At 37.9% G+C, this 53,837-nt stretch carries 43 protein-coding genes (1 of these 43 only partly in view); 14 read left to right on the top strand and 29 right to left on the bottom strand.

The annotated features are described in order from the left end of the window. Window positions 1-78: 78 nt before the first annotated feature. The 7 genes from trpA to AC00Y6_RS10120 all read right to left on the bottom strand — a co-directional run bounded on the left by trpA (window position 79) and on the right by AC00Y6_RS10120 (window position 6,650). Entirely contained in the window at window positions 79-813 is a 735-nt protein-coding gene (trpA, locus tag AC00Y6_RS10150; RefSeq protein WP_474490508.1) for a tryptophan synthase subunit alpha, read from the bottom strand. A gap of 64 nt (window positions 814-877) precedes the next feature. Next, window positions 878-2,065: a tryptophan synthase subunit beta gene (gene trpB / locus AC00Y6_RS10145; protein ID WP_474490507.1), complete on the bottom strand. Its 1,188-nt coding sequence runs from the start codon at window positions 2,063-2,065 to the stop codon at window positions 878-880. 77 nt (window positions 2,066-2,142) lie between these two features. Beyond that, window positions 2,143-2,811: a phosphoribosylanthranilate isomerase gene (locus tag AC00Y6_RS10140; protein WP_474490506.1), complete on the bottom strand. Its 669-nt coding sequence runs from the start codon at window positions 2,809-2,811 to the stop codon at window positions 2,143-2,145. Window positions 2,812-2,816: 5 nt separating this feature from the next. Continuing rightward, on the bottom strand, window positions 2,817-3,596 hold the full coding sequence (trpC, locus tag AC00Y6_RS10135) for an indole-3-glycerol phosphate synthase TrpC (protein WP_474490505.1): 780 nt from the start codon (window positions 3,594-3,596) through the stop codon (window positions 2,817-2,819). An 84-nt stretch (window positions 3,597-3,680) separates the two neighbouring features. Continuing rightward, window positions 3,681-4,667, bottom strand: coding sequence for an anthranilate phosphoribosyltransferase (gene trpD, locus AC00Y6_RS10130; protein ID WP_474490504.1), 987 nt, complete (start codon window positions 4,665-4,667; stop codon window positions 3,681-3,683). A gap of 1 nt (window position 4,668) precedes the next feature. Next, window positions 4,669-5,235 carry an anthranilate synthase component II gene (locus AC00Y6_RS10125; RefSeq protein ID WP_474490503.1) on the bottom strand — a complete coding sequence of 189 codons (567 nt, stop codon included), beginning with the start codon at window positions 5,233-5,235 and terminating at the stop codon, window positions 4,669-4,671. Beyond that, on the bottom strand, window positions 5,232-6,650 hold the full coding sequence (locus tag AC00Y6_RS10120) for an anthranilate synthase component I family protein (protein WP_474490502.1): 1,419 nt from the start codon (window positions 6,648-6,650) through the stop codon (window positions 5,232-5,234). Before AC00Y6_RS10120 ends, AC00Y6_RS10125 begins: the two co-directional genes overlap by 4 nt. Window positions 6,651-6,985: 335 nt before the next feature. Between AC00Y6_RS10120 and AC00Y6_RS10115 the strand changes: the two genes are divergently transcribed. Further along, window positions 6,986-7,342, top strand: a complete 357-nt coding sequence (locus AC00Y6_RS10115; protein ID WP_474490501.1) for an arsenate reductase family protein — start codon at window positions 6,986-6,988, stop codon at window positions 7,340-7,342. Between the two features lie 29 nt (window positions 7,343-7,371). Here the strand turns inward: AC00Y6_RS10115 and AC00Y6_RS10110 are convergent, their stop codons facing one another. The 6 genes from AC00Y6_RS10110 to AC00Y6_RS10085 all read right to left on the bottom strand — a co-directional run bounded on the left by AC00Y6_RS10110 (window position 7,372) and on the right by AC00Y6_RS10085 (window position 18,022). After that, window positions 7,372-9,219, bottom strand: coding sequence for a glycoside hydrolase family 13 protein (locus tag AC00Y6_RS10110; RefSeq protein WP_474490500.1), 1,848 nt, complete (start codon window positions 9,217-9,219; stop codon window positions 7,372-7,374). A 15-nt stretch (window positions 9,220-9,234) separates the two neighbouring features. Beyond that, on the bottom strand, window positions 9,235-10,275 hold the full coding sequence (locus tag AC00Y6_RS10105) for a succinylglutamate desuccinylase/aspartoacylase family protein (protein WP_474490499.1): 1,041 nt from the start codon (window positions 10,273-10,275) through the stop codon (window positions 9,235-9,237). Between the two features lie 73 nt (window positions 10,276-10,348). Next, window positions 10,349-12,505: a glycoside hydrolase family 97 protein gene (locus AC00Y6_RS10100; RefSeq protein ID WP_474490498.1), complete on the bottom strand. Its 2,157-nt coding sequence runs from the start codon at window positions 12,503-12,505 to the stop codon at window positions 10,349-10,351. Window positions 12,506-12,584: 79 nt separating this feature from the next. Next, window positions 12,585-13,691 (bottom strand): SusE domain-containing protein, encoded by a 1,107-nt coding sequence (locus AC00Y6_RS10095; protein WP_474490497.1) that lies wholly within the window; start codon window positions 13,689-13,691, stop codon window positions 12,585-12,587. Between the two features lie 14 nt (window positions 13,692-13,705). After that, on the bottom strand, window positions 13,706-15,283 hold the full coding sequence (locus AC00Y6_RS10090) for a RagB/SusD family nutrient uptake outer membrane protein (RefSeq protein ID WP_474490496.1): 1,578 nt from the start codon (window positions 15,281-15,283) through the stop codon (window positions 13,706-13,708). A gap of 6 nt (window positions 15,284-15,289) precedes the next feature. Then, window positions 15,290-18,022: a SusC/RagA family TonB-linked outer membrane protein gene (locus AC00Y6_RS10085; protein ID WP_474490495.1), complete on the bottom strand. Its 2,733-nt coding sequence runs from the start codon at window positions 18,020-18,022 to the stop codon at window positions 15,290-15,292. Window positions 18,023-18,452: 430 nt separating this feature from the next. Here AC00Y6_RS10085 and metG point away from each other — a divergent pair, with 430 nt between their 5' ends. The 3 genes from metG (at window position 18,453) to AC00Y6_RS10070 (ending at window position 21,947) form a co-directional block, all read left to right on the top strand. After that, entirely contained in the window at window positions 18,453-20,489 is a 2,037-nt protein-coding gene (gene metG, locus AC00Y6_RS10080) for a methionine--tRNA ligase (RefSeq protein ID WP_474490494.1), read from the top strand. Window positions 20,490-20,564: 75 nt separating this feature from the next. Next, window positions 20,565-21,419 carry an alpha/beta fold hydrolase gene (locus tag AC00Y6_RS10075; RefSeq protein WP_474490493.1) on the top strand — a complete coding sequence of 285 codons (855 nt, stop codon included), beginning with the start codon at window positions 20,565-20,567 and terminating at the stop codon, window positions 21,417-21,419. A gap of 69 nt (window positions 21,420-21,488) precedes the next feature. Further along, window positions 21,489-21,947: a methylglyoxal synthase gene (locus AC00Y6_RS10070; protein ID WP_474490492.1), complete on the top strand. Its 459-nt coding sequence runs from the start codon at window positions 21,489-21,491 to the stop codon at window positions 21,945-21,947. Between the two features lie 36 nt (window positions 21,948-21,983). Here the strand turns inward: AC00Y6_RS10070 and AC00Y6_RS10065 are convergent, their stop codons facing one another. The 5 genes from AC00Y6_RS10065 to gcvT all read right to left on the bottom strand — a co-directional run bounded on the left by AC00Y6_RS10065 (window position 21,984) and on the right by gcvT (window position 26,619). Further along, a complete protein-coding gene (locus tag AC00Y6_RS10065; RefSeq protein ID WP_474490491.1) occupies window positions 21,984-23,006 on the bottom strand; it encodes a pseudouridine synthase in 1,023 nt (340 codons plus the stop codon). Between the two features lie 83 nt (window positions 23,007-23,089). Next, a complete protein-coding gene (locus tag AC00Y6_RS10060) occupies window positions 23,090-24,262 on the bottom strand; it encodes a methylmalonyl-CoA mutase family protein (protein WP_474490490.1) in 1,173 nt (390 codons plus the stop codon). Window positions 24,263-24,267: 5 nt separating this feature from the next. Continuing rightward, the gene (locus AC00Y6_RS10055; protein WP_474490489.1) at window positions 24,268-24,618 is read right to left on the bottom strand and encodes an FtsB family cell division protein; all 351 of its coding nucleotides are present in this window, start codon (window positions 24,616-24,618) and stop codon (window positions 24,268-24,270) included. 132 nt (window positions 24,619-24,750) lie between these two features. Beyond that, window positions 24,751-25,368, bottom strand: coding sequence for a uridine kinase (gene udk, locus AC00Y6_RS10050; protein ID WP_474490488.1), 618 nt, complete (start codon window positions 25,366-25,368; stop codon window positions 24,751-24,753). Between the two features lie 168 nt (window positions 25,369-25,536). Next, window positions 25,537-26,619, bottom strand: coding sequence for a glycine cleavage system aminomethyltransferase GcvT (gcvT, locus tag AC00Y6_RS10045; RefSeq protein WP_474490487.1), 1,083 nt, complete (start codon window positions 26,617-26,619; stop codon window positions 25,537-25,539). Between the two features lie 159 nt (window positions 26,620-26,778). Between gcvT and AC00Y6_RS10040 the strand changes: the two genes are divergently transcribed. Then, on the top strand, window positions 26,779-27,111 hold the full coding sequence (locus AC00Y6_RS10040; protein ID WP_474490486.1) for a zinc ribbon domain-containing protein YjdM: 333 nt from the start codon (window positions 26,779-26,781) through the stop codon (window positions 27,109-27,111). 253 nt (window positions 27,112-27,364) lie between these two features. On the opposite strand, the gene AC00Y6_RS10035 is transcribed toward AC00Y6_RS10040, so the two are convergent. After that, window positions 27,365-28,297, bottom strand: a complete 933-nt coding sequence (locus tag AC00Y6_RS10035; protein ID WP_474490485.1) for a sulfate/molybdate ABC transporter ATP-binding protein — start codon at window positions 28,295-28,297, stop codon at window positions 27,365-27,367. 133 nt (window positions 28,298-28,430) lie between these two features. Here AC00Y6_RS10035 and AC00Y6_RS10030 point away from each other — a divergent pair, with 133 nt between their 5' ends. The 4 genes from AC00Y6_RS10030 (at window position 28,431) to AC00Y6_RS10015 (ending at window position 32,679) form a co-directional block, all read left to right on the top strand. Continuing rightward, the gene (locus tag AC00Y6_RS10030; protein ID WP_474490484.1) at window positions 28,431-29,090 is read left to right on the top strand and encodes a YceI family protein; all 660 of its coding nucleotides are present in this window, start codon (window positions 28,431-28,433) and stop codon (window positions 29,088-29,090) included. 115 nt (window positions 29,091-29,205) lie between these two features. After that, on the top strand, window positions 29,206-30,213 hold the full coding sequence (gene pheS, locus AC00Y6_RS10025; RefSeq protein WP_474490483.1) for a phenylalanine--tRNA ligase subunit alpha: 1,008 nt from the start codon (window positions 29,206-29,208) through the stop codon (window positions 30,211-30,213). A gap of 97 nt (window positions 30,214-30,310) precedes the next feature. After that, window positions 30,311-32,041 carry a sensor histidine kinase gene (locus AC00Y6_RS10020; RefSeq protein ID WP_474490482.1) on the top strand — a complete coding sequence of 577 codons (1,731 nt, stop codon included), beginning with the start codon at window positions 30,311-30,313 and terminating at the stop codon, window positions 32,039-32,041. Continuing rightward, window positions 32,038-32,679 (top strand): response regulator, encoded by a 642-nt coding sequence (locus tag AC00Y6_RS10015; protein WP_474490481.1) that lies wholly within the window; start codon window positions 32,038-32,040, stop codon window positions 32,677-32,679. Before AC00Y6_RS10020 ends, AC00Y6_RS10015 begins: the two co-directional genes overlap by 4 nt. A gap of 582 nt (window positions 32,680-33,261) precedes the next feature. Here AC00Y6_RS10015 and AC00Y6_RS10010 read toward each other — a convergent pair. The 4 genes from AC00Y6_RS10010 to AC00Y6_RS09995 form a co-directional block, all read right to left on the bottom strand. After that, entirely contained in the window at window positions 33,262-33,969 is a 708-nt protein-coding gene (locus AC00Y6_RS10010; RefSeq protein ID WP_474490480.1) for an LrgB family protein, read from the bottom strand. Further along, window positions 33,966-34,313 carry a CidA/LrgA family protein gene (locus AC00Y6_RS10005; protein ID WP_474490479.1) on the bottom strand — a complete coding sequence of 116 codons (348 nt, stop codon included), beginning with the start codon at window positions 34,311-34,313 and terminating at the stop codon, window positions 33,966-33,968. Before AC00Y6_RS10005 ends, AC00Y6_RS10010 begins: the two co-directional genes overlap by 4 nt. A gap of 167 nt (window positions 34,314-34,480) precedes the next feature. After that, on the bottom strand, window positions 34,481-36,295 hold the full coding sequence (locus tag AC00Y6_RS10000) for a DUF349 domain-containing protein (RefSeq protein ID WP_474490478.1): 1,815 nt from the start codon (window positions 36,293-36,295) through the stop codon (window positions 34,481-34,483). Between the two features lie 286 nt (window positions 36,296-36,581). Continuing rightward, a complete protein-coding gene (locus tag AC00Y6_RS09995) occupies window positions 36,582-37,340 on the bottom strand; it encodes a response regulator transcription factor (protein ID WP_474490477.1) in 759 nt (252 codons plus the stop codon). 211 nt (window positions 37,341-37,551) lie between these two features. Between AC00Y6_RS09995 and AC00Y6_RS09990 the strand changes: the two genes are divergently transcribed. From AC00Y6_RS09990 to AC00Y6_RS09980, 3 genes are all read left to right on the top strand, one after another. Then, complete coding sequence (locus tag AC00Y6_RS09990) at window positions 37,552-38,142, top strand: hypothetical protein (protein ID WP_474490476.1); 591 nt, start codon at window positions 37,552-37,554, stop codon at window positions 38,140-38,142. Between the two features lie 274 nt (window positions 38,143-38,416). Next, a complete protein-coding gene (queA, locus tag AC00Y6_RS09985) occupies window positions 38,417-39,466 on the top strand; it encodes a tRNA preQ1(34) S-adenosylmethionine ribosyltransferase-isomerase QueA (RefSeq protein WP_474490475.1) in 1,050 nt (349 codons plus the stop codon). 142 nt (window positions 39,467-39,608) lie between these two features. Next, complete coding sequence (locus AC00Y6_RS09980; protein WP_474490474.1) at window positions 39,609-40,469, top strand: hypothetical protein; 861 nt, start codon at window positions 39,609-39,611, stop codon at window positions 40,467-40,469. Between the two features lie 26 nt (window positions 40,470-40,495). Here AC00Y6_RS09980 and AC00Y6_RS09975 read toward each other — a convergent pair whose 3' ends face one another. Together AC00Y6_RS09975 and AC00Y6_RS09970 are read right to left on the bottom strand one after the other, a co-directional pair. Next, window positions 40,496-44,173, bottom strand: coding sequence for a metallophosphoesterase (locus AC00Y6_RS09975; RefSeq protein ID WP_474490473.1), 3,678 nt, complete (start codon window positions 44,171-44,173; stop codon window positions 40,496-40,498). Between the two features lie 200 nt (window positions 44,174-44,373). Beyond that, a complete protein-coding gene (locus AC00Y6_RS09970) occupies window positions 44,374-46,368 on the bottom strand; it encodes a S9 family peptidase (RefSeq protein ID WP_474490472.1) in 1,995 nt (664 codons plus the stop codon). Between the two features lie 164 nt (window positions 46,369-46,532). Here AC00Y6_RS09970 and secG point away from each other — a divergent pair, with 164 nt between their 5' ends. Together secG and rplS are read left to right on the top strand one after the other, a co-directional pair. After that, window positions 46,533-46,871 (top strand): preprotein translocase subunit SecG, encoded by a 339-nt coding sequence (gene secG / locus AC00Y6_RS09965; RefSeq protein ID WP_474490471.1) that lies wholly within the window; start codon window positions 46,533-46,535, stop codon window positions 46,869-46,871. A 213-nt stretch (window positions 46,872-47,084) separates the two neighbouring features. Then, window positions 47,085-47,441: a 50S ribosomal protein L19 gene (gene rplS / locus AC00Y6_RS09960; protein ID WP_474490470.1), complete on the top strand. Its 357-nt coding sequence runs from the start codon at window positions 47,085-47,087 to the stop codon at window positions 47,439-47,441. 105 nt (window positions 47,442-47,546) lie between these two features. Here rplS and kbl read toward each other — a convergent pair whose 3' ends face one another. The 4 genes from kbl to AC00Y6_RS09940 form a co-directional block, all read right to left on the bottom strand. Continuing rightward, window positions 47,547-48,740 carry a glycine C-acetyltransferase gene (kbl, locus tag AC00Y6_RS09955; protein WP_474490469.1) on the bottom strand — a complete coding sequence of 398 codons (1,194 nt, stop codon included), beginning with the start codon at window positions 48,738-48,740 and terminating at the stop codon, window positions 47,547-47,549. Between the two features lie 224 nt (window positions 48,741-48,964). Further along, a complete protein-coding gene (gene dacB / locus AC00Y6_RS09950; RefSeq protein ID WP_474490468.1) occupies window positions 48,965-50,419 on the bottom strand; it encodes a D-alanyl-D-alanine carboxypeptidase/D-alanyl-D-alanine endopeptidase in 1,455 nt (484 codons plus the stop codon). 149 nt (window positions 50,420-50,568) lie between these two features. Next, on the bottom strand, window positions 50,569-53,016 hold the full coding sequence (priA, locus tag AC00Y6_RS09945; protein ID WP_474490467.1) for a replication restart helicase PriA: 2,448 nt from the start codon (window positions 53,014-53,016) through the stop codon (window positions 50,569-50,571). Window positions 53,017-53,179: 163 nt separating this feature from the next. Next, window positions 53,180-53,837 carry the 3' portion of an ABC transporter ATP-binding protein gene (locus AC00Y6_RS09940; RefSeq protein WP_474490466.1) on the bottom strand. It continues 38 nt past the right edge of the window, so 658 of the gene's 696 nt are visible here — the last part of the coding sequence; the start codon falls outside the window, past its right edge; it ends in the stop codon at window positions 53,180-53,182.

Genomic DNA, 53,837 nt, shown 5'->3' with positions numbered 1-53,837 from the left:
TTTTTTCTAAAAAAAACAAAAAAAATCGGAAGAAAAAATCTTCCGACCATGACTACCAAATCGGGAGCTTTTTGTGTTTTATGCTTTAATTGCTTTTATAAAATCAAATGCCTTTTCTTTCCAATCTTCATTTTCCAGAAGGATTTTCACAAATGCCGTTCCTATAATTCCACCATCAGCCTTTTCGGTTACACTTTGAAAATCATTATGATTTTTGATACCAAAACCGATAAAAACTGGATTTTTAAGTTTCAGTGAAGCAATCCGTTCAAAATAATCTTCATTCTTAAGCTGCACATTTTCTTTTCCTGTAGTGGATGAAGAACTCACGGCGTACAAAAATCCCGAACTTAGCGAATCCAAATATTTGATTCTCTCCACCGAGGTTTCAGGCGTTATAAGGAAGGTAAAATTGATACCATGTTTTTTTAAAATAGAACCATAGTGCCTTTCGAATTCAAAAGGAGGCAGATCAGGAATTATCAATCCAGAGATGCCCACTTTCTGACATTTGGCACAAAACTTTTCAAAACCAAACTGTAAAACAGGATTAAAGTATCCCATCAATACTTTCGGAATTGTCACCGAATCCTTGATTTCTGCTAATTGTTCAAATAATTTTTTGATTGTCATCCCGTTTTCAAGTGCCAGATGATGTGCCTGCTGAATCACAGGGCCATCTGCCACTGGATCCGAATAAGGAATCCCAATTTCCATCATATCTGCTCCGGACTCTTGAATAAGGCGGGCGATTTTTCCGGTATCTTCCAGCTTTGGGATACCTGCTGTAAAATATATATTTAGTTTTTTCATAAGATTGTAAAAAGTATGATGTAAACTGTATTTAAAAATTAATTAATGTGATACTTTGTACATATTACATTGTGCTTTGTACATTCAAATACGTTTCCATATCCTTATCGCCACGGCCACTCAGGCAAATGACCACCACATCATCTTTTTCAAATTTCTTTTTGTCAAGAACAGCCAAAGCGTGTGCACTTTCCAACGCCGGAATTATCCCTTCAGTTCTGGTCAAATCAAATGCAGATTGCAAGGCTTCATCATCATTAACACTGAAAAACTCTGCTCTTTTTTCTTTGAAAAGGTTGGCGTGCAAAGGGCCGATGCCCGGATAATCCAAACCAGCCGAGATTGAATAAGGTTCTATCACCTGACCGTCTTCCGTCTGCATCACCAGACTTTGGCTACCATGCAGAACACCTAAAGTCCCCAGAAAAGTAGTCGCCGCAGATTTCCCCGAGTCCTTGCCCAATCCGCCGGCTTCAGCAGCAATCAGTTTAACACTTTCGTCATTTGCAAAATGATAAAAAGTCCCTGCGGCATTGCTTCCACCACCTACACAGGCAATCAGGTAATCAGGATTTTCCCTTCCTATTTTTTCATTCAATTGCTGTTTGATTTCCTTAGAAATAACGCTTTGAAACCGTGCTACAATATCCGGAAAAGGATGCGGCCCCACCACACTACCAATGATATAGTGCGTGGTAGATGGATTATTGATCCAGTCACGAAGCGCCTCGTTTACGGCATCTTTTAGGGTTTTGGATCCGGACGTTGCGGGAACCACTTTTGCACCCAGCATTTTCATGCGTGCAACGTTGGGAGCCTGTCTTGCAATATCCACTTCGCCCATGTAAACGATGCACTCCAAACCAAGTAAAGCGCAAGCTGTGGCTGTTGCAACGCCATGTTGCCCGGCACCTGTCTCAGCAATAATCCTGTGTTTACCTAATTTTTTAGCCAGCAAAGCCTGCCCCAATGCATTATTGATTTTGTGCGCTCCGGTATGGTTAAGGTCTTCCCTTTTAAGGTAAATATTGGTGGCGTATTTTTTACTGAGGTTTTTCGCAAAATAAAGTGGTGTCTCACGGCCGACATAGTTCTTCAAAAGATCCTGGAACTCTGCCTGAAATTCTTCAGATTCCATAATATCCAGGTATTTCTCCTGAAGTTCTGCAACATTTGGGTAAAGCATTTCGGGAACAAAAGCACCTCCGAAATTGCCATAATAACCGTTTGTATCTGGGCTTTGGTAATTCATAATTGTTTTTTTTATAAGGGAATTTTACAGAGATGATCAATATCAAAAAACTGAGCATCTGTTCTCCTGTAAAAAATCTATATTTCTAATATTTTTTTTAATTCTTTTATTTTTCCTAAATCTTTATTTCCAGCTTCGATCTCAAATTTTGAATTGACGTCAAGAGCGTAAGGTTTTTGAGTGATATTTTCTAAATTCCTTGCATTTTTCAATGAAATTCCACCGCTCAAAAAATAGGGAATTGGAATTTCGATATCGTTCAAAATATTCCAATTGAAGGTTTTCCCTGTTCCGCCAAAAGCTTTGGAATCTGTATCGAATAAAAGGTAGTTGATAATTTTTGGCTGATGATTAATGATTTTTTGTAATTCTTCAGACGATTGATTTCCAATTCTGATGACTTTTATAATTCCGATTTCTGAATTTAATTTTTGTCTCAATTCTGAAATGAACTCTTCATTTTCATCGCCATGAAGCTGGATAAGATTCAATTTTGCCTGTTCAACAATTTCAACAATTTCATCCATATTTTCATTCACAAAAACACCAACTTTTCTGGGATGATTGATTTCTGAGATTTGTTTTAGATTCAAATGATTCAAAACATATCTTGGTGATTTTTCGTAGAAAATAAAACCTAAGAAATCCACTTCCAAATCGATCAATTCTTGTATTTGATCAAGCTTTTTCAATCCGCAAACTTTGATTAGTGGCTGGTTTCTGGCTTTTGGCTTTTGATTTTCCATTATTGTTAAATTGCTACATTGGAAACAAATTCGCTTAATTTCTTGCCCGGATCTTTATCTTTCATAAAATATTCGCCCATCAAAAACCCATCAAATCCTTTTTCTTTCAAAAATCTAAAGTCTTCCTCATTATAAATTCCACTTTCTGCGATTGAAAAAATATCTTTTGGAAGCTGATTTTTCAAATCTACAGAATGCTGCAAATCTACTTTAAAATCTTTCAGGTTCCGGTTGTTAATCCCAACAAAATCAACATTTTTATTAATGTGTTTCAGTTCTTCTTCAGAATGGATTTCGAGCAACACCTCGAGGTTTAAAGTATGTGCCAAATCCGTAAATTCTGAAACCTGAGTGGGCGAAAGACACGCTGCAATCAGCAAAATAATATCGGCTCCGATTGATTTTGCTTCGTAAAATTGGTATTCATCAATCATGAAATCTTTCCTCAAAATCGGAATATTAATATGATTTCTGACATTTAGAATATCATCAAAACTTCCACCAAAAAAATCTTTATCCGTCAAAATAGAAACGGCGCTCGCCCCAAATTTTTCATATCCAGAAACCACTTCCAGAGGAGCGATCTTATCGTTGATAATACCTTTACTTGGCGATTGCCTTTTAAACTCGGCAATAATACCGGATTTTGTTCTGATTGTTTCTTTTAAAGAAAAAGTGTCTCGGTTGAAAAATGCTGACTCTTTCAGTCGCTGAACAGAAACATGAGATTTTGCGCTCTCAACCTCCTGTTTTTTTCTTTCTATGATTTTATAGAGGATATTCATTTTTATTTTTTTGAACCGTAAAGATTATCAATTGCTCTTTAAGCTATGCAAAAGCCTAAAAAAGTTTTTTTGGTTTTCTAATTTTTAATTAATAATGTTTTTCAAACATTGTAACGCTTTCCTACTTTCCAGGCTTTCTTTTGCAATAGCTAAACAATCATCATAACTTCCATATTTTGCGGTATTTTCCAGAGCAATGGAAGCATTAGCCAAAACTACAGAATTCTGTTCTCCGGTTCCGTTGCCTTCCAGAATTTTGATAAACAACTGAGCCGCTTCTTCTTTGCTCTCGCCACCGAAAATACTTTCTGGATGTATGTTTTTAAATTTCAAATCTTCTGCAGAATAGATTTTTTCGCCATTTTTACTGAAAACTTTTGTGTCTCCCGTCAGGGAAATTTCATCGTAACCATCCAAAGCGTGAACAATCATAAAAGGATGCTGCTGCTTTTGCAATAGATATTGATAAACCCTGGCAATCTCTAGGCTGGCCACACCAATCATTGTAAAATCGGGATGCGCTGGATTGACCAACGGCCCCAAAAGGTTGAAAAACGTTTTGAGCCCCAACTGTTTGCGGAATGGTGCTACCGACTTCAGTGCGGGATGAAACAGCGGTGCGTGCAGAAAACAGATGTTTCCTTTTTCCAAATCTGACTTCAAATCTTCGGAATTATCTTTGAATTTGTAACCCAATTCTTCCAAAACATTGGACGACCCCGAAATAGACGATGCGCCATAGTTGCCCTGTTTTGCCACCTTCTGCCCTGCTCCGGCCACGATAAAACTCGCCAATGTAGAAATATTAAAGGTATTTTTTCCGTCTCCCCCAGTCCCTACTATGTCTACCAAATCTGTAGTCCCTAGGTGTGCAGGCTTTGCCAAATCCAGCAACGCTTCGCGGAAACCTTCCATCTCCCCCAGCGTGATAGTTCTCATTAGAAATACAGTGATAAAGGAGATCACCTCGCTGTCATTAAATTTATTTTGTGAAATCTCAATCAAAATGGCTTTGGCTTCGGATTTTGTCAAAGTCTGGTGATTGAAAAGATATTGTAGGATTTGTTTCATTTTAATTCAATAAAAAATTCTCTAAAATTTTTTTTCCATCAGGTGTTAAAATACTCTCCGGATGGTATTGCACGGCGTGAACATCATAAACCCTGTGTTTCAGGCTCATAATCATTCCGTTAGTATCTGTGCTGGTAACCTCCAGATCTGCCGGAAAATCATCCGGATTAACAGCCCAGGAATGGTAACGCCCAACCTGTAATACAGTTGGTAGATCATCAAAAATTTTATGATTAGACGTTTGAACGGCGTCTGTTGCTACGCCATGATAGATATCGGACAGATTGATGAGACTGCCTCCAAACGCTTCTGCAATAGCCTGCTGACCAAGGCAAACTCCAAATATTGATTTTGTGGGCGCATATTTTTTAATCACATCCAACAGAATGCCAGCTTCTTCGGGAATTCCGGGGCCTGGGGAAAGGATTATTTTATCATATTTTTCAATATCTTTCAAGGGAATTTGGTCGTTACGGAAAACATCTACTTTTTCACCAACAATTTGTTCTATGATTTGAACCAAATTATAAGTGAAACTATCATAGTTATCGAATACTAATATTTTCATAATTTTTCAGCTTTTACAATCGCTTTTTTCAAAGCACCCAATTTATTATTAACTTCCTGAAGTTCATTTTCGGGAATAGATTTGGCTACAATCCCGGCACCTGCCTGATAAAAAAGCGTTCTATTTTTACTCAAAAAAGTTCTTATCATAATGGCCTGATTACAACTGCCATCAAAGCCTACGAAGCCAATACAACCTGCATAATAACTTCGGGAGGTTTTTTCGTGTTCATCTATAAGCTGCATAGCGCGGTATTTTGGCGCACCGCTGAGAGTGCCTTGAGGAAAGGTGGTGGCGATCATTTCGTAAGGGTTTTGGTCTGGCGAAACCTCAGCTACAACTTCGGAAACCATATGAATGACGTGCGAGAAAAAATGGATCTCTTTCAATTTGGAAACCGTTGTATTTTTTCCGTGGATGCTGAGATCATTCCTCGCCAAATCTACCAGCATTGTATGTTCGGCATTTTCTTTCGGGTCTTTTTTAAGTTCTTCGGCCGCCTGCAAATCCTGCTCTACATTACCTGTCCTTTTAAACGTACCGGCAATAGGATGGATAATGGCCTTGCTATCCTTGATGATGAGCTGACTTTCTGGGCTGGAACCCATTAATTTGTAATCGCCATAATCAAAGAAAAACAAATATGGCGAGGGATTAATATTTCGCAAGGCACGATAGACATTGAACTCGTCACCTTGGAATTTCTGCTCGAAACGCCTGCTCAAAACCAATTGGAACACGTCGCCACGGAAACAGTGTTTTTTGGCAAGATTAACAGCAGCCAGATACTCATCATCCGTTAGGTTAGACGTTTCCGCACCCAAAATCCCGAATGGGAAAACCGGCGCATTTTTCTGATGAATCAGGTTTTCTATTGTAGCCATCTCGGATCTGAGGCCTTTAATCCTGTTTTCGATCAAAAACATCTCATCATTGTAATGGTTGATGGCAATGACGTATTGATAAAGCCTGTAGCGCATCAATGGGATTTTATTTTCCTCGGATTGTTCCTTGAATTTGATATTTTCAAAAAACGGGATCGCATCATAACTTGTATAACCAAAAAATCCCTGGGCCTGTTTCCCAATCTCATATTCTGGCACATCGCAGTGGAAACATTGTGAAAACTGCTGCAACAATTCCGGCAAATTTTGATCTTGAAGACTGATCTTTTCAGGGTTTTGAAGCGGAAATTTGATCTCAGCCTCGTCATAATCCCTGATTTCTATCCCGGCAATGGCATTAACACAGATGAATGAAAAGTTGTTGTTTTCCCCCGCATTTCCTGCACTTTCCAGCAGAATGGTATCCCGGAACTGATCCCGAAGCCGCAGGTAAATACCGATAGGCGTAAAAAGGTCTGCCAGCTGAGCTTTTACCGTTGTTTTTATAGGAATGATTGTTTCTAAATTCATTGTTTGTTTATTTTTCAGGATTTCTGTTTTCAAAGTGCTGAAACCTGCATAAAAAAAGGCTTTAACAAAAATTGTCAAAGCCTTTATATTGAGTTATAGTTAGTTCAAGATATTAGAACACCGATAATCCTCCCAGACCCGACAAAGAGTTTGAAAGCCACCACCAAGTATTTGTGTTCAATGATTTCATTAGTTAAATATTTACAAATCGGTTTTATTAATGCCGTTTTGATACAGCAAATTTATAAATGATTTTTTAACCCGCAAGGTTTTTTTGCAGTTTTTCTTATTTTTCTATTTAGAAATATTTATAATAATCTACGTAAATTTGGATAATGAAAAAAGTATTTTACCTCAAAACCTGTGGTACCTGCAAAAAAATAATGGCTCATTATGACCTTTCGGGTTGGGAACTGCGTGAAATCAAGTCTAAACCTATCACCGAAGAGGAATTAAATGAAATGTATAAACAAACAAAATCCTACGAATCACTCTTCAGCAAAAAATCGACGCAGATAAAAGCCAGGGGAATTGATGTTTCAGCATTATCAGAAAAAGATTTTAAACATTTGATCCTGGATCATTACAGCTTTTTGAAACGGCCGGTGTTTATAACTGATAAAGAAATTTTCGCCGGAAGCGATAAAAAGAATTTGGAAAACCTTCAACTTTTTTTTGAAAAATCAGAGTAAACCAATATTAAATTATCCTTGGAGGGACTTTATTTCAATTCTAAAATTAATGAAGATTTTGCAGGAACTGACAAATTGGATTTCAAATCAAAATCTTTGTCAGAAATGATATCTTTTCCTTTCGTATAATTCTTCAGACCTTCAGAAAAACGTTTCAAATCTAAAGTCTGGTTTTTCGTATTGTTATTAATTACAACCATTACTCTTTTGCTATCTGTGTATCGGAAATAAACATAAACATTATCATTCGGGATGTAATGCAAAGTCTTTCCGGTGTGAACTGCCTCATTTGTTTTTCTCCAATTCAAGAGTTTTTTAGTATAATCGAAATATTCGTTTTGAGAAGCCGTTCTTCCAGCTTTTGTGAAAGCATTATTCGCATCACCAGCCCAGCCTCCTGGAAAATCTTTACGAATCTCGCCATCGCCACCGTTGTTTTTGTCACCAGCCATTCCAATCTCAGAACCGTAATATAATTGCGGAATCCCACGAATGGTCAAGATCAAACTCATTGCTAGCTTGTAATCTTCAACTTTCGGGAAAATCTGATTAAACCTGTTGGTATCGTGATTTTCAGCAAAAACCAAAATATTATTGATGTCGGGATAAAGGAAATCATTCGCAAAATTATCATAAACCCGCTGCATCCCAGAGTCCCAGCCGGCATCTTCGCGGAAAACCTGACCAAGCGCATCGTGAAGGGTGAAATCCATAACACTTGGCAAATGAGAATTGTAGTTCTCGATTGCTGCAATTTTGGAATCCTTCTGCCAATAAGCCATCTGCGCCTGATCGTGCATCCAAACTTCTCCCACAATATTGAATTTCGGATATTCATCGGTGATTTTTTTGGTCCAATCTGCAATTCCTTTTTTGTCGTTGTAAGAATAAGTGTCCACACGGAAGCCGTCTAAACCGGCATACTCAATCCACCAGATCGCGTTCTGCGCCATATAAGTCACCACCATCGGATTGCTTTGGTTCATATCCTGCATTGTGGTATCAAACCAGCCATCCATACAAGCCGCTTCGTCCACTTTTGCTGCATTGGTATCAAATTGCGTCGTCATTCTGTAATTGCTTCTTTGGAAACCATTTTCCTGCCCGTTCCAATAATGGATCCAATCTTTGGAAGGCAAATCTTGGATGATCCAGCTTTTTGAACCCCAATGATTGGTCACATAATCCATCACGAGTTTCATTTTCCGCTTGTGAAGCTCATCTGCAAGATTTTTGTAATCTTCGTTGCTTCCGTAGCGTGGATCGATTTTGTAATAATCGCTTTGTGCATAACCGTGATAAGAATAAGTTGGTTCATTATCTTCTAACAAAGGCGTGTTCCAAACCGTTGTGATTCCCAAATCCTGAAGGTAATCCAGGTTTTTTACAATCCCGGCAATATCTCCACCGTGGCGGCCACCGTTTTTTGACCTGTCTGCTTTTTCAGCAGTGTCCGGCGTATTATCATTTTTCGGGTTTCCATTAGCAAAACGGTCTGGCATTATCAGATACATTACATCCGACGACTTGTAAGAATCCCTATTAGCGGAGTTTTGTTGTCTTTGCTTAAATTCGTAATCAATAGTTTTAACGATTTTATTTCCGTTTTTGAAATTCAGTTTTGCTTTCTGTGGTTGAACGCCGTTTGTGTCGATGGTTACGAAAAGGTAATTTGGGTTTTCAACTTTTTTGACTTCTTTGATTTTGATTCCGGTTGAAAATTCTGGTTGAAGATTCTGGATATCTTTCCCATAAACTAATAATTGTAGTTCACGATTTTTCATCCCGCTCCACCAGAATGCCGGCTCTACTTTCTGAACCTGGGAATAGAAAACCGCAGAACAAATAATGGCTGATATTGTGATTATTTTTTTCATATGATACGATTGTGATTAGCTTGATTTTTGAGAACCGATGCAGAAAAGCGTTTCCCCTTTGTTCACCGGTGGTGTTCCTATTTTATATAAAATAACACCGTCGGATTCAGAAATAATGTCTTGTTTTTTGTTTCCAAATTCATCGGTAATATATCCTAAAATTTGATCTTTACGAATTTGGTCGCCACTTTTCAGCTGGCTATAAAAAATCCCTGATTGCGGCACTTTGATATAATCCTGACGATCAAAAAATTTTGGTTTTGCTAAAACGCCGGAAATTTTACTATCGTACATCCTAAGATGATGGAGCATATTATAAACAGCGTTTTTTATGAGTTTAACGTTATTTTCCTGCACATTTCCAAGCTTCCCGGCTTCTATACTCAATGCCGTAATCCCTTGTTGGGTAGCTTGTTTAAAAGCATATTTGGCAGGCTCAGTTAAACTGATATTGAAGGGATAAGACACCACGGTTGCAATCCCCGATTTTTCCGAGAGTTGATGCGCAAGATTGGTTTTGTCCGCCAAATCTTCACGGTTATAGTAGCATACAAACGGGAAAAGGTCCTCGTTGGCATCACCGCCGTGTATATCCAGAAAAATATCCGAATTAGAAATAATCTCTGTCGTCATTTTATGGGCAATTTGATCGGTGTAAGTACCATTTTCAGAACCCGGAAAAGCATTATTCAGATTTTTGTTATCCAACGGATTTACAAATGGTGTTCTCTTATAAAAAGACGGCAAACTGGCTATGGGAACAATAATCAAAGTTCCTTTAAGAGATTTAGGATCAATTTCCTTTATCATCTGCTGAACGGCAATAATCGGAGGATATTCGAACCCGTGGATTCCTGCGACAATACTGAAAACCGGTCCCGGTTTTTCTCCTTTAATAATATATACAGGCAGCTGTGTTTCGTTACCGTTAATGGGAATAGATATATCCTGACGAATGGATTTTTTCTCATCAAGGATTTTTTTTATCACTTGGGACTTGGCAAAAGAGGTCATCAAAACTGCGGATAAAAGGACAGAAGAAAAGATTATTTTCATTTTGAATATAACTGAAAATGTAAAAAAATCCCTTTACAAAAAATGTCGAAAATTTTGTAAAGGGAACGGTATTTTATTTAATTGGCTTTACAGAAATGGCGTAACCACCACTTCTCACCAAATGAACAGGCAGTTTTGTTTTGCTGTCCACTGTTTTTTTGTAAATATGGTAACTCTGCGGATTGTTGATATAATCTGCATCTTTACCATCTTCGTAAATGGTTGCTTCGTACTTTTTACCTTTATCAAGGAAGGAAAAATCCACAGTAAAATCCCTTGCGTTTTCATCGGTAATCCCGCCTACAAACCAATTGTCCGTTCCTTTAGCTTTCCTGGCTGTGTGGATGTAATCTCCCGGCTCTGCGGAAAGGATTTTGGTATCGTCCCAATCCGCTGCCACGTCTTTGATAAACTGAAATGCATCCATATGTTTGGCGTAATTCTCTGGCAAATCTGCAGCCATCTGTAGCGGCTGATACATCACCACATAAAGCGCCAGTTGCTTTGCCAAAGTGGTTTTCACAAAACGCTGATCACCTGGGAAATAATAATCCAGTTTGGTTTGGAAAATCCCCGGTGTGTAATCCATCGGGCCGCCCATCCACCTGGTGAAAGGCAAAATGGTCTGATGATCCGGATTGTTACCACCAAAAGCCTCAAACTCGGTTCCGCGCGCAGCTTCGGCAGAGACGTAGTTGGGATATGTCCTGCTCTCGCCTGTTGGCCTCACCGATTCGTGAGAGTTAACCATAATTTTGTACTCATTGGCTTTTTGGGCAATCCTGTAAAAATGGTTGATTGTCCATTGGGAATAATGGTGCTCACCTCTTGGGATAATATCACCAACATAACCTGTTTTTACCGCATCATAACCATATTGATTCATCAGCTTAAAGGCTTTATCTGCCCATCTTTCGTAATTGGTTGCAGAGCCAGAAGTCTCGTGGTGCATTATGAGTTTAATCCCTTTGGAATGTGCATAATCGTTCAGCATTTTAATATCAAAATCCGGATACGGCGTGATGAAATCAAATACAAACTCTTTGGAGTGCCCAAACCAATCTTCCCAGCCCGTGTTCCAGCCTTCGATCAAAAGACCTTTGAAGCCGTTGGCCGCTGCAAAATCGATATATTCTTTAACTTTGGTATTGTTTGCAGCGTGTTTTCCGTTAGGTGTTAATTTAGAAAAATCGGTTTCGCCAATATGTACATTTTCAGCGGTAGAATAAGCCCATTGCGATTTCCCAATAATCATCTCCCACCATACGCCCATATACTTTGTTGGGTGGATGTAAGATGTGTCGGTATATTTTGTCGGCTCATTCAGGTTAAACAGCATTTTGGAATCCAAAACTTCTTCGGCTTTCGGGGAAACGATTATCGTTCTCCAAGGTGTGGTTGATGGTGTTTGGATATAACCTTTGGCACCTTGCCTGTCTGCCGTAAGATGGGTTTTGAATTTGAAATTTTTAGCATCCACTTCCAGGTGGGAAGCCGGATAATCCAAAACGGCGGCTTCTGCCACATTGATATACAATGGTGATTTGCCTTCCACTTTCAGCATCAGTGGCGATTGCACCGCATCTTTAATTGGTGTTTGAGAGGCATTGGAATCTACAGATTGTGCCCATCTGGCAGGGATTTCTGATACTTTTGTTGTCTGAGGCTGATATTCCTGGGAATCGTAATCTCCGGGGATCCACCAGGCTTTCATATCTGTTGGGAAATCGATTTCCGAATCTTCTTCCCTAATGACAAAATAGTTAAGGTTTTTCTGCTGAGGGAACTCATAGCGGAAACCTAAACCATCATTAAACAACCTAAATTTCACCACAATGCTGCGATCAGACGCAGCCTGATTCAGTGTAACGGCCAATTCATTATAATGATTGATATAGTTTTTTTTCTCGCCTAAAACCGGTTGCCAATTTTCGTTTTTCGAGTCTCTTTTTTCAGCAGTTTTTGTAAAACCGTTGTTAAGATCAAATGTCGCATCTTCCGGTTTCGCAATCTCAGACGCAAATTTGATAGAAGTATCCTTGAAAAGCCTAATCCCCAATTTTGAATCTTCTACAACTACGTTCCCATTATACTTTAAATTATAAAAAGGAACGCCATTTTTCAGTTGGAAATTCATTTCAAATTTGCCGTCTGGCGACTTCAGGTTTTGGGCATTAATCCCGGTAAACATCAATGAGAACAACACTGCTCCAATGGTGATTTTTTTCATTTTCTCTAAGGTTTATATATTGCTACAATATAAAAAAAGTGCTGCGCAACCGCAACACTTTTCTATTTATAATTTCAAATTACAGTTTTGTAACAGTAAGTTTATAATTGGCCGAGTTATGAAGATCTAACTCAATCTTATAATTACCTGCGGTCTCAACTTTATAGCTGCTGTCCCCTGTTACAGTCCCTTCTGATGTAAGGTAAGTTGTAACAGCTTTACCAGAAACCAATACCTGATCGGCGCTGGCTGGCTGAATTTTTATATCCCAACCATCATTAGCTCTGAACTTGAAAACGCCGCCAGATGATAATGCGATGGAGTTGATAACATAGGTTTTTGTAGTTGGATTGTAAACAAAATCTGTATCGGAGTTCCAACCCGTTGGTGTTGCATCTCCAATGACACCAAAGTTGGCCAAGACTGCCGAGTAAGTGTTAGCAGCCCAATCTACTTTTAAATAATATGTACCTGCTACTTTTGCTGGAATATTAGCGCCATCAACTTTGAGTTTGCCAGTACCAGATCCATCATCACCTTTGTTTCCGGCCCAATCATTATTGATTGCAAACTTAAACTCACTTTTGTCAGAAGACACGTAAATAAAGCCTCTGTATTTATCGTCTTTTGCTGGTGAGAAAAGATTAGGCGAATTATTTGGTTGCCAATTGTCATAACCTGCCGCCCCAGCATATCCACCTGGCACCTGAATTTTTGGATAAATCAAATCGGGATTAGGGGTATACGGAGTAATAGTAGCGGTAATCACATTGGAATAAAATACTGCAGAACCTACTACCGTTTTTAATCTTACTTCTGTTTGATTCGGAAGATCTGGTGTAGCGCCAATGCTATACATCGCAGCATTCAGCTGAGCATTAGTTACTGCTATTTTTGACAAATTGTTGGCGACATCAATTGTAGAACTATTTTTAAAATTACCACCTTTAAGAGCGATTTCCAATTGTTGCACAGGTACAATTTTGATATTGAATTGTGCCTGCGATATAGCAAAGTTAACAGCTGGCTGAGACGCAATAACCTCATTAAGCACAACAGTGGTTTTGTCTGCTGATATAGTTGCAGAAGACTGTTGTTCTAGCGTTGCCTGATCCTCATCCTTTTCGCATGAAAAAAGAAAAACGGAAACTAATGCAACGGTTAAAATTTTAAATATATTTTTCATTTATTATCAAGTTTTTAATATCCAGGATTTTGAATAAGGTTTTTGTTTGCAATGATATCTTTTGCAGGAATTGGATAGAGGTTTCTAAAATCAGCTACCGCAGAACCATCTTTGGTACCACCTTTCCACGGCCATAGATAGGCGGCAGATGTAAATTTACCGTATCTAATTAAATCAGTTCTTCTAGTCATTTCCCAACCAAGTTCTCTTCCTCTTTCATCAAGAATAAAATCTTTATCAATACTGCTTACAGTAGGTGCGCCTGCTCTTGTCCTAAGAGCATTAACATAGCCTAATGCCTTTGAAGGATCACCACCAGCACCTCTTGCTACAGCCTCCGCATACATTAGATAAACGTCACCCAATCTCAAAATAGGTTGGTCCGCATCTACATAATTGCCTGAAGGATCAGATCCTTTAACACCAGTACTAGTCACATTTTTATATTTTATAAATCCATAACCATCTGTAAATGTTCCTAGATCATTGATCTCCAGATTCTGACCATTTTTATAAAAATTTCCTCTGCTGTCATTAGAAGGAAATAATGCGACGTATGATTTGGTAGTTCTTAAACCACCCCAACCACCACTAATTCCGAAGTCATCAGCTTTCATAGATCCGCCAACAGCAGCATGTACCATATAGGTTGTACCTCCAGATGTTTGTATTCTTAGTCCATCAAAAGCAACCGGAAGAATAACTTCACTGTTATTTTTATCATTATCTGCCAAGAATAAATCCTGATAATTGCTTTTAAGAGCATACCCTGCACCTGTAACTTTGTCACAATATGTTATGACATCTTTGTAACGTGGTGTACCAGTATACACTTCTGCATTAAGATATAGCTTGGCAAGCAAAGCCCATGCAGCACCTTTGTCAGCTCTGGCATATTGGTTAGTTCTAGCATCTTTAAGATCTGTTGCACATGCTAGCAATTCGGACTCAACGTATTTGAATAGTTCTGGTCTTGTAATCCTTTCCGGTGGGTTAACAGATCCAGGCATATAATCTTCTCTCACAAAAGGAACATTGCCATAAAGATCTAGAGCGTGATAATATGCTAAAGCACGTAAGAACCTTGCCTCTGCCCTCATATATTTAGCTTCTGTCAGATTGTTTCCCGTAATATTATTACTTGCGAGCTTGTCATCAGTAGTATTTCTTATAAATTCATTACAGAAGGCAATTTCTGTAAAAATCCTGTAGTACATCCCACCAACAAATTCATTTTGTGAATCCCAGGTCATTTTGTGAATAGTCTGTAAGTTACCATCATTCCAAGCTATTACAGCTTCGTCTGTAGGTAGAGACTGCAACGTGAACAATTGTCGGGTGTATTGGGAAAAGTTACCGTCAATACCATTGATATCGGCGTTACCACCACCACCTTCCTGTCCACCGTGCGCAAGTCCACCATATAATTTTGCTAATGCATTAGGGTAATTGGCAAAATCCGAAAAAACGCTTAATGATGTTACATCTGTGATAGGAACCTGCTCCAGATCATTTACACAAGAAGTTGTAGTGGCAAATAGAGCCATAAAGGCTACAGCCACAGATATTGATTTGTATTTATTATGTTTCATTGTTGATTAAAATTGAAAGTTAAGTCCTAGAGAGTAAATTCTTGGCATCTGATAATACCCATTATCAATTCCGTTAAATACCTCAGGATCTACTCCCGAGTATTTGGTGATTACAAAAACATTCTGTGCCATACCATAAACTCTTAGGCTGGATCCGGGCGCAAAAATATCTTTAAAATTGTATCCTATATTTACATTATCCAACCTAAGGAAAGAAGCATTTTCTATAAAAAGATCAGAAAAATATCTTGGTATCGTAAACTTGTTATTAGCTGCAGAACTGTAAACATTCTGAAGGTAATCATTGGTTGCAGCAGACTGCAAGGAGCTGTTGGATGATGCATTATTGTAAACATAGTTACCGATAATTGCCCTCGCGCTCAAACCTAAATCCCAAGCCTTGTAGCTCAATTTTGTATTAAAACCTAGGATGACGTCGGGTTGAGTAGACTTATAATAATACATATCTTTTGCATTAACTATACCGTCACCATTACGGTCTACAAATACACCGTCCAAAGGTTTTCCACTGTTATCGTAAACCTGTTGATAGACGTAGAAAGAATAAGGCTGCCCGCCAACATAATGCGCTTGAATGGTATTACCAACACCTCCTGCAATAGATCCTGTAGGAATATTATAAGATTCATCAGCTCCATTAATCAACTTAGTAATTTTGGAGTTATAATGCGTGGCATTAAGAGAGAATTCCCAAGTTGTATTTTCATTCTTAACAGGAACAAATGTGATATTACCTTCAATCCCTTTAGTCTCCATATTCCCTACATTAAGGATATTATGATTACTTAAATCACCAGCAGCAATAGGGCTGTCTAATATCAGATCATTGGTATTCTTTTGGTAAATTTCCACAGAACCAAAAACTCTGTTTTTTAAGAATCCGAAATCAAGACCTACATTCTTCGTGATTGTTGTCTCCCATTTTAAATTCGGATTGTAGATATTGGGACGATACATGAAGTAGTAGCTGCTTCCAAATTGGTAAGAAGCCCCACCGTTACTTGGATTATAGGCAGCATAAGCAGGATAAGTTCCCCCAGTAATCTCCTGATTTCCTGTCTTACCCCATCCACCGCGTAATTTTAAGGTTGACAATCCAGAGTCTTTTAGGAAGTTTTCTTCATTAATCTTCCAAGCTAATGAAACACCAGGGAAAACGCCCCATAAGTTATTGGTTGTACCATTGTAAAATCTAGAAGACCCGTCTCTCCTTAATGATCCAGAAATAATATATTTATTAGCAATGGTAAAAATTGCCCTTCCGTAGAAAGAAAGCAAAACCCGCTCATCTTTATAATCCGGAGAGACTACTATCGGCGTATTATTACCATTATAGGTTGGTGCAAATGGTACATAATTCTGAAATTTTTGATACGCGTAGCCAGCAACAACATCAACATTGGTGTCTATTGCGTCGATAGTCTTCACATAGCTCAGGTAGGTTTCCAACAACTTATTTTTCCTCTCTTGAGAATATTCTCTATAAGTTCCCTTATCATTATAACCAATTTTATAAGCGCCGTTCACCGTTTTTGCACCCTCACTTTTTGTGTAATCTATACCGGCGTTCACATTAAAATGCAAATCTGGTAAAAAATGGAATTTATAATCCAACTGAACATTACCTAATCCTCTCCAAATAGATGACACATCTCTAGTGGCCGCAAGCATTGCTAATGGGTTGGCAGTAGCATTAACATTAATAGGTTTCGCAGGATCTGCGGTTAACCATTCGTAGTAACCCCCAAAATTTGAGTTACCCGAATAGACTGGTTGGGTAGGATCAAAATAAGTAGCACTACCAATCACACCTTCCGCAGGAAATCTATTATCCGTAAAAGTTCCTTTTCCATTGATGTTAACAGTCAAATGGTTATCAAAAAATTTAGGATTTAAATTTAATCCAATTGAGGTTCTTCTAAAATTATTGGTTTTCACAATACCATTTTGCTCATTATAGCCAAGAGATAATCTATAAGGCAAACCTTTTACACCCCCAGATAACGAAATATTGTTATCCGTTCCCCACGCTTTTTGATAAATCTGATCTTGCCAATTGGTATTGGCATTTCCTAATCTTGATTTATAACCTGCGGGGGCATACGTATTCACAAAGTTTCTGAATTCATCCGCATCAAGAACATCAACATTACCCATTTTTGTAGAAACAGAAGCTAATGTAGAAAAGCCAACTTTGAATTTTCCGGCAGATCCTTGCTTAGTCGTAATGAGAATAACACCATTGGAAGCTCTGTTACCATAGATTGCCGCAGCAGAAGCATCTTTCAGGATATCAAAACTCTGGATATCATTTGGATTGATGAGTGATAAAGGATCGGACGCTCCTGAAACAGCACTGAAGTCCTGAGGAACACCGTCAATAACAATTAGAGGAGAATTATTGCCTGTTAAAGAAGAGATACCCCTCACTCTAATAGAACTACCTGCGCCAGGTGCACCACTATTATTAGTAATTTGTACACCTGGCGTTTTTCCCTGTATCAGCTGTGCAGGTGAAGATGCACCACCGTTGAAATCTTTTGCAGTAACAGAAGTGATGGAACCAGTGACATCGGTTTTCTTCTGTTTACCGTAACCAATCAGCACCACTTGTTCGATCTCGGTTTCCTTTTTGATGGAATCGCCTTGTTGTGCATGTAGCATTGTCCCAAACAGCAAAAAAGCGGGGGCAATTTTCAGTACATTATAGTTTCTCACAAAAAATAAATTTTTAAGGTTTGTATTATTTTATTTTAATCAAGATAATTATCGTCTTATCCTGATTGCCAATTTAAAAAAAAATCAATACCATCTTAAAATATTTTAAAAAAGACCGTTTCTACTCATATTTTATAATTTAAGACATAAAACAACAACACCTAAAATCATACAAATCAATTACTTATATTAAAAATTAAATTTTAACATTTTTATAAATTTTAACATATTTTTAAACAATCGTTTAACTTTTTCTTGCACTAAATTAACCAAAATGAATTCTATATTAACAAAAAATGAACTTTTGATTAAGTATCCAATATCTTTAAATTATTAAAATCTTAGCATATTTTAAGTTTTATAATAAAATCAATAATGAAGATTCTTTCAAACTAAAATCGTAATTTTGCATCTCAAATTTTCAATTATAATGTCAAACAGAAAGATGATTACGGCGGCTTTGCCTTATGCAAACGGACCGGTTCATATAGGGCATTTGGCGGGTGTTTATATCCCTGCGGATGTCTATGCAAGATTCCAGAGAAGATCCGGGAAAGATGTCGCATTCATTTGCGGATCAGATGAGCACGGTATCCCTATTACCATTAAAGCAAAAAAAGAGGGCGTTACGCCACAAGATATTGTGGACAAATACCATGGGATTATCAAAAAATCCTTCTCGGATCTGGGCATTTCGTTTGACGAATATTCGCGCACTACATCCAAAAACCATTATGAGACCAGCCAAGATTTCTTTAAAGTGCTTTATGAAAAAAATAAATTTACAGAAGAAGTATCCGAGCAATATTTTGACGAGCAAGCTGGCGAATTTTTAGCCGATCGTTATATCGTTGGGACCTGTCCTCATTGCGGTAATGAAAATGCCTACGGAGACCAATGCGAAAAATGCGGTTCTACCCTGTCTCCATCGGAGTTGATCAATCCAAAATCAATGCTGAGTGGGAATGTGCCCATCTTAAAAGAAACAAAAAACTGGTATTTACCTTTAAATGAATACGAGGATTTCCTCAACAAATGGATTATCGAAGGTCATAAAAATGATTGGAAAACCAACGTTTACGGACAGGTAAAATCCTGGCTTAATGATGGCCTCAAACCTCGTGCGATGACCAGGGATCTCAATTGGGGTGTCCCTGTACCGCTCCCAAATGCGGAAGGGAAAGTACTTTACGTTTGGTTTGACGCGCCGATTGGCTATATTTCATTTACCAAAGAATGGGCAGAGAAAAATGGCAAAAACTGGAAAGATTACTGGCAAAGCGAAGAATCGGATTTGATTCATTTCATCGGTAAGGATAATATTGTATTTCACTGTATTATTTTCCCAAGTATGTTGAAGGCACACGGCGATTACATTTTACCAAAAAACGTCCCTGCTTTTGAATTCCTGAATCTTGAAAATGATAAAATTTCCACTTCCAGAAATTGGGCAGTGTGGGCACACGAGTATGTAGAAGATTTCCCTGGTCAGCAGGATGTTTTGCGTTATGCTTTGCTATCATCTGCGCCAGAAACCAAGGATAACAACTTTACGTGGAAAGATTTCCAAACGAAAAACAATTCTGAATTGGTTGGGATTTTTGGAAACTTTATCAACAGGGTTGCAGTTTTGATCCACAAATATTACAATGGTGTCGTTCCTCACGGTGATGCTACTGGACGAGAGCTTAAAGAAATCAATAAAGCAGCTCAGGAAATTGCTGGTTTTCTCGAGAATTATGAATTCCGTAATGCTTTGTCGGCATTGATGAACCTTGCCCGTTTTGGTAACCAATATCTTCAGACCGAAGAACCTTGGAAAACCATCAAAGACAATCCGGAAAAAGCGGCTCAGTCTTTATTTGTGGGTGCTCAGATTGCGGTAGCATTGGCGCAGTTGTGTGAACCTTTTATGCCTTTTAGTTCAGAGAAATTGTTAACGATGTTCAATGTAGAAAAATCTGATTGGAGCGTGGTTGAAAGCAATGCCGTATTGATAGAAGCCGGACATCAAATCAACGAAGCGTCTCTTCTTTTCTCAAAAATAGAAGATGATGTCATCGAGGCTCAGATCCAAAAATTAGAAAAAACAAAAGAAAATAATAAGAAAACCAACCCGAACGCCAATCCTATGAAAGAACAAATCACCTTTGATGATTTTGCTAAAATCGATCTAAGAACAGCCACCATCCTAGAAGCCGAGAAAGTTGAAAAGGCAGATAAACTTCTAAAATTTAAAGTAGATACAGGCGTGGATATTAGAACGGTCGTTTCTGGCGTTGCAGAAAGTTTTTCGCCAGAAGAATTGATTGGCAAGCAGGTGATGATCTTACTCAACCTTGCACCAAGAAAAATCCGTGGAATTGAGTCTCAAGGAATGTTCTTGTTGACAACTAAGCCAGATGGTAAATTATCTTTTGTAACGCCTGATGACAGCAATGTGGAAAATGGCATCGAGATAGGATAGTAATTTGCTCCACCGATAATTAATGAGCTTTCTTGATTAAGGAAGCTCTTTTTGTGGTCTGATGTTTGGTTTAAAATGACTGTTAATATAAAAAATTACAATATGCCTTACATCACAAAACCAATCGACAAGAACAAAAGTATCTATTACGAAGATTTCGGGGAAGGACAGCCAATTATCCTTATTCACGGATGGCCACTCAGCAGCAAATCCTGGGAGTTACAGGTTCCGGCATTGTTAGAAGCTGGTTACCGCGTTATCACATACGATAGAAAAGGTTTCGGTAAATCATTACCAACACTGGATGGCTACTGTTACAATGGCCTTGCAGAAGACCTTTTGGACATTATAGGTGAATTGGATTTACAAAATGTCATTCTCGTAGGATTCTCCATGGGCGGCGGCGAAGTGGTAAGATTCCTTACCAATTATGGCTCAGAAAACATTGATAAAGTCACACTTATCGCTTCCATCATCCCTTTGGTTAAACAAAAAGATGACAACCCTGATGGCGTACCTGAAAAAGACCTCGACGACATTCTCAATAACTTGAAAAAAGACCGGGTAACTTTTCTGGAAGGTTTCCACAAAAATTTCTACAACTTTGGACTGTTGTCTCAATCGGTAAGTCAGAAACAACTGGACTTTGACTGGAGCATTGCCTCACAGGCTTCTCCCATCGCCACCATTAAGTGTGCTGAGAGCTGGGCCAATACAGACTTTCGCCCGGAACTCAAAAATGTTACAGTCCCAACATTGATCATCCACGGCGATGCAGATAAGATTGTTCCCATTGCTACAGCCGGAGATCAGGCTGCAAAAGGCATTGTCCAAAGCCAGTACCACGTGATTCCAGGTGCGCCGCACGGCCTAAACGTAACACATGCAGAGGAAGTTAATAATATTTTAATTGATTTCCTAAAGGGGTAAACCTTAAATTAAAGAACCAAAACAGTAGCTTTTATAGCTGCTGTTTTTTATTTTTACAAAAAGTTAAAAATGAAAACACGAATCATAACGCCAAGAAAAACTATTGCCCTTGTTGCGCATGACCATAAAAAAGATGAGCTGATCAGCTGGGTAAAAAAGCATAAGGAAATCCTTTCCCAACACCGCTTGATTGCAACCGGAACCACGGGAAAACTCATTGAAAAAGAATTAAATGTTGAAGTAATAAGGGTTCTAAGTGGTCCTTTGGGTGGCGATCAACAGTTGGGCGCACTCATCGCAACCAATGAAATAGACATTGTCATTTTCTTTTGGGATCCTATGGAAGCACAGCCGCATGACAGCGATGTAAAAGCATTCCTAAGGCTTTGTGTGGTCTGGAATGTTCCCATTGCCAATAATTCTTCCACGGCAGATTTTATACTGAGTTCTCCCTTTATGTCTACTGAATATCCTGCAGAAATTACGGATTATTCTAATTACCTTAACCGAAATATCCGGGATTTGTAAATAAAAAAAAGACTGAAAATTCAGTCTTTTTTATTGTTATAGCATTTTGAGGTTGTTCACTTCCTGCTCTGTTAGGATGCGCCAATGCCCTCGTTTGATATTTTTCTTAGTAAGACCTGCAAACATTACTCGATCCAGCGCTTCTACTTCGTAACCGAGTTTTTGGAAAATCCTGCGGATTACCCTATTCCATCCGATGTGGATCTCGATGCCAACTTCATTTTTTGGCTGGCCTTCGATAAAAGAAATACTGTCCACTTCTGCAACACCTTCCTCCAGACGGATACCTTCTGCAATAGATTTTAGGTCTTCTATGGATAACTTCCTGTCCAAAGTCACATGATAAATCTTGCGCATGTTGAACGATGGATGAGTCAGCTTTTTGGTAAGATGTCCGTCATTGGTAAGCAAAATAACACCGGTAGTTTGCCTGTCTAGCCTGCCAACCGGGAAAATCCTGTATGGCGAAGCATTAGCCGTAAGGTCCATAACGGTTTTCCTTGCTTTTTCATCTTTAGTAGTGGAGATGTAACCTTTTGGTTTGTTGAGTAGGACATAAACCGGTTTTTCCGGTGTAATATTCTGTCCGTCAAAAACAACACGGTCGGTTTTCTGCACCTGGTAACCCATCTCGGTCACCACTTTGCCATTAACTTCTACAAGACCTTGTGTAATAAGGTCATCGGCTTCCCTCCTACTGCAAATACCGGAGTTTGCAATATATTTATTAAGCCTAATGGTTTCTTTGGGGATACTTTTGCTGATTTTGTCAAACCTTCTTTTCTGGATAAAAGATTTAGTTTTATCTTCATCACGCTCTGCTCTAGTAAACGGTTTTTTAGGACCAAATTTTCTCTCGCCGTTCTCGTATTTGTCACGGCTGTCAAAATTACGGTCACCACCTCTCGTTGTTTTTGGCCCTTTAGAATTTCCAAAAGGCCTTCCGGCAGCCGACTTTCCATTTCTTTCACCTGAGCCACGGGAACTGTCAGAAGATCGGCCAGCGCCAAAACTCCTTGGTTTTTTATTTCTTCCTGATTGATTTCCGTCTCTGCTCATTTTCTAAAATTTTTGCAAAGATAGTGATTTAGTTGAGAGTTCAGAATTATAGATTTTTAAAACAGAACACTGATGATCAAATTCTAAAAAGATGACTCAAACATTTCGGCTAAACGAACCCTTTTGATCAGCTTTTCATCATACAAATCAGCTGCTGTTTTGGTCACCTCAGATTTTGGATAGAGATTAACGCCTATCAGTTTAATTTTACCTTCTTCAGCCCATTGTTGTTCTTTTACAGCGTGATCAAAAATCATTTTTTGGATTTCGCCCGATTTCAGCATTTCGAGATAGCCGCCTTTTTCTTCAATTTCGATGAAAAATTTCCAAGATTTCTCAGCGAATTGTAATGTAATATCTTCTACAAAATAACTTCCCGAAGCTGCATCTTCAAAAACATTAATGATGCTTTCATATGCCAAAACAATCTGCTGTTTAAAAGAAATTTCTTGTGATAGGTCGGATGCATTCTCAATCTTATAATCATTTGAAAAAACCGCATCTGCACCACCAATCATAGCAGAAGCCAGCTCCAGTGTGGATCGGATTAGGTTGTTTTCGGGATCGTTTTTGGCTTTGTTACGTAGCGTGGTTTCAGAAAAAATGAAAGGAATCAGATCTTTATCATACTCTTTTGAAAACTGGTTAAAGAGATATTTGAATGCTCTTATTTTTGCCATTTCAAAGAAATAATTGGATCCGACAGCAAACCGAAAAACCAGCTTTTCAAGGATCTCTGCGCCATACAATTCCACCAATTCTTTCGATTTGGCTAAAGCAAAAGCCAGCTGTTGAGTAGCAGAAGCACCTGCGTTCTGATGCAAACTGACATCCACAGCTATTTGCCTTTCAAAGGTTTTGGATAGCAATTCGCCTGCTAAATGGGCATCTACCAGACCTGATTGATCCTCGGAAAAAACATCGATCAACGAAAAATAACGGTTGCTTTCTTCGGTTGTGATGTGCTGTGCCAAATCCGGATTATTGATAAAAATCGCCTTTTCATAAAGGTCTTCTACATTTTCATTTAACAGAAAAGCGTAAGCCTGCTCTGCCAAACTTTCCTGATAAGGCGCGACAAGGTGTGTGCTTTCTTCGAGCCTTGGTAACAATTTTGCCTGAGAATTATTGGGATAATATGGTTTTACAACTATGCCTTCCAGATTATCTTTTTGGAGAACGTCATTAATATTTTCTGTTTTCAACTGCTTTTTGACGAGCTGTTCCCAATCGGAAAAATGATTTTTGATCTCCATAACATTTATTTTTTAGCAATTTTTGAACTGTCAACTACCAGGATGAAAATCTCTTCATTGGGTTTTTTCATAAAGTAATTTTCGCGGGCATATTTTTCCTTTTCTTGCTTGTTGTTCATCAATTTGCGGTAGAATTTGTCGTTTTTCTCGTATTCGGTTTTGTAAAAATTTAGTTGATTTTCGTACCTTCCAATTTCGCCATTCAGTTCATTGATAACCAGGAATGATGTGCTGTCGAAAAAAATCATCCAGATAAGAAAACCTGCCAAAGTCAGCACATACTTGTTCAATATATAAGCCTGAAAAAACTTGAGCGTGGGTGATTTTTTCTTGATATCCTTAATAAGTTCTTTCATAATCCTGTGTATTTTTTTGGGGAGAATAGCTCGCAGCCCGGCTTGAGCGTAAATCCTTTTTTTGCAGTGGCTAATGCTGATGACAAAAAAGATTGGGAGCGGAAGACGGAAATAGCTGCCATAATAATTAGGTTAGTACACTTTTTTAAGTGAATTATTGATAACCGTAGTTAAAAAATCGATGGCCACAGAGTTCTGCCGCATGTTGGGAACAATAAGGTCGGCTTCGTTTTTGGAAGGCTCTATAAATTCCTGATGCATGGGCTTGAGCGTAGTCTGGTAACGGTGCAAAACCTCCTGCAAATCGCGGCCACGCTCCTGTGTGTCTCTGCGGATTCGCCTGATGAGCCTCTCGTCTGAATCTGCATGAACAAAGACTTTGAGGTCAAATTCTTTAAGCAACTCTTTGTTGGTCAAAACCAAAATCCCTTCTACAATCAGTACATTTTTGGGTTCTACAGTTACGTGGTCGCCAGTGCGAGAATGCGTTACAAAAGAATAAATCGGCTGCTCTATACTTTCCTCATTTTTGAGCGCTTTTACATGTTGCAAAAGAAGTTCAAAATCGATGGATTTGGGATGGTCATAATTGAGAATTTCCCTTTCGGAGAGTGTCAGATTCTGGTTATCATGGTAATAATTATCCTGAGAAAGCACATTAACCCCTTCTGCATTAAGTTGTTGAAGAATTTTATTCACCACAGTAGTTTTCCCGGAACCTGTTCCACCGGCAATTCCAATAACGAGCATTTTTACATTTTTTACAAAAATACTATAATTTTTTTTCGGACTCAAATAAAAATGCGGCTTTGTAAAATTATTGATTAGGAAACTTTAATTTCCACAATTGGTAGAATTTAATGCAAAAAAAATTGCCCCAGAAACAATCCGGGGCAATAGAATTCTTTTGAGGAAAGTCTAAACTACAAAAGGTAATTTTACCACTTTTGCAGGGATGTCTTTATTCCTGATTCTGATGAAAATTTCGGAACCTAATTTAAAATGCGGTTTATCCACATAAGCTAAACCCACACCAATTTTTTTCATGGGCGACATGGTTCCAGAAGTTACTTTACCAATAAGGTTGCCTTCTGCATCTACCACCTCGTAATCATGTCTTGGGATAGCTTTTTCCTGCATTTCAAAACCAACTAACTTTCTGGAAACACCTTCTGCTTTTTGATTTTCGAGGAATGCTTTGTTAACAAAATCTTTATCAAACTTTGTAATCCAACCCAAACCAGCTTCCAAAGGCGATGTGGAATCATCAATATCATTACCATAAAGGCAAAAACCTTTTTCCAGCCTCAAAGTGTCTCTGGCAGCCAAACCGCAAGGAATTAACCCAAAATCTTTCCCAGCTTCTATAATCGCATCCCAAAGTTGTCCTGCATTTTTGTTATCGAAATAAATCTCAAAACCGCCGCTCCCTGTATAGCCCGTGTTGGAAATAATGACGTCCGAAACGCCATCTACAGAGCCAATTGCGAAATGATAATAAGGAATGGATGATAAATCGGTTTCTGTTAATTTCTGAAGAATTTTTGTTGCTTTCGGTCCTTGGATGGCGATGAGAGACATCTCATCCGAAGCGTTTGTCATTTTTGCACCAAATTTCTCATTGTATTTTGAAATATGATCCCAATCTTTATCAATATTGGAGGCGTTTACAACCACAAAATATTTTTCATCTGCGATCTTATAAACGATCAGGTCATCCACAATGCCGCCATTTTCGTTGGGCAGGCAGGAATATTGCGCTTTCCCATTTTCTAAGGCATCCACATTATTAGACGTTACAAACTGCAACAAGTCCTTTGCCGAAGGGCCTTCGATAAAAAACTGCCCCATGTGGGAAACATCAAAAATCCCCGCTTTTTCGCGGACAGCAAAATGCTCATCTGTAACACCTGAGTATTGCACCGGCATTTCAAATCCGGCAAATGGTACAATCTTTGCGCCCAGAGCAACGTGTTTATCGTATAAAGCAGTCTTTTTCATTTTATAGAGTATAGATTTATTTTTACTTGCGCACAAATATAACAAGATTTTGATTTTAAATCAGATGATAAATGTTATTTGAACCTGATTGTCAATTTAGTTATCTTTGCAGCCGTCAATCCACGGAATATATACCGGGAACTAAAATCAAAACCAATTATGAGCGACGTTATTATCTGCCCAAAATGCCAATCCGATTATACCTATGAACAAGACGGAATGATGGTTTGTTCCCAATGCTTTCACGAATGGGATCCGGCAGAAGCCGCCAATGCCGACAAGATTTTTGATTCCAATGGTAATGAACTGCAAAACGGCGACTCTGTGGTTGTTATCAAAGATTTGCCTGTGAAAGGTGCTCCAAAGCCCGTAAAAGCAGGAACGAAAGTTAAAAATATCAGACTGAGACCAGATAGCGATCATAATATCGACTGTAAAATTGACGGTTTTGGGTCTATGGCACTTAAGTCAGAATTTGTAAAAAAAGCCTAGTTGAGCCAATTAGCAACAGCTTTTACAATGATTTTCTGAAATAAAAAAAGGAAAGATTTGGCAGGGTAATCTTTCAAAGACTTCGATTGCAAACCGCGCGGAGTGCTAATTTTCAGTCCCTAGGGCAGAAAGAGAATTAACCAAAAAATTCCTTTAAATTTTCAGTAAATCAAATTTACATCAAAAAAATATTATTTAACAAGCTGTTAATGTATAAGTTATCCATATTTTATCCACAATCGGTTTGATCTGCCTAAAACTTTAAAAACACAGTTCCCGAAATCGATTCCTGAGAATAAACGATAACAGTTTTATCTCCTATAACCAGCTTGTTCCTGTAATGCGAACCGGCAAACCGGCTTTCTAAAACTGTAGCTTCCGCACCCCTTTCGCTAACCTTAATCTGATGAGGGAAATAATGGCTCTTCGCCAGATTAAATTCTAATTGTTCTTTTTCTGTAAAAATATTGACTTCTCCGAGAAGCTTGGCAACATAATCATTATAAGGATTTTCGTAAGTCTCCTTGGGTGAGTCGGCTTGTATCAAACGGCCTTCCTGCAAGACGACAATCCTGTCTGCCCAAGGCAAAACCTCTTCCAGATCGTGCGTTGAGATCATCAAACTGAGATTATTTTCCTTAACGTAATTAAACAGCTTATCTCGAAGTTCAAACTTTCTGGAAAAATCGAGATTGCTAAAAGGTTCATCCAGCAAAAGCATTTTTGGTAATATCGCCAACGCCCTAGCAATAGCTACTCTCTGCTGTTGTCCACCACTCAGGTTAATCGGCAGGACATTCGCAAAATCAGTAAGACCAACAATATCCAAAAGCTCCAGAATTTTATTCTTTTTTGCACCAAGATTGATATTGGAAATAAATTTGCCCACATTGTCCGCCACCGTGCCATACGGCATCAGATCATAGTTTTGTGCCACAAATTTCATATCCGCTTCGCCGGGAACAAGGTTGGACTTTGGCCCGCGAAGGACACGCCCGTCAAAAACAATCTCACCGCCCTGCCAATCCATCAGGCCATAAATAAGGCTAAGCAAAGTAGATTTGCCACAACCGCTCTCTCCCGCCACCGCAATAATCTGCCCTTTTTCGATGTTGAGATTCAGGTTTTGGAACAGCGGTCGGTTGGTCTGATAATTGAAATAAAGATTGTTGACTTCTAAGAGCATTCTTTTGAAAATTAATATTTGGAAGTGTTGGAATTTTATTTATTTTAGCAAAGAACGTAAAACTTAGTAAAAAATAAAACTTTTTGACTGAAAATCAATGAGTGAAGTATTCTCCTTATAAAAGCAATTAATTATGAAAAAAAGAATCCTGCTGCCTGCTATTGTCTTGATTTCTTCCGCTGTAGCTATTATATCTTGTGGTAAAGACAAACCAGTCACCAGCGAAAACAATGAAGTATTGACAACCAATGACGGCCAAATCTACGTTGTAGATACACTGAATAGCAAGGCGGAATGGAAAGGTTTTAAAGTTGTAAAATCCGATAACACGAGCCATATCGGAACGCTGAAACTGGAAAGCGGTGAAATGACCGTTAAAAACAACAAGTTGGAAAGCGGTCAATTTGTAGTAGATATGACTTCGATTTCCAATACGGATCTGAAAGATAATGAAAATAACGCCAAACTGATTGATCACCTGAAAAGTGCAGATTTTTTTGATGTGGCTAAGTTTCCTACGGCGAGTTTTGAAATTACAAAAATATCCGAGGCGCCTGCCGGCGGCGATTACAACACGATCCTCGATGGGAACCTTACTTTGAAAGGTATTACAAAACCAGCCAGTTTTAATGCTAATGTAAAAGTAGCCAATGGCGAGTTGAGCATTGCCACAGAACCAAAAGACATTAACAGAGATGAGTTTGGTATCAAATTCCAAATGCCTGCCGCAGAAGGTTTGATTAAGAACGAAATCAATGTCCAGATGAGGATTAAAGCTATCGAGAAAAAATAAATCAAGCTATACAAGTCTAACAGTAAATTATCTGCCCGTTATAAGGCAGATTTTTTTTGTGGTCTTTTTATTTTAAAAGTCGTATTTTTGCAGTCCACGATTTTTATACAAGATAATGCTAGAGAAAATTGATGAATTGTTGGTAGAAGTGCAAAATTTCCAGTCTTCTGCAAAAGATGAGATAGAACAGTTCCGTATCAGATTCAACGGAAAAAAAGGTGTTTTGAATGATTTTTTTGAAAAATTCAAAGAAGTACCTAATGAGCAGAAACGTGATTTTGGTCAAAAAATCAACAGCCTGAAACAAGCCGTCAACGCCAAACTGGAAGAGCTAAAACCATCACAGAGCCAGATAATTCTGGAAAAAGAAGACCTCACAAGACCGGCTTTTCCTCTGGAACTGGGTTCCCGGCATCCTATCAATCTTGTAAAACATAAAATCATTGACATCTTCAAATCAATCGGTTTTGCAGTAGCAGATGGCCCTGAGATAGAAGATGACTGGCATAACTTTACAGCACTTAACCTTCCGGAATACCATCCGGCCAGAGATATGCAGGACACGTTCTTTATAGAACAAAACCCTGATGTGCTTCTGAGGACACACACTTCATCGGTACAGATCCGCTACATGGAAAATAACGAACCGCCAATGAGAATTCTGGCTCCAGGTCGTGTTTTCCGTAACGAGGCGGTATCTTCCCGCTCGCACTGTATTTTCCATCAAATCGAAGGTTTGTATATCGATGAGAATGTGAGTTTTGCTGACCTTAAACAGACGATTCAGTTTTTTACGACGGAGTTGTTTGGCAAGTCAAAAATCAGAATGCGGCCTTCTTACTTCCCTTTTACAGAGCCAAGTGCAGAGGTAGATGTTTATTGGGGACTTAATTCAGAAACGGATTACAGAATTACCAAAGGTACTGGCTGGCTAGAGATTATGGGTTGTGGCATGGTAGATCCTGCGGTTCTCAAAAATGTTAATATAGATCCTGACAAATTCTCGGGTTATGCTTTCGGGATGGGAATCGAACGTATTGTGATGCTGCTTTACCAAATGAGCGACATTCGAATGTTCTTTGAAAACGACATCCGAATGCTGGAGCAATTCAAAACTTTATAAGTTTCCTAAGAATAGTTTAAAATACAACCTGCAAAGTACAATTTGCAGGTTTTTTTATTATCTTTACTCCACTGTATTTACAGGAAAACACACATGTATGGCAGGAAAAAATAAAGACCAAGAACCAACAGGTTTTAGGCTTAGAAAGTTTATACACTACTCTCTTCTTTTATGTATATTGCTGATTCAGCTGCTGATTGCTGGTTTTTTTTATAATGAGTTTGTGAGCCATAAAAATTCAAAATTTATAAATAACCAACTTAATCAGCTAGAGGCCCTTGAAAAAATAACAGACAACTCCAGAAACCAGCTTTTGCAATCTCAGGATTTTTTCCAAAAATACCTGATTACCAATGATAAAAAATTCCTGAAATCTTATTTTGAATCTGTTAACCGGCTGACTAAAAACTTCGACAGCATCAACCGCTTCAAAAATCCAAATTTATCAAAAATACTGATCCGTAAAAATGGTGATACCACCGAGTTCAAAAAACTGAAACTCCTGGCTGACTCAACTTATCAATTTTCTACAAAGTCTAATTTTAAGATTCGCGAGGATCTTCCTCAATTAAAAAAAGCTGATTTTGATTACAATTTTGATAAGTTTGATATCCAAACCCAAACCTACTCTGACACTGTTAAGAAAAAAGGACTTTTCGGAAGATTGGGTGATGCGATTGCCGGAAAAGAAAATGTCCGAAAAGAAAGTACCGTTATCACCATGAAAAACGGTGGTCCGAAGAATGATATTTCCAAAATGAAAACGGAAATGGACAGCCTTATGAAATCTGTGAATAACCATTATACCAAAGAAGTACAAAAAATCCAACTTAACATCACCAAAAACAGGGATGGGAGCAGCAAGTTTTATAAGATATTCAATAATCTTTTGATTTACAGCAACGACCTGATGAACATCTACGAACATGCCGTAAAAGATGCCAAAGCAGAATTGCAAAACGAACTCGACAAACAAAATTCCGAGGCCAGCAAGATTCGACAAAACCTAATCCTAGGTGCCATGATATTAATGTTTATCGTCTCCATCTTAATCATGTATCTTACACGGATTGCTTTTGTTTATGAGAAAAAACTGAGTGGCGCCAACCTGCAAATCCGGGAAAACCTAAATTTCAAAAACAGAATCTTGGGAATGCTAAGCCATGAACTGAGGTCGCCGCTTAAGATTATTGGGATTTTCATTAACAGAATTAATAAAAAAACAGAGGATGAGACTGTAAAATCTTATCTTAAATCCATCAGTTTTACCAATGACTCGCTTCTTATCCAGGCTAATCAAATATTAGAATACACCAAAAATCAAAGCAAGGAAAACAAAATTATACCAACCGATTTTAACCTCAGAAATGAAATTGTATCCATCCTGACTTCTATAAAGCCTTATATAGAAACTAGGAATAACCAGTTTACAACGCAAATTGACATCAACCCACAACTGGAAATTTTCTCGGATAGGGCTAAGATTCATCAGATTTTTATGAATATCTTGGGCAATGCCAATAAGTTTACTGAAAATGGCGAAATAAGTGTTGTTACAAAATCCGAAGTGATTGATGAAAGAACAATTGCGCTGTTTACAGAAATCAAGGATACAGGAGCAGGAATTTCAAAATCTGACCTTGAAAATATTTTTGAACCTTATTATCAGGGCGTTTTATCCGAAAATATAGATAATCTGGGCGCAGGATTAGGATTAAGCCTTTGTAAAGAAATTGTGGATCTCTTTGGAGGAACGATATCAGCAAAAAGTGAGTTGGGGAAAGGCACAACAGTAAAATTTTCCTTAAGACTAAGCACCAACCTATGAACATAAATACAACCACCCGTTTTCTTTTGGCAGATGACCACAGCCTGATAAGACAAGCATTATTAATTTTGTTGGAGGAGATTGGCATAGAGAGCGTTACTTTTCAGGCATCCAATATCTCTCAAGTTTTGGATCTTGTTAAGTCAAAACCAATAGATATTGCCATAATAGATGCTCATTTTCCGGATGGAAACAGCCTGACAATAATCCCGGAAATCAAAAAAATTAACCCTGGAATCAAAATCCTTGTTTATACAGGTGTTGATGAAAACTTCCAGGCACTTAAGTTTATCAATGCCGGTGCAGACGGTTTCCTGAGCAAAATGGCGGAAGAGGAAGAAACCAAAGAGGCCATTCTCCAAATCCAGAAAACCGGCCAATACCTATCACCTCTAACCCAAACATTGCTGTTAAGTTCTTTACAAAACCCTAGACTGGCAGATCCACTGAAAACGCTTACTGAAAGGGAACTGGAGATTGCAGAATTGTACGGAAAAGGTCTTGGCAACCTTGAAATAGCCAACAGACTTGGCCTAAAACAAAATACAGTGAGCACGGTCAAAAAAAGAATTTATGAAAAGCTCAATATCGAAAATGTCGTAGAATTGGCAGACTTGCTGAAAAGTTACGATCATTGATTGGTAGTAGATTATTGTAGAAAAAAATCTACAAAGTATAAGAAATACATCTATGTTGTTTTGTTGGAAAATGATACACTTCTAAGATATCTTTGCAAGTATAAAGGTGAAAGAAATTTTAAGTCGAAAGACCTAAATATTACACCAGATTCTGAAAACACACATAATGAAAATCAGCTATTTTTTACAGAGCTTTTTGCTCTGTAAAAGGTTCTGATAACCGAAAATATTTTTTCAATCACATGAAGGCATTCTTAGCTGGTTAATCTAATAATTTTCTTCTAGTAAGTATTAATTTTAAGAGAGAAAAGAAAAACTACTGTTTCTGAATAGGAATTCTGAGCAAGAAACAATCTGAAGCTTTAAAAAACCATCCATATATCGGCAAAGTAAGGCATGCTGATTTACTTACCGAAAATTATTATTAGTAGTAATATTTAGTTTTTATCAAGACCTGTAGAATAATCTGCAGGTCTTACTTTGTATTATAATTTTAATAGAAATCAATCAACGATAAAAAAACTGCTTCATATAAAATAAAGCAGCATATAATTTTAAAAAAAATGTCTTCTACTGACTTTTTTAAAAACCTAAAATATATTGCATTAACATTACCAGGTAGGGCGTTAATAATGCGGTAAGAATTCCATTAATAATAAGTCCTAAAGTTGAAAAAGCTCCATACGAAGCACTAATGTCCATGGATTTTGAGGTTCCTACAGCGTGAGCCGACATACCCATTGAAAGACCTTGTGCTATTGGACTTTGCACTCGTAATTTTTTGAGAATAATGTAGCCATAAATAGCCCCAAAAATGCCTACAAAAATAACAACACACGATGTAAGTGCAGGGATTCCTCCGATAGTTTTTGACACTTCCATCGCAATAGGTGTGGTCACAGATTTTGGAGCCAAAGACAAAATAATTTCTTTTGGTGCTCCCATTGCCCAAGCGATTGTTACAACGCTAATGACTCCAACCGAACAACCAACCAAAGAACTTACCAACAATGGCAAAATCTGCTGCTGGATTCTTTTGAGCTGCTGATAAAGAGGAATTGCAAGGCAAACAATCGCCGGTTGTAACATAAAATCGATAAGTTTGCTATTCTCATGGTAGGTGGCATAATCTATGTGAAACACCTCCAAAAAGATGATAAGCAAAATCATTGCAATCAAGATGGGATTAAGAAGGAGACTTTTGGTTTTCCGCTGTATGAGAAGCCCTATATAAAAAGCCCCTACGGTGATGGCAATAAAGAATGTTGGATTAAAAATGGCTTCTTTCATTTCTTTTTATTTTTAGAACGCATCAGCTGGTGTGTCCAGCCAGTTGCAACAATAACGATAATGGTACTCACTAGAGCCGATACAACAATAGGTAAAAACTGGCCCTCGATAACATTCAAATACAACATTACAGATACACCTGCTGGAACAAAGAAAAAAGACATGTGCGAGTTAAAAAAATCACCAAGCCCCTTCACTTCTTCTACTTTTACCAATTTGGTAATGAAGAGAATCGTAAGTAGTATCATGCCAATAATACTTGCGGGAAGTGGCAGCCCTGTGGCAGCAACAATAAGGTTGCCCATAGCCAGACAGCCAAAAACAATTAATACAGGTTTTATCATAACGATTAAATTAAGTTGCAAAGTTCCAAAATGTTTATGGAACAACCTCGGAATTTCACAAGTTTTTATCGAAAAGAAAGAATATCATTTTTCACAAAATATTCTAAGGTTTTTTTAACAAAAAAATCCTCTGATGTAGAGGATTTAATTTTACTGTCATTGGGCGGTTATTCTCCGGCAATAATGTTATGAAGCGTCTGTTTTAAACCTTCTAACTGTTCTTTTTTATTGTCCAATTTTTCGTAGGTGTCTTTTAAAAGTGGATTATCACGGTTTGGCGAACTGAAGAATGACAAGTTATTTTCCAACTGAACCACCTCTGCTTCCAAGTCTGCAATTTGGTTTTTAACCTTTCTGGCTTTATCTGTTAGCTGGCTCTCAGAAAGGTTTTCTTCCTTAAGGTCAAACTCATTAATTTTGTTGAGTTTTAGTTTTTCCCTCAAAGTTTTATTGAATTCTGTATTAATAGCCAGTTTATCTTTTGGCACTTTCCCGATAGCGTTCCAGCTATTTTTGATTGTTTCAATTTTTTCAATAGAACCTTCTTCGTCCGTTAGAGCTTTTAATTCCTCCAACAATGCCTTTTTATTTTTATAATTCTCTTTCCAGTTGTCTCCGGCAGCATTATTTTTATCCCTGTAATTTTTGAAAAAAGTATTACAGGCATCCCGAAAATCATCCCAAACTTTATTGGCCTGACTTCTTGGCACATGGCCAATTGTTTTCCATTCCTCCTGAAGTTTTTTGAAAAGCGGCACCACCGTATCCCAATCCTCAGAAGCCATATTGTCTTGCGCTGTTTTGATCAAAGCATTCTTTTTCTCCAGATTCTCGATCTGAGAACCTTTCAGGTTTTTATAAAAATCGTTTTTTGCCGTGTTAAAATCTTTGAGCGTCTGTTTAAAATCCGTCCAATTTTGATTGGATATTTTCTTAGGCACAGCACCCAGTTTCAAAAATTCGGTACGGAGATCCTCTACTTTTTTGATGGCTTGCTGCCAATAAGAATGATTAATATTCTGTGGTGCAGCAAGCGTTTTCAGCTCATCTATGATCTTATTTTTCTTCTCAAGATTCTCTTGTTGTTCAGTTTCCAAAACAGCAATCAGTTCGGATTTACGTTCATGGATTTTGTTGGAAATCTCTTTAAACTCATCCCAAGTCTGCTCGCGGAATTCCTCAGCAACAGGCTCGGCTTCTTCTTTCCACAGTTTATGTAGATATTGGAGTTCATTCAGAGCTTTCTGTACCACTTTTTCGTCCAGTAGTTCTTTCGCGCGGTTGATAATCTGCTTGCGCTTTTCCAGATTGTGGGAAAATTCCTGCCCCAAATATTCTTTATTAAGATCCAACATCTCATTAAACATTTTAAGATGATGGAAATAATTATTATTAAGGTTTTTAAATTCCGATTTGGCAACCTGACCGGCATTTCCCCAGGCTTCCTTGATTTCTCTGATCGCTTTGAAAAGATTAGTTCCTGGCTCAGAACTGGTATAGAGATTTTTTAGACGTTCTATAATCGCATGCCTCTCATCCAGATTTTTCTGATGTTCTATCTCCTGAGCTTTGTGAAAAGTATCTAATTTTTCTTTGTAAATATTAACCAAAGCAGTTAGTTTGGATGCTAGCGGATGGTGGTTATCAAAATGCTCTTCAGCATTGCCTTCTGCCAAATATTGCTGTTTTTTGGCTTCCGTTTCGCCTGTTAATTTTTGGGAAACATAATCTTTTAACGCATTGAAACGTTTGGAAAAAGCAGCGGCATCAGCTTTGTTAACGATATTTTCCATCTCATCCAGCGCTTCTTTGGGAGAAAGCAGAGAAAAATCCTCTTCATGCTGCGCAGCATCCTGTTTTGTTGAATCGGTTTCTGTTACAGCTTTTTCTACTGGTGAAGCTTCTCCTAAAGACTGATTATCAGTAACATTACTTTCCGAAATCAAATTTTCATTCTCAGGATTTTCATTTTCAATATTCATAACAAGGCTAATTAATTATCAAAACTACTTTTAAATGCACTAAATTAACTGTTTTTCACAGAAAAATCCAAATATCAATACTAAAATTCAAAAAAAATTTAAAGGTAGTTTAAACTTTAATGAAAAAAATTTGTGCATCACTTAAACGTAGATTTTGAATTTTAAATGAGAAGTTTCTAATTTATCTTCGAAGATCCAATCTATTATATTTCAAAATAGTCTTTATTCTTATCCTAAAATGAAATGTACGTTTGTAAAAATTTTTGATTTGGAAATGATTTTTAAATTATAACAGTTTATTATAAGCCGCGTGCATCAACGCTTCAGTCATATTTGATACTTCAAGTTGGGCAAACAATTTTTTCTTATGAAATTTTACAGTGTCTACCGAGATACAAATTTTTTCTGCAATTTCACTAATAGTTAATCCTTGGGCGGAAAGTCGTAAAATTTCGAGATTTCTACTAGATAATTCAATTTTCTTTTTGAGAAGCCATTTTTCACTAAAAATATTATACTCCCACGTGTCATCAGATCCGTGTTTACTGATTTTAATATTTCCAGAAGAATGATTTGGTGAAAGTGAGACAATACATAGTGCTTTCAATATTTTACCATCATCTGACAAAAACAATGGTGTCAGTTTATGATTTATTAAAGTTGTTGATTTATTTTTATTAATTAGATGAAAATCATACGATATAGAATATAGTTTTCGATCTTCAGTCTCTAGTGTGTCAAAAAAATTAAAGCCTTCTTTATTGATTTTAAATAATAATTCTAAATCATCTTTCTTCACATTACTAAAGTAAAAATTATATCCCAACTTCCTAACTTCTTCAGCTCGATAGCCGCACAAAAACAAAGGATTTTCAGAAACATATTCAAATGTCTGGTTGGCGTAATCAATAACATATATACTTTGATAAGTCAGACGAGCAAAAGCTTCTATAGTTTCTAAGTAATTTTCTTCTTCATATTCTCTTGTTTTATCACTCTCCGCAATCATATTCTTAGTGAAAAAAAACTTTTTAAAATCCTCCATATATACAGTTTGAACATCGTAAATCTACACAAAAGTGTAGTTAATAATAAGCCAAATTCGTCTATTTTTACAAAAATTATTTCTACTTGACATTACTTAGTAGAACGATAGTTAAGATAATTGTGTACAGTCCTGCAAAGTTTATATTTTATAAAAAAATATTGTAGATTTTTACAGATTTGAAAAAAAAATTAATATCAATTAGAATAAAATGAAAATATTAAAAACAATAAGTTTGATACTTATCACTTTAGCTGTTACATCATGTGGTAGAAACAATGAAGATGCAGAAGTGATAGCGCCTTCAGAAAAGACATCTTATAATTTTGTTTACAGCAATTCCTACAAAGTAAGTGAGATTGTGCTGTACAAAGGTCCTTTAGGAATGAAAGAGAATCCGAAAGAGGAGTTTATTAAAAAAAATTGGGATTCATATTCCACGCCAGAATATCAGCAAATAGATGTTGATATTAAGAATAAAACTATCCATTTCAATTTAGGGAAAAATATTATTGAGTATTCAATAGACCTTGCAAATGACTCAATCTACATATCTGGCACTAAAAATTTCGTTGGCATATTGAATAAGAAAAATAGACAATTTGATTTTTTTAAATCCTTTTACTACATAAAAAAGAATTTAGGCGAATCTGGTTCGTCCTTTAGCAGATTTACCAAAATGGGAATTACAAAATATCAGGATGTCTTTGGAATTAATACCTTCCAAAATTCATCCGAAATGAAGAGTGCAAATGATGAAGTTTTTTGGGCAAATATGTCATATACTTTCACAGCAAAATAACCTCACTACTTTGTAGAATGTGGTGAAATTGCTGATTTAAATTTTTTCATCTATTATTAAACCGCCTTTTTTGCTTAACGTTTTTAGATTTTGAAGGAAAAATAAAAGGCTTTAAAATAAAATTCACAAAATTTCAATAATCCTCTTAATTATTTAAGTGAAAATTAAATTATACTATTACTTGACAAAGGCTCTCTGATCTCGTATCTTTGCAGTTCGAAAAAATTTAACCTCAGGCATTGCCTGTCCTTAAAAAATAAAATCCGTAAATTTTATGAAAACATCTGATTTCAATTTTGATTTGCCGGCAGAATTATTAGCCGAGCATCCTTCAGAAAACCGCGATGAAGCTAGACTGATGGTCCTTAACAGAAAAACTGAAACGATCGAGCACCGTCTTTTCAAAGATGTAATTGATTATTTTGATGAAAAAGACCTTTTCATCTTCAACAATACCAAAGTTTTCCCTGCAAGATTATTCGGTAACAAAGAAAAGACCGGTGCTAAAATAGAAGTATTCCTATTGAGAGAACTGGATGCGGAAACACGCGTTTGGGACGTATTGGTAGATCCTGCAAGAAAAATCAGAATTGGTAACAAATTATTCTTTACCGAGGACGAATCCCTTGTTGCAGAAGTAATTGACAACACCACTTCCCGAGGAAGAACACTTAGATTCCTTTTTGATGGTTCTTATGAAGAGTTTCGTGCAAAACTGACAGAACTGGGAGAAACACCGCTTCCTAAATACATCAAGAGAGAGGTAGAGCCAGAAGATGCTGAACGTTACCAGACAATCTACGCCAAAGTGGAAGGAGCTGTTGCAGCACCTACAGCAGGTCTGCATTTCTCCAAACATCTTTTGAAAAAGATGGAAATTAAAGGGATCGATTTTGCTGAGATTACGCTCCACATTGGTTTGGGAACTTTTAACCCTATCGAAGTTGAAGATCTTTCCAAGCACAAAATGGAATCCGAAGAAGCCATTATTGATGAGAAAAATGCAGCCATCATTAACAAAGCTGTGGAAGAAGGCCGCCGCGTTTGCGCCGTAGGGACCACTACAATGAGAGCGCTGGAAACGTCTGTCTCTTCTAACAAAAAAATATCGGCTTACCGTGGTTGGACCAACAAATTTATCTATCCGCCACACGATTTCGGGGTTGCCAATGCGATGATTACCAACTTCCACACGCCAAAATCTACATTAATCATGATGATTGCAGCGTTTGCCAATAAAGATTTTATCATGAGGGCATACGATGAAGCGATTAAAGAAAAATATAAATTCTACTCTTACGGAGATGCCATGCTGATCCTTTAAGATTGAGTTTTAACAAAAAAAATGCACGATTTTTACAATTGTGCATTTTTTTATATCCTGGTATTTCATTACTTTCATCTGAGCAAATACATGTAGATAAAATAGGTTTTGCACCTGACCTTCAGAAAAATCAATAAAAAAGATGAAAGCACTTTCCATTTTAGCATTATTTTCTATTACAATGTCCTGCTCGCAAACTCAGGAAAACTTTTCTGTCATCACTAAACTTCCTAAGCAACTTAAGGAAGCCTCTGCCTGCGAGATTTCTAAAGCATCGCCGCTCATATGGACCATCGAAGATAATCATAACCACAACGTGCTATTTGGATTTGATGAGCAAGGGAAAATGCAAAAAAAAGTAACGATAACCAACGTCGAAAATAATGATTGGGAAGATCTAACTTCTGATGACGAAGGCAATATCTATATCGGGGATTTTGGAAACAACGACAATGACAGGCAAAACCTGGCCATTTATAAAATCGACGCTGCTGATCTTGACAAAGACCAAGCCAAAGCAAAATCCATCGTTCAATTCTATTATCCGGAACAAACCGAATTCCCCCCAAAAAAGAAAGACCGCATTTTTGATGTAGAATCATTCTTTATCCATAACAATAAGTTTTACCTTTTTACGAAAAACAGAAGTTCTAAATTCGACGGAACAACGGTTCTTTATGAAGTTGACAATAATCCAACCCAAAAATTGCCTGCCAATAAAATTGGAAGTTTTGTGACTTGTGAGCAATTCAACCATTGTGCGGTGACAAGCGCAGACATCAGCCCGAATAAGGATAAAGTGGCCATTCTAAGCTCCGACAAAGTCTGGATTTTCACCAAATGGAAAGGCAACAATTTCTTCTCGGGAAATATCGAAAAAATTGAACTGAATCATCACACACAGAAAGAAGGTCTTTGTTTCAAAGATGAAAAAACGATCCTGATGACCGATGAAGGCGACAAATCCCACAACGGAAACCTTTATCAATTGAAGTTGAAATAAGCTTGATAAATCGGACGAAAAATATTTTAAAAAGTACCGCCAATTCCCACAACCACACGGCCGCCATCTGCAGAACGGAAGTACGACAAATTAGCAGAAATAGCATCCACGGCATTTAACCAAAATCCGCCGCCATAAGAATTATGCCATTTTTTGGAGTATTCGTTAGGATTCCAGACACGGCCAAGATCAAATCCACCGAAAAAGCCATAGCTCAAAGGCAAAATCGAATTCCTTATTTTACCGACTTCATAGCGCAGGTCAGAAGTCTGATAAAAAGCATTTTTACCGTAAAACCTGTTAAACCGGAAGCCTCGGAGATCTCTGTTGCCACCCAATGTCGCCATTTGATAGAACTCGTAGCCGTTGCACAAAAGCCATTTGGCATTAGCATAGGATGACCATACCAGTTTTTGATTATTTGTCAGGTAATGCAAAAATCCTAAACCTGCCTGAATGTAGCCGTACTGGCGGTCAAATTCCTTCAAATTGGTACTCCATAAGGTTTTAACATCGAATTTCATTCCCTGTTTTGGATTCGCTCGGTTATCATAATTTTCGTAATTGAAAGAAAGCTCCGCACCACCAAATTGCTTGGCGTGAAATACATCCTCATCAACAATTCCCGGTAGAGAGACATACCGGTTGGCCGTTTTCTCCACCTGAAGAATTTCATAATTGATCTTTGCAGTGAAGTTTGCGGCATTTCTGCTCCAGTTTACAGAAGGCGAAAATGCAAATTCCCGGGCTCGAACATTATTAAAATGATCACCGTAATCATCTTTTGGATTAACAGTCTCGTTACCAACACCAAAAAAATTACGGATATAATGCGAGCTGGTTATGTGTGTATCGAGACCATAAAACCACTCCCCTCGCAATGTTGGCAACTCTAGCTGATACGCCAGCTCGTAGCCTTCTGTCCCTGTGAAATAATTGGCTTTGACATGGTGTTTCTGGGAAAATTTGCCAGTTACATAATTGTTCACCGTATAAACCCCATTCCCTCCAATGGCGACCTCATCATCCGGATTAAAACCGAAATCCAGAAAAGTGGTAAACACATTATACTTGGCATTGTTATAATTATATTGATTGATATCATAATTGTCCGTCAATATCTTTCTCACATTTTGGGCAGCATCATAATTATTCTTCTTGCTTTTGTAATCATAGATTTTGATTTTATGAGGATTAGAAACCACATATTGATCTTGATCCAAGCCACCCAAAAGCTTGACTTTGATACTTGATTTTTCGGTACCCAGCACTTCAAAAATATCATCATCATCCAAGCCATAGATTAAGATTTCTTTGGTAATTTTCCCCGAATATAGTTTGGAAGATTCTAGCTCTTCACCCGTTTTTTTCATTCGGTAAACCTTGATTTCGGTAGTATTATTAGGCAATCTTGTAATAACAAAACGGTCTTTTTTATTGGTACCTGTAAGAATAACTTTCTGCTGCAACAGTTTAAAATAAGAGGAAGCATATTTTGGAAGATCCGCTTTTCTGATTAATAATTTCTGAATCAGACTTTCCGAAACCTGATCCTGAACCTCCACAGGCAAATTTTTGAAGGCCTGCCTAATATCCGCTTCGGAAAGATGCTCCTGCATATACTTTGCAGTTTCCTGCCAGTCATTTTCCACAGTATTTTTGGCAAAAATAAGATCCAAGGGATACGGTTCCCTGTTAAACCACTTCAGGTTTTTGATTCGGTTATCAAAAGTCTGCATGTGTTTTAGTTCGGGAAAATCCATCAGAATACTGGTAATCAAACCATCATATTTTGCAAATGCCTGATCTCGATCCTTTGGGATTGGCGTGTAAACCACATTACCGTCCTTCTTTTGCGCCACAAACTTCCATTGATCCTGATGCCTATCCCAGTCACCAATCAGCATATCGAACAAACGTACTTTAATCCACGCTTTTTCATCCATTTTATATTTTTCGTCTTTGGCAAGATTTAAAATGACTTCGTCTGTTCCGATAACTTTGTTAGGATTTTCCTCGGTTTCCATTGGGCGGTCTTCCAGGTAATACAATTCGTTACCAAAATTCTCATTATAATTTTTCAGAGTATTTTGTTTGGGAATGTAAAACAGTTGTGGTGTGGTATGGCGGATTCCCAGATTGTCAGCCATATTACCAATGACCAGCGGCGTATAAGGATGCGACGTTGTGTAAAAATCCAGCAGAAATTTGTCGGCATAACTTCCTTCAAAATCATCCACCACATATTGGTTTTTAAACGCCACAGACTGTAAAAACCTTACACCACTTTTTTTGAGGGCACGCATCACATATTCGTTACCGTTTTTAGTTTCCAACCGCAGAGATTTGGTCTGATGGCCGCCGCCTGCCCTGTCTGGTTTTACACCGCCGTAGAGTGTATCCAATTCCAGATTTTTGACTCTGATTTCTCTGGAATAATAATCCCGATAATGCTCGCCCCAAAGCAATTTGTAAAAACCACTTTTTTTGGTCATCGTAGAATCATAAACAGAAGCTGTTGTAGTTGCCGCAAAATGTTTAGGATAATCATTATTGAGTTTTGTTTCTTTCCCCAAAACTGTTTTTCTGTACAATAACTTTGATTTTGGCGCATTTAGGCTGTAAAAATTGACTTCTGCGTTGCCAGATTCGGTAATTCTGAGTGTGGCATAGGCATTTTCCCCATAAGAGAAATCATTTTTCCCCACGGCTTTTGCAGCTTCGGTTTTGGAACCTGCACCACTAATAATTTGCCGAAAATCCCCTTGCTGAATATACTGCACATTATGATCGTGTCCGGAAACAACAATCACATTTTTTCTACCGCTGATTAATGTTCTCAGCCGGTCTGCCATGTTTTTATAATTCTGATTGCTGATATCCTGATGTGTAACGCCGCCCGTTGCACGCAAAAGATTAAGCACCGATCCCAAAACAGGCAACGGAAAATGATGTTCCAACGGAAAAAGCTGTTTTCTCCAGGAATAATAACCACCATGCGAACCGTGAGTTACCAGCGGATGATGTGTCGCCACAATTATCGTTTTGTTTTGATTTTTGTTCAATTGATCTTCAAACTCGGTGTAAAAATCCTCCCTTGTTTTGATGTCGCATTTTTCATTAATACCGGGATTTTTACTCCAATTAGCCAAAACCCATTCTGTATCTACTAAAATAAGGCTTAGCTTTTTATTGATTTTCCTGGTTTCTATTGGGCATCCATTTCTGGGAGAGAAGGCATTTTTATCTCCTAGTTTTTCTGTCACATAATCTTCTTCACGTTTCAGCCCTTTGATCCCGTTGTTATACCAATCATGGTTGCCGGGAATGAAAATGGTGTTCCCTTTAAAATCTTTGGCGAGCGATATTTGATTATCCATCTTTTTTTCCGCCAGACTTCGGTTATCATCATCTTTTTTTGGCATTCCGGCAGGATAGATGTTATCTCCGAGAAATATCAATGTACTATTTTCAGGAGCTTTCGACAATGAATCTTTCAGAATTGCCACGTTATGAAAAGCTTCATCCTGATCCAGATTTCCCGCATCGCCCAAAAGGTAAAACGTATGTATAATACTGTCTTTAATAGGCGGAACCTTCTCAAAACCGATGGCTTTTTTACCATAATCGGCCTGATGTACCGCACAGGAAATCTGGATTAATAAAATAAAGGCTAAAAGGTAAAGATGTTTTATATGCTTCATTCTGTTTTTAATTGATGTAAAAGCTTTCGCAAAGATTGCAAAGGTACCCTAAACGGCAAAAACTTTAAAACTCATCACAAAGATCAATTTAATAAAATTATCCCCATCACATTTTCTAAAAATTAACGCAAAAAAAATCCGCAGAAAACTCGTGTAAAGATTTTCTACGGATAATGTTATCAAATTTAAAATTGAAATGCCTACAGAGTTTCCTTCAGCCATTCAAAAAATTCCCTTTGCCACACCAAACCATTTTGCGGATGTAGTACCCAGTGGTTTTCGTTGGGGAAATAAAGAAATTTCGTTTTAAGACCTTTCAGCTTGGCAGCCTGAAAAGCTTCTTGCCCCTGCTCATAAGGCACCCGGAAATCGATCCCGCCCTGTATAACCATAATCGGTTTGTTCCAACGGTCTACAAAATTACTTGGGTTAAAGTCGGTATAAGATTTTGGGGTTGGCTTTTGCCAATAATTACCACCCAAATCCCAATTGGCAAACCAAAGTTCCTCGGTGGTACCATACCAAGATTTCATATCAAATAATCCATCATGCGCAATAAAAGTCTTGAAACGGTTCTCGTGAACACCAGCCAGCATATATACCGAATAACCGCCATAGCTTGCTCCAACAGCCGCTAACCTTTTGCCATCTACATAAGGTAAAGATTTTGCATAATCCGTAGCTGCCAAATAATCGCGGATGGGTTGTCCGCCCCAATCGCCACTGATTTCTTCATTCCATTTCACACCCCAGCCCGGCATTCCTCTTCGGTTTGGCGCTACTACAATGTAACCGTTGGCAGCCATGAGGGCAAAATTCCATCTGGTGGAGAAAAACTGCGTTAATGCAGATTGTGGGCCACCCTGGCAATAAACCAAAGTCGGATATTTTTTATTCGGATCAAAGTTAGGTGGATAATGGAACCAAACACCCATCTCTTTACCATCAGACGTTTTAACCATTTTTAGCTCGGATTTTCCAGGCGTCAGTTGGGCATAAAGATCTTTGTTAATATCTGTAATCTGCTTGAGAGAACCGTTTTTCAGGTTAACATCATAGATATCGGCACTGTGGTTGATATCCGTTTTTGTAACCCAAAGTTGACCTTTATTTTCTAGGATGATGTCATTAATATCAAATTCGCCTTTGGTAATTTGCTTTACCGATTTGGTTTTCACATCTACGGAAAACAACTGTTTGGTGCCTCGGAAGGCTGATGTAAAATAAATTAACTTAGAATCCGATGCCCATTGCACATCACCGCTTACACTCTCGTCCCAAGCTTTGGTAAGGTTGGTTTTCGTTTTGGACTTCCAATCCATAATGACAATATCATTTTTATCCGCTTCGTAACCTTCCCTTTCCATCGAATTCCAAAGTAGGAATTGCCCATCATTGCTGAATTTTGGATTGACATCATACCCCTTCATCCCCTCTGTAATATTGGCAGTTTTACCTGATGCCAGATTATAGGCAAATATATCCGTGTTGGTACTTTGTGCATACTCGGAACCAGATTTGGCTTTGGTCACATACAATAATTCCTCAGAATCCGGACTCCATACAAAATCCTCGGCACCTCCAAAAGGTTTCTGCGGCGAATCAAACGCTTTGCCCTCCAGCAGATCTTTGGCTTTATCAACAGAATCAGCAACATTCACTGTAAAAATATGGTTGTAGGAACCTTCGTTCCAGGCATCCCAATGGCGGTGGTTGAGATCTGTATAAATCTGAGCGGTTGTTTTGGGAAGATCTTTGTACTTGTCTTTTCCCATCACATTTTCTATATGAACAGCCTTGCTGAAAGCTATTTTTTTACCATCAGGAGAAATAACAATATTGTCAACTTCTCCTATCTCAAAGAATTCTGACCAGGTTTTACCTGAATCCTTCGACAGGAAAATTTTATTGTTTTCCAGCGCGTAGATACCGTTTTTGTTCCACTGGATAAGGCTTTTCTTACCCAAATCTATTTTTGAAGAAACCCCGGAAGTGTTAAGCCAATAACTTTCTGATTTTGACTTTTCGGTTTTAAGATCTGTTTTGCTGATTTTGTAAATCAAAGAAGTATGATCCGGCGAAACGGACTGAACACCAAGGCGGTTCATTGTCCACATAATTTCCGGCGTCATCACCTGCTGTGCATTCATCATAAGAGGTGCTGCAGTTGCAACAAGAAGTTGTTTTAAATTCATTTTAAAAGAAAATTTTCATTGTTTATATTATAAACATGGCGAAGTTAAAGAATATTGATGTAATGCTGAAAATACGGGGTACCAAAAATTGTAAAAAATATGTTTCCATTAATTAATTATAATCCATATATTTGCGCTTCAAAATTTATTACTAAGACGATACTATGAGCACAATATTTACGCTGTTTATGATCCTTATTATAATTGCCAGCATTTTATTAGTTATCATCATTATGGCGCAAAACCCAAAAGGAGGCGGCCTTTCCGGAACATTTGGCGGAACATCTTCTGCTACATTTGGTGTTCAGAGAACCAATGATTTTATGGAGAAAGCAACTTGGACATTAGGAACTACAATTGTGGTTTTGATCCTTTTGAGCGTTATCCTTACCGGTAAACCTTCCCAAGTTATACCTACCAATGCTGCTCCTGCTAAAACAGAAGCTCCTGCAAAAACTCCTGTTAACAGCACTGCACCAGCGACACCAACACCAACAAAATAAGTTGATTATTAAAAATACATAATCCGCTTTGTAAACATTACAAAGCGGATTTTTTTATCTATACTAAAAATATCCAATAGAAAAATTAAATTTAATTATCAGATTCTATTGCTATTACAAAAATTATTTTTATTTTTGCAACCTGTTAACCAACCTCTGACGAAGGACGTGAATGTTGCTTAGCTTGGCAAAACAAATTTTTTATTACGAAAAATGGATTTAGTAAAATATGTACAGGATAAGTACATTACAAAAAAAGAATTCCCAGAATTCAAAGCCGGTGACACCATCACTGTGTACACAGAAATTAAAGAAGGTAACAAAACCAGAACTCAGTTTTTCAAAGGAACTGTGATCCAATTGAGAGGAACTGGTCTTACAAAAACATTTACCATCAGAAAAATGAGTGGTGATGTGGGTGTAGAGAGAGTTTTCCCGCTTAACATGCCTGCGCTTCAGAAAATTGAAGTTAACAGACAAGGTAAAGTTAGAAGAGCAAGAATCTACTACTTCCGTGATCTTAGAGGTAAAAAAGCAAGAATCAAGGATAAGTCTTACGCTAAGAAATAATCCTGAGCCTGCTCAAGAATATAAAAACCAGCCAATCATTGATTTGCTGGTTTTTTTATGGCCAAGAAAAAGCTTACAAATCACGTTTTGTAAGCTTTTGTACTTTTAGATAATTCCCAATTCTTTCCCTACTTTTTCAAAAGCGTTAATCGCTTTGTCTAAATGTTCTCTTGTATGTGCCGCAGACAACTGAACGCGGATTCTCGCTTTACCTTTTGGAACAACAGGATAAAAGAAACCGATGACATAAATCCCTTCTGACAACAGTTTTTCTGCCATTTCCTGTGCCAATTTAGCATCGTAAAGCATTACCGGGACAATCGCTGCATCACCATCCGGGATGTCAAAACCTTTGGCTTTCATCTCTTTTCTGAAATAGTCTGAATTTTCCATCACTTTATCTCTCAAAGATGTGTCAGTAGAAATCATATCCAAAACTTTGGAAGCTGCGCCCACAATACCCGGAGCTAAAGAATTTGAGAATAGATAAGGTCTTGAACGTTGTCTCAGCATATCTATGATTTCTTTCTTTCCCGAAGTAAATCCACCTAAAGCACCGCCCAAAGCTTTCCCTAATGTTGAAGTGATGATATCTACTCTTCCGATAACATCATTCGCTTCGTGCGTTCCGCGGCCATTTTTACCAATAAATCCCGTGGCGTGTGAGTCATCTACCATGACTAAAGCATCATATTTATCAGCCAAATCACAAACACCTTTGAGGTCTGCAACAATACCATCCATAGAGAAAACACCATCTGTTACGATGATTTTGAATCTGTGATTTTTCTCAGAAGCCGCTATTAACTGTGCTTCCAAGTCCTCCATATTATTATTCTTGTAACGGTATCTTGCCGATTTACACAATCTTACACCATCAATAATGGAAGCATGATTAAGCTCGTCAGAAATAATAGCATCCTCTTCCGAAAACAATGGCTCAAAAACGCCACCATTAGCATCAAAACAAGCGGCATAAAGGATTGTATCCTCCATTCCTAAAAATTTGGAAATCTTTTCCTCCAGGTTTTTATGAATATCCTGAGTTCCACAGATAAAACGAACCGATGACATCCCATAACCATGAGAAGCAATAGCATCCTGAGATGCTTGCATCACTTCGGGATTATTGGACAATCCCAAATAATTGTTGGCACAGAAATTCAGCAGCTTCTTTCCGCCCACTTCTATCTCTGCACTCTGTTGCGATGTGATAATCCTTTCTTTTTTGTAAAGGCCTTCATTTTCTATATTAGTGAGTTCGTTTGTAATGTTATCCAGAAATTTTTGTGAGATCATTTTTATTGATTTTCGATTTAAACAAAAGTAAAAAAAGCGCTTTAATTAAGCGCTTTTTTGTGATGTTTTAACTTTTATTCTTTTATGATTTTAATGTTGGGATCACTCAATATTTGAACTAATAAGCATAAAAGAAACATAAAATATTTCAAACGTCCATAATTTTTTTTTTACACTATAAAATACATCTTCAAGGAATATTTCGGTAGCGTTACTCTAAAAATTTATAAATCAAGTGTCGGATCCAATAGCTGTTCCATACGTTCTTTTACTTGGCCTACAGAACCGGAGAACCGGTTGATCAGCAAAGAAAAAACCAACGTTTTGTTGCTTCTGGTTTTGATATATCCGGCCAAGCATTTTACACCGTTCAAAGTTCCTGTTTTAGCAAAAATCTGCCCGTTGGAATTTACCATAAACATGTGTTTAAGAGTTCCGGATTGTCCTGCGATTGGCAAAGATTCAAAATATTCTTTGTAATAAGGGGACTTCATCATTGCGGCCAAAAATTTAACTTGCGAAATCGGGGTTACCGTATGTGACTTTGAAAGACCGCTGCCATCCATATAATTCAGTCCGGTCATATCAAAATTAATGGATTTGAGGTGGTCTCTTACCACTTCCCTTCCAGATTCTACCGTCTGGTCTCCCAACTTCTGAAAGCCGTTGGACTTCAATAATGCTTCGGCATAGCCATTATCACTCCTTTGGTTGGTATAATTGACAATTTCAGCCAAAGTTGGAGATTTATAAACTGTCAAAACCTCTCTTGGTTCAGGATCTCTATCAACAATTTTTGGGGTTACTTTTCCAAGAACAATAATTTTATTCCTTACAAGACTTTCCCTAAGTTTATTAGCTAAAAAAGCTGGTGGTTCTGCCACTTTAGTCGTTACCCAACTGCCTTCAAATTTATCTGCATAAACCAGTTTGTTGGCATAAGGTGAAAAGTAAAAATATCTTTTTTGTTGATTAAAAGGATTGTTGGACTGGCCGATCAATACCTTCTCGTTTCGTGGATCGATTTCCTTTGTTGTACCGGCTGGCAAAAAGTAATTTTTCTGCTCCAGCCAGACAATATTTTGTGGCAATTCGGTTTTATTTTCTTTGAAAACAGCCGTTTGGATCACAATATTACCAGTTACTTTTTTAATGCCCTTCTCCCTAATGGCGTCCAGATATTGCGTTACAATTTGTCCATAACTAGAAGCACCGCCTCGGCTTCCGCCCAAAGAAGGATCGCCACTGCCTACGATATAGAGATTGCCTGTCAAGACTCCTTCCGCATCAATATTCCCGGAATATTCCAGTTGGGTATTCCATCTATAATGTGTTCCAAGCAATGCAAAAGCCGTCTCGGTTGTTAATAATTTTGTGGTAGAAGCCGGTATCAGAGGAGCAGTTTCGTTATATGCCGTCACCACTTTTTCTGATTTTGGGTCATAAACCACAAAGCCCCAATTGGCATTTCTCAGAACTGGATCGGTAAACATTTTATTAATGTTAAACTCTATCTGATCTTTTGGCGACAATAAAGCCTTTTCCGCCGTGATGTCTTTTACAAGGTTCTGATGGTCAGCAACCTGAGGAAGTGTAGGTACCGCGACGCTTCCCTGAGCAAAAAAAAGTGTTGAAATACCAAAGGTTAGGATAGAAAAATAATTTCTGAATTTATTCATTCTTAAAGAATTACATTTTTTATTAAATTATTTTTAAAAAAGAATGTTGAGACAATAGCATTGTTCTCAAAACGAAGTAAATTTAGAGAATATTGCCTTAGAGACAGGCGTTAATCGTGATAAAAAAGCTGAAAGTTTGTTAAATACTGTTAAAAATCAACAAACGTATCGATTTTGATTGATTTATAGGCTGATATTTCATCAAACTCGTCAAAAGATTTCAAGAGTAGTTCTTTGTAAATCCTGTAGTTTTTATTTTTTGGGAATTTGAGGAGAATCTGGTATTGATAAAGGTTATTAAGTCTTGCAATCGGGGATTTTTCTGGCCCTAGGATGCACTCTTCGGGAATATATTTTCTGAGAATCGAGCCTAAAAATTGTGAAGCTCTGCCTAATTTATCTTCTTTTCTGTGTTTCAACTCAATCATTATCAATTTCACAAAAGGCGGATAGAGGAATTTTTTTCGCTCATCCAGAAAGTATTGATAAATCTCTTTAACATTCTGATTTTTAATTAGTTCAAAAACCGAATGCGACGGATTATAGGTCTGGATAAGGATTTTCCCATTTCCGGAAACGCGCCCTGCCCTCCCGGCAACCTGCGTAATCAGCTGATAAGCCCGTTCTTCTGCCCGAAAATCCTGAACGTGAATCAAAGAATCTGCTTTTGGAATGGCCACCAGCTCTATATTTTCAAAATCCAAACCTTTGGAAATCATCTGTGTCCCTACCAGAATATCGGTTTCGCCATTTTCGAGTTTTTCGTAGAGTTTCTCGTAGGCAAATTTCTTGCGCATCGCATCCACATCCATCCTGTCCACTTCGGCATCTGGAAAAATATTTTTTGCTTCTTCTTCAATCTGCTCTACACCAACTCCTTTTGTATTAAGGTTTTCGCTGTGGCAGCTTGGGCAAAATATAGGTTTCGCTGCGTGATGTCCACAATAATGGCATTTGAGCTCGTTGGAAGATTTATGATACGTCATCACCACATCGCAATTGCTGCAATAGGTAACGTAGCCGCAGGTTTCGCATTCGATAACATTGGCGTAGCCACGGCGGTTGTGCAAGATAATGCTTTGCTTTTTCTCCGCGAGTTGAAGCCCGATTTCATCAATCATTTTTTGGCTGAAATTCCCAATAATCTTTTTCTGATTCTGCGCTTCCCGAATGTCAATTAATTCAAATCTCGGCAAATCCACTTTCCCAAAACGCTCATTAATCACCACATACCGCAAACGATCTTTCATCGCCAACTCATAACTTTCCAAAGATGGCGTTGCAGAGCCAAGAATCAGGCGTGATTGGTAAAAATCTGCCAACATCATCGCCGCATCTTTCCCATTAAAAAAGAAATGCTGATCTCTCTGCCGGTACGCCGAATCGTGTTCCTCATCTACAATGACCAATCCTAAATCCTGATAAGGTAAAAACAGGGAATTGCGCGTTCCTATAAGGATTTGGAGTTCGTTATTTTTAATTTTTTTCCAGACTTCTACCCTTTCAAAATCGGTGAGTTTGTTATGATAAAAACCAAGTTTTTTGCCGTATTTTTTTTCCAGCCGGATGGTAATTTGCTTGGTCAGCGCAATCTCAGGAAGCAGCAGCAGCACATTTTGCCCGGCATTGATGCAATCTTCGATCTTCTCGAGATAAATGTGTGTTTTCCCGGATGACGTTACGCCGTGCAAGAGGACATTTTTTTCTTCTGAGAAAGCCTGATTAATTTCTGAGATGGCTTTCTGCTGAGCGTCTGTCAGTTCTTCGATTTCTTCGATTTCACCTTCGTATGAGTCGAGGCGGTCTTTCTCGAGAAGGTATTCTGTCACCCAGCCTTTTTCTATCAAAGATTTCAGCTGTTGATTGGCAAAATTACCTTCGTCAAAAACCAGAGATTTCCTTATCGGTTCCTGAGGATTATCAATTTGCTTTGATAAGATATTCAGGAAAAGATCTTTTTGTTTTTTGGCTTTATCCAGTTTTAAAAGAATCATCGCCAGATTCTCAGAAACCAAAGCTTCATCATTAATTCTGAGGTAGGCAATTTCTTTGGCTTTATACTTTTCCGTAATTTTCTCGTCAACGGAAATGTAGCGCTCATCAATCAGCGCATTGATGGTTTTGATGATTTCCCGTTTTGGGATAAAAGCTTCAATCTCCTGTATATTGAGCATTTGCCGAACTTCCAAAGCCTGCAGAAGGTAAGTTTCGTTGGCATCCAGATTTTGCCAATCGATGGTTCTTTCGGACAAGAGCCTGATGTAAGTTTCGCTTTCCAGTTTAAGCGAAGATGGAAACGCCAAACGGTAAATTTCGCCCAAATTACAGAGGTAATAAGAACTCAGCCAGTTCCAAAAATCCAATTGCTGTTGGGGAACAATCGGTTGATTGTCCAGCAAATTGATGATTTCTTTTGGGACAAAGGTATCTTCAAATTCATCAAATAATTCCGCAACAATCCCGGTATAAATCTTTTTACCGCCAAACGGAATCAAAACCCGCATCCCGACTTGGATCTGATCCATAAAATCAGCAGGAACTTTATAAGTAAAAGTACCTTTGAGATTAAGCGGAAGGATAATTTGGGCGAATTGCAAGTGGTAATATTTTTAACGCAAAAAGCGTAGATATTTTTATTAATTATTGAGAATATTTTAAAGTCGCAAAGAGACTTTGCTTAGTTAAAAACTCTCTTTTTGCGTTCTTATATTGATGAATTCCTGAAACAATTGTTAATCAATTATCATTCATCATTTATAACTAAACCGTATAACTTTGGAACGCTTCTTCCAGACTTGCGAATTTCCCTTTAAACTCCGAGATTGGCGAATCCTGAATGATGTTGCCCTGATGAATCAGAATAACGCGCGAACAAAGCGCTTCCACTTCCTGCATAATATGCGTGGAAAGAATCACCGTTTTGGCTTTCCCAATTTCTTTGATGACATTTCGGATTTCTACGATTTGATTGGGGTCCAAACCGTTGGTTGGCTCATCCAGAATCAAAAGATCCGGCTCGTGGAGAATGGCCTGCGCCAATCCTATTCTTTGCTTATACCCTTTGGAAAGCTGACCTATTTTCTTCGATTTTTCCGGTGTAATGCCTACCAAATCGATAACCTGCTCTATCCTATCTTTCTTGATGTTGTGAAGATTGGCAACAAACTGAAGGTATTCTTTCACATACATCTCATTGTACAAAGGATTATTCTCTGGGAGAAAACCAATTTTTTTCTTTGATGCGATGTCATTTTGGGAGATGTTTTTTCCATCGAGTAGAATCTCGCCTTCATCAATCTTCAGAACGCCTGTGATGGATTTCATCAATGTAGATTTCCCCGCACCGTTGGGACCAAGAAGGCCGATGATTTCGTTTTTGGCAATATTGATATTGACATCGTTGAGCGCAACTTGCTCG

Source organism: Epilithonimonas sp. (assembly GCF_056329745.1).
Note: the sequence above shows the minus strand (reverse complement) of the source record. Positions and strands in the feature narration are given on the sequence as shown.

Coding starts and splice junctions, on each gene's coding strand:
- metG (WP_474490494.1), top strand. CDS start 18,453: ATGTCAAACAGAAAGATGATTACGGCGGCTTTGCCTTATGCAAACGGA.
- trpC (WP_474490505.1), bottom strand. CDS start 3,596: ATGAATATCCTCTATAAAATCATAGAAAGAAAAAAACAGGAGGTTGAG.
- AC00Y6_RS09975 (WP_474490473.1), bottom strand. CDS start 44,173: ATGAAGCATATAAAACATCTTTACCTTTTAGCCTTTATTTTATTAATC.
- AC00Y6_RS09995 (WP_474490477.1), bottom strand. CDS start 37,340: ATGGAGGATTTTAAAAAGTTTTTTTTCACTAAGAATATGATTGCGGAG.
- AC00Y6_RS09990 (WP_474490476.1), top strand. CDS start 37,552: ATGAAAATATTAAAAACAATAAGTTTGATACTTATCACTTTAGCTGTT.
- AC00Y6_RS10010 (WP_474490480.1), bottom strand. CDS start 33,969: ATGAAAGAAGCCATTTTTAATCCAACATTCTTTATTGCCATCACCGTA.
- gcvT (WP_474490487.1), bottom strand. CDS start 26,619: ATGAAAAAGACTGCTTTATACGATAAACACGTTGCTCTGGGCGCAAAG.
- trpB (WP_474490507.1), bottom strand. CDS start 2,065: ATGAATTACCAAAGCCCAGATACAAACGGTTATTATGGCAATTTCGGA.
- AC00Y6_RS10120 (WP_474490502.1), bottom strand. CDS start 6,650: ATGAATTTAGAAACAATCATTCCTATAAAAACAACGGTAAAAGCTCAG.
- AC00Y6_RS10075 (WP_474490493.1), top strand. CDS start 20,565: ATGACTGTTAATATAAAAAATTACAATATGCCTTACATCACAAAACCA.
- secG (WP_474490471.1), top strand. CDS start 46,533: ATGAGCACAATATTTACGCTGTTTATGATCCTTATTATAATTGCCAGC.
- AC00Y6_RS10030 (WP_474490484.1), top strand. CDS start 28,431: ATGAAAAAAAGAATCCTGCTGCCTGCTATTGTCTTGATTTCTTCCGCT.
- AC00Y6_RS10100 (WP_474490498.1), bottom strand. CDS start 12,505: ATGAAAAAAATCACCATTGGAGCAGTGTTGTTCTCATTGATGTTTACC.
- AC00Y6_RS09970 (WP_474490472.1), bottom strand. CDS start 46,368: ATGAATTTAAAACAACTTCTTGTTGCAACTGCAGCACCTCTTATGATG.
- trpA (WP_474490508.1), bottom strand. CDS start 813: ATGAAAAAACTAAATATATATTTTACAGCAGGTATCCCAAAGCTGGAA.
- AC00Y6_RS10125 (WP_474490503.1), bottom strand. CDS start 5,235: ATGAAAATATTAGTATTCGATAACTATGATAGTTTCACTTATAATTTG.
- AC00Y6_RS10035 (WP_474490485.1), bottom strand. CDS start 28,297: ATGCTCTTAGAAGTCAACAATCTTTATTTCAATTATCAGACCAACCGA.
- kbl (WP_474490469.1), bottom strand. CDS start 48,740: ATGATCTCACAAAAATTTCTGGATAACATTACAAACGAACTCACTAAT.
- AC00Y6_RS09980 (WP_474490474.1), top strand. CDS start 39,609: ATGAAAGCACTTTCCATTTTAGCATTATTTTCTATTACAATGTCCTGC.
- AC00Y6_RS10060 (WP_474490490.1), bottom strand. CDS start 24,262: ATGGAGATCAAAAATCATTTTTCCGATTGGGAACAGCTCGTCAAAAAG.
- AC00Y6_RS10000 (WP_474490478.1), bottom strand. CDS start 36,295: ATGAATATTGAAAATGAAAATCCTGAGAATGAAAATTTGATTTCGGAA.
- AC00Y6_RS10140 (WP_474490506.1), bottom strand. CDS start 2,811: ATGGAAAATCAAAAGCCAAAAGCCAGAAACCAGCCACTAATCAAAGTT.
- AC00Y6_RS10040 (WP_474490486.1), top strand. CDS start 26,779: ATGAGCGACGTTATTATCTGCCCAAAATGCCAATCCGATTATACCTAT.
- rplS (WP_474490470.1), top strand. CDS start 47,085: ATGGATTTAGTAAAATATGTACAGGATAAGTACATTACAAAAAAAGAA.
- AC00Y6_RS10090 (WP_474490496.1), bottom strand. CDS start 15,283: ATGAAACATAATAAATACAAATCAATATCTGTGGCTGTAGCCTTTATG.
- AC00Y6_RS10020 (WP_474490482.1), top strand. CDS start 30,311: ATGGCAGGAAAAAATAAAGACCAAGAACCAACAGGTTTTAGGCTTAGA.
- dacB (WP_474490468.1), bottom strand. CDS start 50,419: ATGAATAAATTCAGAAATTATTTTTCTATCCTAACCTTTGGTATTTCA.
- AC00Y6_RS10105 (WP_474490499.1), bottom strand. CDS start 10,275: ATGAAAATAATCTTTTCTTCTGTCCTTTTATCCGCAGTTTTGATGACC.
- AC00Y6_RS10065 (WP_474490491.1), bottom strand. CDS start 23,006: ATGAGCAGAGACGGAAATCAATCAGGAAGAAATAAAAAACCAAGGAGT.
- udk (WP_474490488.1), bottom strand. CDS start 25,368: ATGCTCGTTATTGGAATTGCCGGTGGAACAGGTTCCGGGAAAACTACT.
- AC00Y6_RS10005 (WP_474490479.1), bottom strand. CDS start 34,313: ATGATAAAACCTGTATTAATTGTTTTTGGCTGTCTGGCTATGGGCAAC.
- AC00Y6_RS10015 (WP_474490481.1), top strand. CDS start 32,038: ATGAACATAAATACAACCACCCGTTTTCTTTTGGCAGATGACCACAGC.
- trpD (WP_474490504.1), bottom strand. CDS start 4,667: ATGAAACAAATCCTACAATATCTTTTCAATCACCAGACTTTGACAAAA.
- AC00Y6_RS10070 (WP_474490492.1), top strand. CDS start 21,489: ATGAAAACACGAATCATAACGCCAAGAAAAACTATTGCCCTTGTTGCG.
- queA (WP_474490475.1), top strand. CDS start 38,417: ATGAAAACATCTGATTTCAATTTTGATTTGCCGGCAGAATTATTAGCC.
- AC00Y6_RS10115 (WP_474490501.1), top strand. CDS start 6,986: ATGAAAAAAGTATTTTACCTCAAAACCTGTGGTACCTGCAAAAAAATA.
- pheS (WP_474490483.1), top strand. CDS start 29,206: ATGCTAGAGAAAATTGATGAATTGTTGGTAGAAGTGCAAAATTTCCAG.
- AC00Y6_RS10055 (WP_474490489.1), bottom strand. CDS start 24,618: ATGAAAGAACTTATTAAGGATATCAAGAAAAAATCACCCACGCTCAAG.
- AC00Y6_RS10095 (WP_474490497.1), bottom strand. CDS start 13,691: ATGAAAAATATATTTAAAATTTTAACCGTTGCATTAGTTTCCGTTTTT.
- AC00Y6_RS10110 (WP_474490500.1), bottom strand. CDS start 9,219: ATGAAAAAAATAATCACAATATCAGCCATTATTTGTTCTGCGGTTTTC.